The organism is Paenibacillus daejeonensis DSM 15491 (assembly GCF_000378385.1).
Classification (GTDB): Bacteria; Bacillota; Bacilli; order Paenibacillales; family Paenibacillaceae; genus Paenibacillus_D; species Paenibacillus_D daejeonensis.
The window spans coordinates 1-57671 of sequence record NZ_KB899678.1 but is presented as its reverse complement, the minus strand read 5'-3'; the positions used below and the strand labels follow the sequence as shown (position 1 = coordinate 57671).

General features: G+C 49.4%; 43 protein-coding genes and 2 pseudogenes (1 of these 45 running past the window's edge). 31 read left to right on the top strand and 14 right to left on the bottom strand.

The window, feature by feature from the left end; genetic code table 11:
- From F556_RS0130255 to F556_RS0130240, 4 genes are all read left to right on the top strand, one after another.
- Positions 1–266, top strand: the 3' end of a protein-coding gene (locus F556_RS0130255) for a helix-turn-helix transcriptional regulator (protein WP_020620760.1). Its footprint begins 604 nt before the window's first position; only the last 266 of its 870 coding nucleotides appear in the window; its start codon lies beyond the left edge, outside the window; it ends in the stop codon at positions 264–266.
- Positions 267–341: 75 nt separating this feature from the next.
- A complete protein-coding gene (locus F556_RS0130250; protein WP_020620759.1) occupies positions 342–1127 on the top strand; it encodes a MerR family transcriptional regulator in 786 nt (261 codons plus the stop codon).
- Entirely contained in the window at positions 1120–1596 is a 477-nt protein-coding gene (locus F556_RS0130245; RefSeq protein WP_020620758.1) for a hypothetical protein, read from the top strand. Before F556_RS0130250 ends, F556_RS0130245 begins: the two co-directional genes overlap by 8 nt.
- A gap of 2 nt (positions 1597–1598) precedes the next feature.
- The gene (locus F556_RS0130240) at positions 1599–2330 is read left to right on the top strand and encodes a GAP family protein (RefSeq protein WP_051108810.1); all 732 of its coding nucleotides are present in this window, start codon (positions 1599–1601) and stop codon (positions 2328–2330) included.
- A 58-nt stretch (positions 2331–2388) separates the two neighbouring features.
- Here F556_RS0130240 and F556_RS0130235 read toward each other — a convergent pair whose 3' ends face one another.
- Positions 2389–2940, bottom strand: coding sequence for a dihydrofolate reductase family protein (locus tag F556_RS0130235; RefSeq protein WP_020620756.1), 552 nt, complete (start codon positions 2938–2940; stop codon positions 2389–2391).
- A 254-nt stretch (positions 2941–3194) separates the two neighbouring features.
- Here F556_RS0130235 and F556_RS35695 point away from each other — a divergent pair, with 254 nt between their 5' ends.
- The 4 genes from F556_RS35695 (at position 3195) to F556_RS0130215 (ending at position 8705) form a co-directional block, all read left to right on the top strand.
- Entirely contained in the window at positions 3195–6011 is a 2817-nt protein-coding gene (locus tag F556_RS35695) for a sugar-binding domain-containing protein (protein WP_020620755.1), read from the top strand.
- 118 nt (positions 6012–6129) lie between these two features.
- A complete protein-coding gene (locus tag F556_RS0130225; RefSeq protein ID WP_020620754.1) occupies positions 6130–7134 on the top strand; it encodes an aldo/keto reductase in 1005 nt (334 codons plus the stop codon).
- A 45-nt stretch (positions 7135–7179) separates the two neighbouring features.
- Complete coding sequence (locus F556_RS36780) at positions 7180–8088, top strand: aminoglycoside phosphotransferase family protein (RefSeq protein ID WP_020620753.1); 909 nt, start codon at positions 7180–7182, stop codon at positions 8086–8088.
- A 326-nt stretch (positions 8089–8414) separates the two neighbouring features.
- Positions 8415–8705 carry a hypothetical protein gene (locus F556_RS0130215; protein WP_020620752.1) on the top strand — a complete coding sequence of 97 codons (291 nt, stop codon included), beginning with the start codon at positions 8415–8417 and terminating at the stop codon, positions 8703–8705.
- A gap of 115 nt (positions 8706–8820) precedes the next feature.
- Here F556_RS0130215 and F556_RS0130210 read toward each other — a convergent pair whose 3' ends face one another.
- Positions 8821–9675: a copper amine oxidase N-terminal domain-containing protein gene (locus F556_RS0130210; RefSeq protein ID WP_020620751.1), complete on the bottom strand. Its 855-nt coding sequence runs from the start codon at positions 9673–9675 to the stop codon at positions 8821–8823.
- Between the two features lie 721 nt (positions 9676–10396).
- Here F556_RS0130210 and thrS point away from each other — a divergent pair.
- From thrS to F556_RS0130180, 6 genes and pseudogenes are all read left to right on the top strand, one after another.
- On the top strand, positions 10397–12310 hold the full coding sequence (gene thrS, locus F556_RS0130205) for a threonine--tRNA ligase (RefSeq protein ID WP_020620750.1): 1914 nt from the start codon (positions 10397–10399) through the stop codon (positions 12308–12310).
- A gap of 219 nt (positions 12311–12529) precedes the next feature.
- Positions 12530–13153, top strand: a pseudogene (locus tag F556_RS0130200) (NAD(P)/FAD-dependent oxidoreductase); the annotation flags it as partial.
- A 193-nt stretch (positions 13154–13346) separates the two neighbouring features.
- Positions 13347–13715 (top strand): ArsR/SmtB family transcription factor, encoded by a 369-nt coding sequence (locus tag F556_RS0130195; protein WP_020620748.1) that lies wholly within the window; start codon positions 13347–13349, stop codon positions 13713–13715.
- A gap of 98 nt (positions 13716–13813) precedes the next feature.
- Positions 13814–14608, top strand: a complete 795-nt coding sequence (locus tag F556_RS0130190; RefSeq protein ID WP_020620747.1) for an SDR family NAD(P)-dependent oxidoreductase — start codon at positions 13814–13816, stop codon at positions 14606–14608.
- A gap of 56 nt (positions 14609–14664) precedes the next feature.
- A complete protein-coding gene (locus tag F556_RS0130185; protein WP_020620746.1) occupies positions 14665–15282 on the top strand; it encodes a hypothetical protein in 618 nt (205 codons plus the stop codon).
- Between the two features lie 27 nt (positions 15283–15309).
- Entirely contained in the window at positions 15310–15681 is a 372-nt protein-coding gene (locus tag F556_RS0130180; RefSeq protein ID WP_020620745.1) for an iron chaperone, read from the top strand.
- A 93-nt stretch (positions 15682–15774) separates the two neighbouring features.
- On the opposite strand, the gene F556_RS0130175 is transcribed toward F556_RS0130180, so the two are convergent.
- From F556_RS0130175 to F556_RS0130165, 3 genes are all read right to left on the bottom strand, one after another.
- Positions 15775–16182 carry a DoxX family protein gene (locus F556_RS0130175; RefSeq protein ID WP_020620744.1) on the bottom strand — a complete coding sequence of 136 codons (408 nt, stop codon included), beginning with the start codon at positions 16180–16182 and terminating at the stop codon, positions 15775–15777.
- A 198-nt stretch (positions 16183–16380) separates the two neighbouring features.
- On the bottom strand, positions 16381–16857 hold the full coding sequence (locus F556_RS0130170; protein WP_020620743.1) for a GyrI-like domain-containing protein: 477 nt from the start codon (positions 16855–16857) through the stop codon (positions 16381–16383).
- A gap of 22 nt (positions 16858–16879) precedes the next feature.
- Positions 16880–17359 (bottom strand): hypothetical protein, encoded by a 480-nt coding sequence (locus F556_RS0130165; protein ID WP_020620742.1) that lies wholly within the window; start codon positions 17357–17359, stop codon positions 16880–16882.
- 127 nt (positions 17360–17486) lie between these two features.
- Between F556_RS0130165 and F556_RS35685 the strand changes: the two genes are divergently transcribed.
- Positions 17487–18470, top strand: coding sequence for a helix-turn-helix transcriptional regulator (locus F556_RS35685; protein ID WP_040718907.1), 984 nt, complete (start codon positions 17487–17489; stop codon positions 18468–18470).
- A gap of 54 nt (positions 18471–18524) precedes the next feature.
- Here the strand turns inward: F556_RS35685 and F556_RS35680 are convergent.
- A pseudogene (locus F556_RS35680) lies at positions 18525–19265 on the bottom strand (SDR family NAD(P)-dependent oxidoreductase).
- A 122-nt stretch (positions 19266–19387) separates the two neighbouring features.
- On the opposite strand from F556_RS35680, the gene F556_RS0130150 reads away from it, so the two are divergent.
- From F556_RS0130150 to F556_RS0130100, 8 genes are all read left to right on the top strand, one after another.
- Positions 19388–20314 carry a LysR family transcriptional regulator gene (locus F556_RS0130150; RefSeq protein WP_020620738.1) on the top strand — a complete coding sequence of 309 codons (927 nt, stop codon included), beginning with the start codon at positions 19388–19390 and terminating at the stop codon, positions 20312–20314.
- 230 nt (positions 20315–20544) lie between these two features.
- Positions 20545–22077, top strand: a complete 1533-nt coding sequence (locus F556_RS0130145; protein ID WP_020620737.1) for an MFS transporter — start codon at positions 20545–20547, stop codon at positions 22075–22077.
- Between the two features lie 90 nt (positions 22078–22167).
- Positions 22168–22737 carry a dihydrofolate reductase family protein gene (locus F556_RS0130140; protein WP_020620736.1) on the top strand — a complete coding sequence of 190 codons (570 nt, stop codon included), beginning with the start codon at positions 22168–22170 and terminating at the stop codon, positions 22735–22737.
- The gene (locus tag F556_RS0130135; RefSeq protein WP_020620735.1) at positions 22724–24994 is read left to right on the top strand and encodes an ATP-binding cassette domain-containing protein; all 2271 of its coding nucleotides are present in this window, start codon (positions 22724–22726) and stop codon (positions 24992–24994) included. The genes F556_RS0130140 and F556_RS0130135 overlap by 14 nt, the downstream gene beginning before the upstream one ends.
- A gap of 71 nt (positions 24995–25065) precedes the next feature.
- Complete coding sequence (locus F556_RS0130130; RefSeq protein ID WP_026297587.1) at positions 25066–26019, top strand: helix-turn-helix transcriptional regulator; 954 nt, start codon at positions 25066–25068, stop codon at positions 26017–26019.
- Positions 26020–26077: 58 nt separating this feature from the next.
- Positions 26078–26488 carry a (R)-mandelonitrile lyase gene (locus F556_RS0130125; RefSeq protein WP_020620733.1) on the top strand — a complete coding sequence of 137 codons (411 nt, stop codon included), beginning with the start codon at positions 26078–26080 and terminating at the stop codon, positions 26486–26488.
- Between the two features lie 344 nt (positions 26489–26832).
- Positions 26833–29643 (top strand): cohesin domain-containing protein, encoded by a 2811-nt coding sequence (locus F556_RS0130120; protein ID WP_020620732.1) that lies wholly within the window; start codon positions 26833–26835, stop codon positions 29641–29643.
- A 1110-nt stretch (positions 29644–30753) separates the two neighbouring features.
- Positions 30754–33300 (top strand): DUF4158 domain-containing protein, encoded by a 2547-nt coding sequence (locus F556_RS0130100; protein ID WP_020620728.1) that lies wholly within the window; start codon positions 30754–30756, stop codon positions 33298–33300.
- 74 nt (positions 33301–33374) lie between these two features.
- Here F556_RS0130100 and F556_RS35675 read toward each other — a convergent pair whose 3' ends face one another.
- The 6 genes from F556_RS35675 to F556_RS39135 form a co-directional block, all read right to left on the bottom strand.
- Entirely contained in the window at positions 33375–35456 is a 2082-nt protein-coding gene (locus tag F556_RS35675; protein WP_020620727.1) for an alpha-helical endospore appendage domain-containing protein, read from the bottom strand.
- Between the two features lie 33 nt (positions 35457–35489).
- Positions 35490–37580, bottom strand: coding sequence for an alpha-helical endospore appendage domain-containing protein (locus F556_RS35670; RefSeq protein WP_020620726.1), 2091 nt, complete (start codon positions 37578–37580; stop codon positions 35490–35492).
- Positions 37581–37604: 24 nt separating this feature from the next.
- On the bottom strand, positions 37605–39707 hold the full coding sequence (locus tag F556_RS35665) for an alpha-helical endospore appendage domain-containing protein (RefSeq protein WP_020620725.1): 2103 nt from the start codon (positions 39705–39707) through the stop codon (positions 37605–37607).
- Positions 39708–40005: 298 nt separating this feature from the next.
- Positions 40006–42087 carry an alpha-helical endospore appendage domain-containing protein gene (locus tag F556_RS35660; protein WP_020620724.1) on the bottom strand — a complete coding sequence of 694 codons (2082 nt, stop codon included), beginning with the start codon at positions 42085–42087 and terminating at the stop codon, positions 40006–40008.
- A gap of 29 nt (positions 42088–42116) precedes the next feature.
- Complete coding sequence (locus F556_RS35655) at positions 42117–44198, bottom strand: alpha-helical endospore appendage domain-containing protein (protein WP_020620723.1); 2082 nt, start codon at positions 44196–44198, stop codon at positions 42117–42119.
- A gap of 22 nt (positions 44199–44220) precedes the next feature.
- Positions 44221–46323 carry an alpha-helical endospore appendage domain-containing protein gene (locus F556_RS39135; protein ID WP_020620722.1) on the bottom strand — a complete coding sequence of 701 codons (2103 nt, stop codon included), beginning with the start codon at positions 46321–46323 and terminating at the stop codon, positions 44221–44223.
- 301 nt (positions 46324–46624) lie between these two features.
- On the opposite strand from F556_RS39135, the gene F556_RS0130065 reads away from it, so the two are divergent.
- The 8 genes from F556_RS0130065 to F556_RS0130030 all read left to right on the top strand — a co-directional run bounded on the left by F556_RS0130065 (position 46625) and on the right by F556_RS0130030 (position 54582).
- Positions 46625–47719, top strand: coding sequence for a glycosyltransferase family 2 protein (locus tag F556_RS0130065; protein WP_026297586.1), 1095 nt, complete (start codon positions 46625–46627; stop codon positions 47717–47719).
- A 21-nt stretch (positions 47720–47740) separates the two neighbouring features.
- Entirely contained in the window at positions 47741–48532 is a 792-nt protein-coding gene (locus F556_RS0130060) for a hypothetical protein (protein ID WP_020620720.1), read from the top strand.
- Between the two features lie 191 nt (positions 48533–48723).
- Positions 48724–49590, top strand: coding sequence for a glycosyltransferase family protein (locus tag F556_RS0130055; protein WP_020620719.1), 867 nt, complete (start codon positions 48724–48726; stop codon positions 49588–49590).
- A 24-nt stretch (positions 49591–49614) separates the two neighbouring features.
- Positions 49615–50523, top strand: a complete 909-nt coding sequence (locus tag F556_RS0130050; RefSeq protein ID WP_245583163.1) for a CgeB family protein — start codon at positions 49615–49617, stop codon at positions 50521–50523.
- Positions 50510–51829, top strand: coding sequence for a lipopolysaccharide biosynthesis protein RfbH (rfbH, locus tag F556_RS0130045; RefSeq protein WP_020620717.1), 1320 nt, complete (start codon positions 50510–50512; stop codon positions 51827–51829). Before F556_RS0130050 ends, rfbH begins: the two co-directional genes overlap by 14 nt.
- Positions 51826–52602 carry a glucose-1-phosphate cytidylyltransferase gene (rfbF, locus tag F556_RS0130040; RefSeq protein WP_020620716.1) on the top strand — a complete coding sequence of 259 codons (777 nt, stop codon included), beginning with the start codon at positions 51826–51828 and terminating at the stop codon, positions 52600–52602. Before rfbH ends, rfbF begins: the two co-directional genes overlap by 4 nt.
- 13 nt (positions 52603–52615) lie before the next feature.
- Entirely contained in the window at positions 52616–53713 is a 1098-nt protein-coding gene (gene rfbG / locus F556_RS0130035; protein WP_020620715.1) for a CDP-glucose 4,6-dehydratase, read from the top strand.
- Entirely contained in the window at positions 53710–54582 is an 873-nt protein-coding gene (locus F556_RS0130030) for an NAD-dependent epimerase/dehydratase family protein (RefSeq protein WP_020620714.1), read from the top strand. Before rfbG ends, F556_RS0130030 begins: the two co-directional genes overlap by 4 nt.
- Before the next feature lie 62 nt (positions 54583–54644).
- Here F556_RS0130030 and F556_RS39130 read toward each other — a convergent pair whose 3' ends face one another.
- The gene (locus F556_RS39130; RefSeq protein WP_020620713.1) at positions 54645–56306 is read right to left on the bottom strand and encodes a collagen-like triple helix repeat-containing protein; all 1662 of its coding nucleotides are present in this window, start codon (positions 56304–56306) and stop codon (positions 54645–54647) included.
- Positions 56307–56504: 198 nt separating this feature from the next.
- Positions 56505–57671: collagen-like protein (locus F556_RS39125; RefSeq protein ID WP_020620712.1), on the bottom strand; the 1167-nt coding region annotated here is incomplete at its 5' end.

Genomic DNA, 57671 nt, shown 5'->3' with positions numbered 1-57671 from the left:
ACGTAGCCAAGGCGGCCGGGTATTCGGTCCAGCATTTCCACCGTCTGTTCGTTGCTAGCTATGGCATGACCCCTCAGCAATACTTGCTGCAGCTGCGCATGCGTCGATCCTTGCAGCTCTTTAAGGACGATCCCGCCATAACGGTAGACCGTGTCGCGGAGATACTCGGCATGGACACCAGCTACTTCATTCGCATGTTCAAACGCACGTACGGCACGACACCGAAAAAGTATGCTCAAACCGGCGAACGCCCAAAGTTTTTGTAAAAACTTTCATTTCATGCTTTACAATAACGTATACGTTATCGTTTATAATCTTAGGAGAAAGGGGGCATACCATCGATGATCCGTGTAGGAGATTTAGCGAAACAAGCGAACATCAGCAAACGAACGCTTTATTATTACGAGCAAATTGGATTGTTACAGCCCTCACTTGTTCCCGAGAACGGGTATCGCTACTATGATGAACATGCGATCCTGCGGCTGCAAAAAATACGTTTACTCAAATCGATTGGCTATACCTTAGAGCAAATCAAAGACCTATTGCAGAATCAGAAGCATACGGAGGAAAGTGACAATTGGATCGCCTCCTTACATGAACAAGTAGCACTGATTGAGCAACAGAAGGAAGAGCTAAGCCGCAAACAATACTTGCTCCGGTCTACCATTCACAGCATCCAACTCAAGGGCACGAGTGATGTTAAGGATTTATTACAAGTGATTGTTGCAATGGAAGATCGTCCTCTTGTAGAAGGAGTAATCCCAGCTGAATTTAAGGATGATCTACCGTTAACTCCACGGGAGAAGGCCATTCTTGCTGATTTGCCAGTGCTCGGGAGTACCGACAAGCGAATGGAAGAGCTAGTTGCGATTTTTCAGCACATACGAAGACTGATGCCTGTCGCGCCCGACTCTCCTGAAGCGCAAGCTCTTGCTGGCGAACTCTATGACAAGGCATTGGATCTATTCCAGGGCGACGAACTGTTGCTAGATAAATATTGGCATCTCATCAGCTCGCCAGAGAGGGCGGAGCCTGTCGTGATCGGTCTGGATCAAGCATTCCTGTCCTATCTTGATGAAATGATTGGCTTCTATCTGGCACAAAGAGAGGACCAAAGCCGTGAATAAGCACAAACAAACATGGAGAATAGGCAAGCCTGCTTGGCCTACCGTTTTATTAACGGGGTTAATGATTTTCTGTTCCGCTTGCGGAGTAGCAAGAGACACAACCGAGGGAATCGAAAGTGAAGGAGCACACCAAGAGCTTGGCAACAAATCGGAGGCCATTATCGTAGAGGTGCTTGTCGAGAGCGATGCAGCTGTAGCAACTGACTTAGAGGTAGAAGTCCATGCTCGGAAGCACCCCGAAAGTGTCGCTTATGATTCCATTACCCTGCCTTATCGAGAGGAATTTGCTGTCCCCAAAGATACGTTCATCCCGCTCACTTCGACGCGGGTAACAGCAGCACTAGATGAGGATGGCAGTTGGATCAGCTGCACGATTTCATATGACGGAGAAGTTGTAGCCACGCATAGATCAAGAGGGGACGGGGCAAAGGCTGTCTGTGAGAAGGCCTTCCGCTTGGGGCCAGGATGAGTATGACAACCTTATTATCTTCCCTAACGGTGTTGGCCTTAATCGATTCGACTAGCCTTGGTACACTGCTCATCCCTCTCTGGTTTCTTATGACCTCTCAACGGGTCCGGGTCGACCGGTTTTTTATTTACTTGTTTACGGTTGTCGGGCTTTATTTTGTGGCAGGACTCGTGATCATGTTCGGGGCTGATGTATTGTTAACCAGGTATGCTGCATGGTTAGACTCTACTGCCTTTCTGATTGGACAGCTCGTTCTAGGGATCGGATTCATGGTGATCAGTCAACTCATGGACAGCAAGAAAGCCCGTGCCCGTGCCAAGGAACGTGCAGCGAGAGGGGAGGGCCGGATGCTCCGAATGAGACAGCGCCTGATGGGTGATTCAGTTACGAGTCAAGGCTCTCTCTCCATGGTGATTGGACTTGCATTGACCGCGGTCATCCTTGAAATCGGGACGATGCTCCCGTACCTGGCAGCAATGGGAATAATAGCTTCTGAGGAGATTGCCTGGCCGCTGTCAGGCGTCCTGTTATTGGGGTACTGCCTGGTTATGATCTTACCTGCATTAGTTCTGCTGGCCGGTCGTTTATTAGCCTATCGTGCTTTGGAGAAACCATTGGCTAGAATCGATAACTGGTTTATGAAGCATGCTCAGAGCACCACGGCATGGATTATCGGTATAGTTGGCTTCTTGCTCACTGTAAATGCTATCTACGATTTAGGGTGGGTCGGTTAAGCAACGTGGAGAACGGCGGCTGGGATTGTAACGCTTGTGGATAAGTGTTAGAGACGGTTTAGGAAGCGGGCACATAGCGGAGCAGCATGGCACCCGAACCAAAAGCTTGGCTCCCGCTAAGCTTCAGATTCAATCGATCGCCAATGCCCCCCAATAATTGGGGGCCATGTCCGGCCACGATGGGCTGCACCAGAAAATGATACTCATCCACCAGTCCGAGTTGGGCAAGAGTAGAGCCCAGGCCTGGACCTCCGTTAACAAGTAGGCTTTTTCCCTCTGCTAGAAGCTGTGGCACCTCCTCGTCAACAGGCCCCCGCAATAAGAAAGAGTTCTGCCATGGCAAATGATCCAGCGTCCGGGAGACCACATACTTGGGTTTCTGATCCAGCTTACGTGCGAAGTCAACTAAGAATTGAGGTCCTGTGCCGCTGCTGGCAATGGCCGGCCAGGCCCCTTCCATTAACTGATAGATTTCACGTCCAAAAAGCAGACCGTCCGCCTGGTCCATCATGTCCTCCGAATATTGGTGGAGCTCCTCATCCGCAATCACTTGCCTATGATCACAGCAACCGTCTAGTGTCACATTCATTTGCAGGATTAAACGTCCCATCTTTCATCTCCCGTTCTATTATCGTTTTTGATACAACCAGCTTCACAGACAAGAATAATATCAGTATGGCATACTTTTGATGACCTTCATTCTTTTATATTGCTATGGTTCTATGCAGTAGGCAGTTTGAACAAGAGCTCAGAGGAAAGTATAAAAAATCGTTGATTGCACCGTCTAGACGTGGTCATTTCTACCATTTACAATGGACCGGTAGGTTAAAGGTAGGTTAAAGACCACCAGGGGGTGCAATAACTATGAATAACATTGGGGCTTATAAAAGACGATCGTTGGCCGGTGAGTGGCGTTTCGCGTTAGATGAGGAACGGGTAGGCGTACAAGAAAAATGGTATGCCGGGGAACTGCCAGATCAGATTCAACTGCCAGGAACCACCGCCGAACAGAAGAAAGGCCGCTATAATGATACGATTCACATCGCTCATCTTTCCGAGGAGTATCCCTATGCCGGGGTTGCGTGGTATCAGAGAACGATCGACATTCCTGCGGAATGGAAGGGCATGCGCATCCGGCTTTTCCTAGAACGTTCACGTCTATCCCAACTTTGGTTGAATGATTCCTCCTGCGGCATGCAGGCCAGTCTCAGCACTCCGCACGTGTATGAGTTAGGTTATCTAGAACCAGGTAGTTATCGTCTAACGATTCTGGTACAAAATACGGACATGCCCATTGCCGGAGGGCATATGACTTCACCTGATACGCAATCCAACTGGAACGGCATCGTCGGCCGCCTAGAGCTGCAGGCGGTGGCTCCGCTTCGGCTAGAGAACATCCAGTTGTTTCCTGAGCCCGCGCGGCAGTCGCTCCGCTTACAGGCAGAGCTTGTCAATGAATACCCGGAGCTGGCCATAGCTCACGTGTCGTTATCTGTCAGTGGTAACGATCCAGAGGAAGGGCTTCCGGATTCCATCATACATACCGTTAACGCTGCCGTAGGCAGGTCGTCTATAGAGCTAGAATGCACATGGGCATCAGGGACGCAACTGTGGGACGAATGGTCACCACATTTGTACACCTTGACTGCTGCTGTATCGGAGGGCGATTCATCATCTTCTTCCACACACTCTGACCAGCATGAGATAGTCTTCGGGATGCGCTCATTCCAGATGGAAGGGAGTCAATTCGTCTGTAATGATCGCAAAGTTTTTCTTCGAGGCAAGCATGACGGTCTGGCCTTCCCAATTACCGGTTATGCGTCAATGGATGAGGAAGAGTGGGTAAGGGTGCTGACGATTGCCAAATCGTATGGCATCAATCACTATCGCTACCACACCTGCTGCCCGCCAGAGGCTGGATTTGCCGCAGCAGACAGGGTAGGCGTTTATTTCGAGCCTGAGCTTCCTTACTGGGGGGCGTTTCACGCTCCTGGTGAAGAAGGGTACAAACCAGAGCTTGCTGCTTATTTGCGGGAGGAAGCGATACGAATCCTGCAAACCTATGGGAACCACCCATCCTTCGTGCTCTTCACGCTGGGCAACGAGTGGGGAGGCAGCCGCCAGGCCATGACTGAGCTCTTGGAGGAGCTCCGGCGCGAGGACGGCGGGCGGCGGCTGATGGCAGAAGGCGCCAATAACTTCTTTTGGAATCCCACGTTGTCTGAAGCGTCCGACTTTTGGGTGACGATGCGGACGTCAAAAGGGGGCGGCGCGGTACGCGGTTCCTATTCCCATGCCGACCTGCCGCTGGGCCATGTTCAGAGTCAAACCCCTTCCACACAGCAGGATTTTGGAGAGGCGATTGCAGGCATTCCTGTGCCGGTCATCGGACACGAGACGGGTCAGTATCAGTCCTATCCCGACTACAGAGAAATGGAACGCTATACGGGTGTGCTCAAGCCGCGTAATCTGGATACGTTCCGGCAGCGTTTGGAGCAGAAAGGCATGCTGGACCAAGCGGAAGCCTTCACCTCCGCATCCGGTCAACTGGCGGTGCTGTGCTACAGAGAAGATATTGAAGCGGCGCTTCGTACAAGAGGGTTCGGCGGTTTTCAGCTACTGGATCTGCAAGATTTCCCTGGTCAAGGGACGGCACTGGTCGGCGTGCTTAATGCCCTGATGGAGTCCAAAGGCTTCATCGAACCGGAGCAATGGCGTGAATTCTGCTCAGACCGTGTGCTGCTCGCACGATTCCCAAGCTATATTTACGAGAACCATGAAACTTTTGAGGCGGAGCTCGAATACGCCAACTATGGTAATGGGGATGAGGAAGGGGCAGCTGACTGGGCACTCTGGCATGGAGAGCTTTGTATCGCTTCAGGCACGACACAGCAGCAAGTCGCTGCGCAAGGAACGGTAACCGGTCTTGGTAGCATTAGCGCCTCTCTAACAGGAGTGGAACAAGCCGCCAAGCTCCGTCTGTCTATCCATTGGCAAGCCGGGGGTCCCGTCCAAACCTCTTATCCGATCTGGGTCTACCCATCCCGCTTGCAGACCTTGGCTCCTAATCATGTCCATGTTGCCAGTGAGCTCGACAACGAAGCGGAGGAGATTCTGCGACAAGGTGGACGCGTTGTATTCATGCCAACTTTCGAAGGGAATGAGGCTGGACTGCCGGGATATTTTGCTTCGGATTTCTGGTCGTATCCGATGTTCCGTGCCATCTGTGAATCAGCAGGCAAGACGCCTGCACCAGGCACGCTTGGTTTGTTGTGCGACGACAAGCATGGTGCGCTTAAGAGCTTCCCAACCGAATATCACAGCAACTGGCAGTGGTGGTCGATCGTGATGCGATCCAGAGCACTCATCCTCGATCATCTGCCAACAGAGCTTCGTCCCATCGTCCAGGTCATCGACAATTTCGAACGTAATCATAAGTTAGCTCTTCTGTTCGAAGCCAAGGTGGGAGAGGGTAGATTGATCGTGTGCTCCAGCGATTTGCGTAGTCTGGAGGACAGACCCGAAGCGCGCCAGTTGTGGAACAGCATAATGGCTTACGCTGCTTCTGAGGACTTCAAGCCGTCAACACGTGTTGAGCTTGCCCATCTCCGTGAAGCGCTGCAGTCTGGACGGGAAAAGGGTGAACGGTTCGATGCGGTCGAGAACACCTCTTATCTCTAATCCTTACTAAAATACTATATTTGACCGTCATTTTCACATACTCGTTTCACGAAAACTGTTCTACAATAAGGACATTCTATTAGCGAATAGAGTTATAATTCTGCAAGGAGTGAATCATGTGATTTATCAAGCCAATGAAAAACGCTATGATGAAATGACGTATAGACGATCAGGAAAAAGCGGGGTCAAGCTTCCGGCTATCTCTCTAGGACTGTGGCAAAATTTTGGCGGGAACAAGCCATTTGAGAATTCTCGTGCCATGATTTTGCGTTCATTCGACCTGGGTATTACGCATTTCGATATTGCCAATAATTATGGTCCGCCAGCAGGGTCCGCGGAGGAAACCTTTGGACGTGTGTTCGCGAAGGACTTGGTCCCTTATCGTGACGAGATTCTTGTTTCTTCCAAAGCCGGCTACTACATGTGGCCAGGGCCATATGGTGAATGGGGTTCGCGCAAGAATCTTCTGGCAAGTCTCGATCAGAGTTTGAAACGGACGGGACTGGACTACTTCGATATTTTCTATCATCATCGCCCAGACCCCGATACCCCGCTCGAAGAGACGATGGGGGCGCTCAATCAAGCGGTCCGTTCAGGCAAGGCTTTGTACGTGGGACTGTCTAACTACGGTGTCAAAGAAACGGCGGAGGCGGCACGAATCCTCAAGCGTCTAGGTACGCCTTGTCTGATTCATCAACCGATGTATTCCATGTTAAATCGCCAGATTGAAGAGGGGATCTTGGATGTACTTGACGAAGAAGGCATCGGTTCCATTGCGTATTGCCCGCTTGGACGGGGGCAGTTGACGGGCAAGTATATCGACAAGATTGAAGGCGAACTCCAAGCGCCTACGGGCAAAATGAAACCCGAAGCGATTACGGCAGCGCGCGTAGCGAAGTTCCGACAGCTAGAAGAGATTGCCCAGCGCCGCGGCCAGTCCCTTGCACAGATGGCCCTGACCTGGGCACTGCGTGAAGGCGGCGTGACATCAGCACTGATTGGTGCCAGCCGGGTGGAGCAGATTGAGGAGAATGTTAAGGCGCTGGAGCATCCCGTGCTATCTATGGACGAGTTGGCGGAGATTGACCGCGTCATGGAGAACATCGGGGACATCCCTTGGTAAGCTGAACTAGGATACGTGGCGCACTAGAGGAAGAAGGGTGTAATCATGACACGAATACCTGATCATTTCCTTGAGAAAATGGTAACCATCTATGGCTCGGATGTCGAAGCGTGGGTTCAGTCTTTGCCCAAGCTAATTTCCATGTGTGAGAAACAATTTGGCATTGAAGTGGAGGCTCCATTCGACAATTTATCCTATAATTACATTGCGCATGGGAAGGATCGAGAGAACAGACCGATCGTGCTTAAGTTATCGTTTGAGAAAGCCGCTCTGGCGCAAGAAATGCGAACCCTGACCGCTTTCGCCGGGAGAGGTGCCGTTGAAGTGATAGAGTGGAATGACCAGCTCGGAGCCGCGGTGCTTGAACGTGCGCTTCCTGGCACACCACTATCCGCTACTTTGGATGACAGAGAGGCGACTGAGGTTTTCTGTGAGGTGTTCCGGCGTCTGCATCGTCAGCCTGTTGCCGAGGTAGCAGACTTCCAGACGATGCGCGAATGGTTCCGAGCACTTGCCCGTTATCGTACCCACTTCGGCTCGGCAGGTCCGCTCCCTGAGCATTGGATTGTCCGAGCGGAAGAGACATTGGAAGATCTGCTCATAACGACTAACGAAGTCGTGCTACTGCACGGTGACTTACACCATGAGAATATGTTGCAGTGTGGGGATCACGATTGGGCGGTCATTGATCCGAAGGGCATTGTGGGCGATATCTACTTCGAGGTCCTGCAGTACTTGCTCAACTATGTGGATCGGGGCGGTGACTGCGATACAGTTCTAAGCCGCCGTGTGGCAATAATATCCGAGCGACTCAGCCTGGATCCCAAGCGCATTGCGCAGTGGGGCATAGCACGCGGCGTCCTCGATGCCTGCTGGGCCGTAGAGGATGGTGCGGACTGGAAGGGTGGCATCGAGATCACGGAGCGATTTGCGAAGCTGCTAGATGATTTGTAACACCACCTCTAGAGAATGGTCACTATTGAGACCTGAGTCTCGTCTTGCAAATAAACATGATTTTTCATATATATTTGACTGTTTAGGAAGTATAAGGCCCCAATAAGCTTGAAATATCAAGCTTATTGGGGTGTTTTAGTTCATTTGGCTGAAATAAGGTTGAAATTTCATATACACTCACACATAACATGATTCCTCGAAGATTCACACATTCATGAACTGATCATACTCTCATACTATTGATTATCTGAATGTGAGTTTGCTTTATTTTCTCAGACAGGGGTATAGGATAGTGTAATCACTTTGAACTTCGGGGAGCGTTTACTATGGATCATGAGATTACATTTGTTCTCACATTGCTCTTGTTTGTTGTTGTATTTAGCTTTTTATATTTCCAGATCCACGGTTCGGCGAGTAGGGTAAAAATGTGGTTTTTCATATTTTTAGTTATCTCTATAGGACCACTTATCTATATTCAAATTGATGACTTTATTAAAAGATACCCAGATGCCAACATTGGGCTTGGGCTAGCTTACTTCTACAGCTGGTTTATGATCGTCATAGCAGCAGTTGTGGCTGTCGTAAGCTATGTTCGCAAAAAATCAAATGCGCACTAGATTATCACACCAACAATACAGGAAATCATTAGAATCGAATAAGTCTCGAAATGAAAAGAGCGCACACCTTATGACCGTAGTCGAAGGTGTGCGCTTGGTTTAGTTGTATTGCTTATTAATGATAACCAAGATTAAGGATGGTTCGGAATGCGTACGTGGCATCGTCGATTTTCCAGCTTCCATCCACGAAGCGGAATAATAGGACCCGGTCATGTACATAATTTTCTTCGGCATTCAGGCTATTCCCAACAATTAAGGATTGGGTTACCGTAGCTGTCGTCGAACTGGTGTATTGAACAGAAGACACGGGGGGCTCAAATTGCATTTCTAATGCAATGCCGCCCTCACGAATTAACTTATCCAGCAATTGCTTTGTAAAAAATGAATTGTAGGCGGCACGAATGTTCTGCACGGAAGATAGAGTCGCGACTTCATTCAATTTATCGGATAGCTGCTTCAGACGCGCATCGGTCAACTGCCTGGCTGCCGGGATTTGAACCGTTGGTTGCTCCGGACGTACTACGATCTGCTGATTTCCAGTTACAATGGTCGCTTGTTTGGATTGGTTATTCCAATCTACCTGCGCACCCAAGGCCTGACTGACAAAACGCAGCGGCACGTAGCTTCGCCCATCCACAATTTGAGCCGGTGCATCAAGGTCAATGCGTTCAATGCGGTATTCTATACCTGGCTCTTCCGTAGTAGGGAAGTACGCTAGGGCTCGCTTAAAATTAACAGGGAGAAAAAGCCTGGAATCCTGCCTATGAATTGTCACGGTCTTGGATGCTGCATGCCAATCCACCGGCGCACCCAAATGCTCCGTTACCGCACGTAATGGAATCATCAAACGATTGTCCATCAATTTACCATTGTTTAATGTCGTTTGATCGGCGGCTGAGCTCAATGCAGGTGTGAGGGAAGTCGTGAGCAGGGAGGCCAATGCGGCCGATAACACTAACTTTTTTAACATCATTACATCCTCCTGATAGATTCATTTAAATTTTCCCATATAATAATTAAACGAAAGTTTTTCCATTTTGTTGCGGGGGAAAGAAATATTTTTCATCATTCAGCCTAGTTGACATTTCCTGATTTATCTGATTTAATTGAGAACAACAAAAGCAAGGATCAAAGACAAGAGTCATTCATGCGAGTTGCCCAGAGAGAGAGGACATTGCTGAAATCCTCTTCAACAAGCCTAACGACTTACCACTTTGTAGCTGCGTTATGGAAATCAAGGGATTCCTTGAGAGTATGTATCGCCGGGAATTCCCGTTATCGAATCTGAATGAGGATTCGCCTCGAGCGAGTTGAATTTAGGGTGGAACCACGAGCTTACACGCACTCGTCCCTTTACATGGGATGATGTGCGTTTTTTTGTTTTCTTAACAGAATAAAACAATGGCTTTGACCAAGGACATGAGTCTTTCATGTGAGTCGCCCAGAGAGAGAGGACATCGGCTGAGATCCTCTTCGACAAGCTTAAGGATTTACCACCTTGCAGCTGCGTTATGGAAATCAAAGGTTTCTTTGAGAGTATATATCGCCGGGAGTTCCCGTTATCGAATCTGAATGAGGATTCGCTTCAAGCGAATCGAATTTAGGGTGGAACCACGAGCTCAACACGCACTCGTCCCTTACCAGGGGATGAGTGTTTTTTATTGCCAAAAAAACAAAAAAGGATGATGAACATGTGCATTAAGATTATCTTCCCGGACGGTGCCGAACGCGAATATAAGGCCGGGATAACTGTTGAAGGGATAGCGGAATCGGTCGGCGCAGGACTGAGAAAAAGTGCAGTAGCCGGGAAAGTGAACGGGAAGTTGGTCGATCTTGCAGCACCTATTCAAGAGGATTGTTCTGTTGAGATTCTAACCCTTGAAAACGAGGGAGGAGTTGAAGTTCTACGCCACAGTACGGCTCATGTGATGGCTCAGGCTTTGCGTAGAATATTCGGTGAGCACAACGTTAAGCTCGGAGTCGGGCCAGTCATAGAAGATGGTTTTTATTACGATATCGATCTCAATGTTCCCATATCAATTGATGATTTGGGAGCAATCGAGAAGGAAATGGAGAACATCATCCAAGAGAATAGTCCCATCGTCCGTAGAGAGGTGAATCGTGAAGAAGCGATCCAGATATTTCAGGAACTGAGCGATCCATACAAGCTGGAGCTGATTCATGATTTGCCAGCAGATTCAGTCCTCTCCATCTATAGCCAAGGCGAGTTCATGGATCTGTGCCGCGGACCTCATCTGCCGTCAACTGGCCGCATTAAGGCATTCAAGCTTCTAAACGTAGCTGGCGCTTACTGGCGTGGTGACGCGAAGAACAAAATGCTTCAACGCATTTATGGTACTGCATTTCCGAAGAAAGCGCAGTTGGAAGAGCACTTGCGCTTGCTGGAAGAAGCGAAGAAGCGTGATCACCGTAAGCTAGGCAAAGAACTCGACTTGTTCATGTTCTCCGAGGAAGCGCCAGGGATGCCGTTCTATTTACCCAAAGGGATGACAATCCGCACTCAGCTTGAAAACTTTTCTCGTGACCTTCAAGAGCGCCGCGAGTATGAAGAGGTTCGGACACCTATGATGATGAACCAGCGTCTGTGGGAACAATCTGGACACTGGGATCATTACCGTGAAAACATGTATTTTACAGAAGTGGACGACGTAAAGTCTGCACTAAAACCAATGAACTGCCCAGGGCACATGTTAATTTACAAGAATAGTCTACACTCATACCGTGAGCTTCCGATCCGTCTAGCCGAGCTCGGTCAGGTGCATAGACATGAATTTTCAGGTGCGCTGAATGGGATGATGCGAGTGAGGACTTTTTGCCAAGATGATGCACATATCTTTGTTCGTCCGGATCAGATCGAAGATGAAATTGGTCGGGTGATCGCATTAATCGATGACATGTACCGAGTGTTTGGTTTTGAATACCGGATTGAACTCTCGACTAAGCCCGAGGATGCGATGGGTTCAAACGAACTATGGGAGCAGGCAGAAGGGGCGCTACAAAATGTTCTCGACCATCGGGGAGTAGAATATCAGATTAGCGCGGGAGATGGTGCGTTCTACGGTCCGAAAATCGATTTTCATATCTTTGATGCGTTAAAGAGAAGCTGGCAATGTGCAACTATTCAACTCGATTTTCAGATGCCTGAGAAGTTTGACCTATCGTACGTTGGTGAGGATGGACAGAAGCATCGTCCGGTTGTCATCCACCGCGCCGTGTATGGCTCTATCGATCGCTTCCTCGGGATTCTAACAGAACATTACAGTGGGGCATTCCCGCTGTGGTTGGCTCCTGTTCAAGTAAAAATATTGCCAGTATCACATGCGTTTGCGGACTATGCCTTGCAAGTCAAGTCGATGCTTGTGGCTGCAGGAATTCGAGTGGAAGTGGATCTGCGAAATGAGAAGCTCGGCTATAAAATGCGGGCTGCACAACAAGAAAAGATTCCCTATATGCTTGTGCTCGGTGAAAATGAGCGAAGTTCGGGAACAGCGTCCATCCGCCGACGTGGAGAAGGCGACCTTGGGGTGATGGAGGTTGCAGCTATAAAGGAGCGGTTGCTGGAAGAGAATCAAAGCAAACGTTGACAGCATCATTTCCAACGGCAAAAAAATAGAGGATATCTTGCGATCACTAGCTTGATTTGGTGTTGCTTGCGACCGGAAGGGCTGCATCCTCCAATTTGTATAAAGCAACCGTCGACTTTGTCCATTGTAAGTGTCAATCGGTAGAAGCTAAAATGATGTTGATAATGATTTTCAAAGCACGGGCATTACATGAGCCGGCTGGAGGAGGACATTACTTGGCTGAACAGCTTGAATTATACGGTGCAGGAATTGGAGCCTTTTAGGGGGAAACGAGTCCTTATCTCAGGTGGGGGAAACTCTGCTGTCGATTGGGTGAACGAACTGGTTCCCATCGCTGCTCATGTCACCGTCGTGCATAGGCGGGACAACTTCGGCGGACATGAGAAAAACATTGTTCGCATGAAGGAGTCTGCCGCTGATGTTCTTACGCCTTATGAACTCACACAACTATACAGCGGCAATGGAAAGACAATTGAACGGGTGACGATCACCCATACCGAATCAGGTGAGTCACGCGAGCTAGAGATAGACGAGGTGATCGTCAACCATGGACTGAAGTCCGATTTTACAGGCATCAAGGATTGGGGACTGGATATGGACGACTGGAACATCTTTGTCAGCCCAAGACTTGAGACGAACTTGCCGGGCATCTTCGGAGCTGGCGACTTTGCCAACTTCGAAAGCAAGCTCAACCTGATTGCAGGGGCATTCACGGACGCGGCCTTAGCGCTTAACAGCACCAAACGGTATCTGGATCCCGAGGCGCCGAGAATGGCTTATGTATCCTCACATAACGAGAGGTTTAAAGAGCGAAACAAAATGCTTGGCGTATCTGTTGAGTAACAAGATTAGAGGGACAAGAACATACATCTTTTAGTACATCTCGCCAGATCGAGCGGATTAAGCAAAGCTACCTTCTATCGGTTAGATAAGGTAGCCATCGAAAGACAAATATTCACTTGATTTACCAATCAGAATCCGCTAATATGAATAAATGATTAAACATTTAATCATTTGATCTTAAGGTGGTGAAGAATTGACACTGTCGCATGAAATCCAGGATGCTAACCAGCAGCTATTAGAGAAGAAACAAGCGCTGATCTCGGAAATTAAACAGTCTACCGATGTTTTTAAGGCGTTGGCTGATCCGGTTCGACAAGATCTTCTTATGAAGTTCATGCTCGCCAAACGGCTCAACATAGCCGAAGTCGTCGAGCAATCCTCCTTGTCCCGCCCAGCTATCTCCCACCATCTGAGAATTATGAAGCAGGCAGGCATTTTAACCTCTGTAAAAGAGAGGACCGAGGTCTATTATAATCTTGCCATGGGTGATTCGGTCGTAGCGCAATTGAAAACCATTGTACGACTTGCTGAGAGTATTCTGGAGGACCCCGCCAAATCCTGAGCTTACCATCTGACTTTCTTTAGAAGAGAGTCATTTTCTTCACCATAAATGATCAAATGTTTAATCATTTAATTATTAAGATAAACGGAGGGAATACCATGACATGGAATTACACCGGCCAGACCGCTTTAGTGACAGGTGCTTCTTCAGGAATCGGCAAGGCTTTTGCTGAGCAATTGGCCCGCACAGGCTGTCACCTCATCCTGGTTGCTCGTTCACGGGATCGGCTGGAACAGCTGGCATATGAGTTGAAGACATCGTATGGTGTGGAGGTGCACGTCATAACAGCGGATCTCGCCGATCCTACATCTGTTGACCACTTGGCGAAGGAGCTTACTGATCGTCAACTAACCATAGACATCCTGGTGAACAACGCGGGCTTTGGAACGATGGGGGCCTTTCATCAGTTGTCACCTGAACGGTTGATGCAGGAAATCCAATTAAATGTTGCCTCTCTGACAGCACTGACACACCTCTGTCTTGGCCCCATGTTAGTTTCATCTAGAGGGGTTGTAATTAACGTAGCATCGATGACAGCCTTTCAGCCAGCGCCTTACATGGCTGTTTATGGCGCGACTAAAGCTTATGTACTATCCTTTACAGAGGCTCTTTGGGCAGAGTACCAATCGCGCGGGGTTCGTATTGTAGCCTTGTGCCCGGGCGAGACCAAAAGTTCATTTCATACGGTTTCGGGAACAGACGAGCTGACAAGTAAACGCATGGAGCCGGAAGATGTGGTTCACGCAGCTTTTCAAGCTGTCGATCGAAACAAAAGCAATAAAATCGTAGGCGTTCGTAATTACATCATGGCCCAGTTGCCCCGACTCCTACCCAGAACCATAGTATTGCAAGTGGTTGGCAGCATGTTCCGGCCGTTGCTTAAGAAAATCTAGTCCATAATATGGTATTATGAAAATTGGATAATTGATAATGAACACTAGGAGGGGAAATGAAAAAACGATTATACATACCTGCATTGCTATTGCTCATGATCAGCGTGCTGGGTTGTTCAACGAACCGAGAACCGATATTTCAAGTTGCGCCGACGGAATTGTTCGGTGGAGAAGCCGCGAAATTCAAAGGCTTTATGGAACATGCAGGAGCTGTGAACGTCCAATATCGAGGGCAGAAGGAATCCATTCAACTCATGGCTGAGGTTTGGGTGAACGGTGAGCTTCAGGAGGTTCACTCCCAATTAGGCGGTTTTTTAACCCAGGATGCAGGGAACAGCTTACGATCGTGGGAGGGTGAAGTCATTATTTCGATCAATAAAACGACGAACGATGAGGATCATACCCAATATCATACGAAAAGCGTCTTTTATAATGAAAGCGGTCATGTCGGCTATGAATATACCTTTGATGCGATGGAAGCTCACGCCGCTTTTGCATCTATACTAATGCATCAAGAACAAAGTATCTCGCCCGAAGACGGTGAAGTGGCCATCTGGGGGTTGCAAGCCAATAGTCAGTCAGTTCTTCATACGGTAGACCTCTCACCTGAGCAGCTAGAGAAGACCAACTGGGCAGTGATCTATAAATTGATTGCTACCGACTCTGATCTCTAACGGTAATGAATTAAAGGAGGAATAATAATGGAAGACTTTTTTGATTTTTTAGGTGGAATCGATGACCCTGATCACAGAGAAAAAATGGATGAACTGTTTTCTTGGATTAGACAAAAGTATCCTCAACTAAACGAAGTGATCAAATGGAAACAACCGATGTTTACGGATCACGGTACATTTATTATTGGATTTAGCGCCTCGAAAAAGCATTTAGCCGTATCACCTGAAAGTTTTACAATATCTCAATTGGAAGAGGATATTAAAAAGTCTGGATTTGATTACACGAAAGAGTTAGTTCGTTTCCCCTGGAAAAATCCGATTGATTACTCACTAATTGAAAAAATGATCGATTTTAATATTGCATCAAAGGCTGATTGTACTACTTTTTGGAGAGAGTAGAAGATTAGCATTCATGGTTAACGAAAGACAATTGAGGACGGCAGCCGAAGAAAGAATCGGCTGCCGTTTTCACTGAGAGAACAAGCAAGTCTCTCACAACGCCCGCGAGGGTTTATGATTTAAATAGGATGTATGGGTTTTTCTACTGGCAGGTCTAAAAAACCACGAAGCAACAGTTAACATGAGAAAGATCGAGGGGAGTAATATACTCTCAAAAGGTTGATCTAATATTATGTGTGAAATGAGTGCCCCTGCCAAGGTGAAGAAAAATCCGGCATAAGCCCATTCTTTAAGAAGTGGATAGTTTGGAATAAGAATGGCTATTACGCCTAAGATTTTAGAAACGCCAAGTACGGTCATTATATAGGGGGGGAATCCCAATATCGTCATCGTCTCCACTTCTACGTCCAATCTAATTAATTGAACAATCCCCACGTTAAGCATACCGAGCGAAAGCAAAGCGGTGGCAATCCAAAAAATAAGTTTGTTTCTTTTACTCATGTCCATTTCCTCCTTAATAGTTCCCAAATGTGCAGTCCAAAAATAATGCCCCTTAAACGGACACCATTTGGTGTCGTTTTTAATTATATGACACCAAATGGTGTCTTGTAAATCCGTTTTTCATTGGAATGCTGGTAAAAAGCGAACTCCAAAAGGGGCCATCCGCAATTTTCAGGGTGGCCCTTTGTTCAAATCATACTACTTTTTAACCACAGGAACCCAAAATTCACTGTAGAAAGTGCCGTCACCGTTTTCTATGCAATAAGTCGCATTAGGTCCGCCGATGTAAGCATAGTCAGTAATTTGAGACAAGACTTCGCCAAAAGCACGATAAGTCAACTGATTAAACAAAGTTTCCTTGTCACCGGTTCCTGCGAGCACTATATATTCACTATCCGGAAACTCAATAATGCGTGTTGCGTCAGATACCAATCTGCTAGCTTCTACCGCAAAATAATTCCATGGTCTGCCTTGATAAACCTCATTGACTGACCACTCGCGATCATCTTTTGCAGCCGCTTTGAGCTTACCAAAACGTCCATCAGCCTTAAGTACTCCCCAAAACTCCGCTTTTTCCTTCTGCAAAGCTGAAGCGTCTTGGAAATTGGATTGAATTGAAAAACCATAAGCGGTCAATGTAAATGATTTCTTATGTTCAACTGTGTAATCTGCCATGGTTTTGCTCCTTTGACTGAAATTAGCCTGTTACTTTTTCCACACGAAGCCACATTTCGCCGTAGAATGTACTGTTTTCATTTGCTTTGACGAGTATAAAGTTACCAGGACCAACGTATTTGCAGTCTGTGATTTCCTGCAGCAGATTACCGAAAACCTTGCCTGTTATTTCGTCATAGAGGCGGTTTTTGTCAGCGCCTGTGCCAGGAACCACGAGATAGTCCCCAGCGAGGAAGTCAAGGACGACCGCGCCTTCTACTTCGAAAGCACCCATCACGCCGAAGCCGCGCCAACCCTTGCCATCGATGACGTAGTTGATTTGATATTCTTGGTCGTCAGCGAGCTTGAGAAGGTCGGCTAGCTTACCGTTTTCAGTGATTTCAGCTTTTTTCGCAGCTGTTTTTGCTACATTGCCCGACCAGTCGTTGTAATCTTCAAGCAAAACACCGAAAGCAGTCATTTTAAAGTTCTCTGAGATGGTTTGGATGGAGTACTTAGACATTTTGATCTCTCCTTAGCAGATTTGTTTTTACAAGATTGATACTATTCTTTAAATGTATCAAAAAACGATACCTTTTTTAAAAGAATCAAACTCAGTACAGATGCGATAATTCTGATACAATAACATCATGAAAAAGACAGAACGAGTGAGCCTAATCATGCGCTTCATCAATAACCGCGCACATTTTACGATTGCAGAAATTCAGCGGGAGTTTAAGATTTCTCGATCGACAGCAATCCGCGACATTAACGAGATTCAGGCGATGGGTTTTCCGCTGACGACCGAACTCGGGCGCGGGGGCGGCTACAATGTCTTGCACAATCAGTATCTGTCCGCCGTCCGTTTCACGCCAGAAGAGCTGAAAGCGATATTCATCAGTTTTATTGCATCGAAAAATTCGCAGCTGCCTTATTTGCACAATCGACGCTCCATCACTGAGAAACTCATCGGCATCGCGTCGCAAATTCAGCATGACGAGCTGATTGAGCTCAATAATATCTTGCTATTTGAAAATACGAATCCTGCTAATCCGAACCTTTTGGAACTGGATGATGCGGCCCCTGCGGAGTTGAATCAGCTGATTTCGCTTGCTGTGCGAGATAAGCACTTGCGCTTGATGTATGAGCAGAGTCCTGGCGGGCCGCAATTAATGGACGTTTTTCTGATTCATATTTTTAACTCAAATGCTCGTTGGCTGGTCGAGGTTTATGATCTGGATACCGATGAGTTTCGTTACTTGCCGGTTGAGATGCTGCGGCATTCGGCCATTTCTGAGAAGAAGATGAGGCAGTCTAAACAAGAAATTTTAAATAAAAAACGGCTTGGTGCACGTGAGTCCAATCTAATTGTAAAGCTTGATACGATTGGGATTCATCGTTTTAAGCGCTTGCATCCGCCTGGGATCATTTTGTACTTTACAGGGATGTTCCAGTCGAGTGGGATTTTCGAGGCTCAATTGGATGTGACCGATGTTGAGACGTTAGAGTATTATGCGGACTGGCTTTTGTTTTTAGGGAAAGGGGTCGAGTTTGAACGGATTCCTGATGAACTTCGGTTGATTTTGAAAGAGCGATTAAGAGGAAGTGCTGACACTTTAACAAAATTACGTTAGCCCAATAGCGGGAAGACTCTGCTGTGAGAAGCAGAGCCTTCCTCTGGACTTTAGTTATAAAGTTTGACCGCTGTCCACGGTTATGATCTGACCGGTCATTGCTTCCTGTTCCAAAACAGCACAGATCAGTTGAGCGACATCATGAGGGGTTGAAATCCGCTGCAACAGAAGATGAGGCGCCAATCTCTTCATTTGTTCTTCCTTTCCGTCCCACCATCTTGTGGCAACAGCTCCCGGCACGACGCAGTTAACTCTAACATCAGGAGCTAGAGCTCAGGCTAACGATTTCGTAAGTCCATGAACCCCTGCTTTGGATACGGCATAGGGAAGAGAGGAGCCTAATCCTGTCTGACCAGCGATACTCCCAACGTTTACGATTGCCCCCTGGTTATTTCTCTTCATGTACGGAGCTACAGCCCTCGCACAGTAAAACATGCCCTTTACGTTCACATTGAACAAATTGTCCCATACCTCCTCGGTTGCCGAATCTAAATCCTCCATCGGAATATGTCTGGTGATACTGGCATTATTTACGAGCAGATCGATTTGACCGAATTTTTGTACGGCAGTCTGAACCATGGATTCTACTTCCTTGTTCTGGGAAACATCAGCTTGTAGGGCTATTGCCTGTCCGCCTTTATCCTTAATCAAATGAACCGTTTCTTCCGCATCGGATTGAGAACGTGAATAATTCACAATAATGGCTACCCCTCGTTCGGCTAGCATAAGACTTGTCGCCCTCCCGATTCCTGTACCACCGCCAGTCACAAGGCCCACCTTACTTTTTAATATCATCATAACTCCACTCCCTTGACATCTTTTTATATCTTCATTGTAAAGGGTGGACACGTATTTGTATAATTGAACTAATTGAAGTGATGGTTCAATAAAATTGAATTTGTTTAGGGGGAAGAATTGTGGATCTAAAGACGTTAAAAACCTTCCAATTAATCGTGAAATACGGAAACTTTAACCTCGCGGCACAAGAAATGAATTATGCACAATCTACCGTCACGATGCAAATTCAAAAGCTCGAGTCTGAACTGGGCGTTAAGCTAATAGAGCGTGGTAAAGAAATCGGCCTTACAGAAGCCGGTAGGCTGTTTTATGATCAGAGCTTACACATCATAAAAAATATGGAATACCTTCAGACCAGTTTATCCAATTTAAAATCAGGCGAGTCAGGACATATTCGTATAGGGGTAACAGAACCAACGGCGAGTTATCGTTTACCTGGTATTTTGAAGAATTTTATGTCCGAGCATCCGAATATCCGCATTTCTGTGGAAATTTCAAACACCCCGATTCTTAAAGAGCGGATTCTAAAAGGAGAAATTGATTTAGCGCTTTCTACGGCACCTGACTTGGGAACCGAGTTATATTTCGAGCCTTTATTTCAGGAAGAGTTCGTGGCATTGATGCCTGAAAATCATCCACTCGCGCAGAAAGAGGTAATTGTGCCGGAAGAGTTTCGGGGGTATCGACTGCTTATCACATCAGCGACTTGTCCGTACCGCAGGAAACTGGAGATGGTATTACAGGGGAATGGGAACGTCATGCTGGATACCATGGAGATCGGTAGCATGACGGCATTAAAATATTATGTGCAGAACGGGTTAGGAATTGCGCTCCTCCCAAAAATTATGATTGAACCCGAAATAAGTGGGACTACGGTCAGGATGGTCAGTGAAAATCTTATCTTGATGACATTCGGGATCTTGTGCAGAGCATCGGCCTATCCGTTGCAAAATGCTAGTGGAAAGCTGTTTCAACAGCTCAAACTTTATCTAAAAGAAGGACAATTTCCCGCGTTCGAACAAAACTTGCCGATTCCACCGCGGTGAACAAGGGTCATGAGTGAGATGTTGGAATAACAATCAGTCTTAAAAGATCGTCTATGAAGTTTACCTCTTCGGACGATCTTTTTATTTTATTGTTATTAATCGATAAGCTTTAGAGAATTATGACATAGGTTGTCATAAACGATGTCTATACTTAGATTGTAAAGAAAACGAAAGGAGAAATTCTACTTGTAACCTTAGATTCACAATTTGATAAGGAGACATTCCGACCTATGGATACAAACATTACAAGCCTCTCTACCGAATCCTTACAAAAAGCAGGCATAAGAGAGTGGGCCGGACTGGCAGTACTAGCATTGCCTACATTACTGCTGGCTTTGGACATGAGCGTGCTTTACTTGGCAACTCCGCATCTTAGTGAGGAACTGGAGCCAAGCAGTGTCCAGCTTTTGTGGATAATGGACATTTACAGCTTCATGATTGCCGGTTTTCTCGTCACCATGGGTACGCTGGGGGATCGCATTGGGAGACGCAAACTTCTGATGATCGGCGGAGCGGCATTCGGGATCACTTCTGTGGTTGCAGCCGTATCGACAAGTGCCGAGATGCTGATCGCAGCACGGGCGCTTCTCGGCATATCTGGCGCTACTCTCATGCCCTCTACCTTGGCTTTAATAAGTAACATGTTTAAAGACCCTAAGCAAAAAGGGGTTGCGTTAGGTGTTTGGATGAGTTGTTTCTCCGGGGGAGCGGCAATAGGCCCGCTCGTTGGTGGTGTTCTGCTCGAGTTTTTTCACTGGGGTACAGTCTTCCTAATCGGAGTGCCAATCATGATTCTGCTCCTATTAACTGCACCTAGGCTGCTTCCCGAATATAAAGCTCCTGGAGCCGGACCAATAGAGCTGTTGAGTGTAAGCCTTTCCCTGCTTACCATACTTCCGGTCGTTTACGGACTTAAGGAGCTAGCAAAATACGGAATGACAGTAACGTCCATAGCCGCTCTGGCCGGAGGGATCATTTTCGGAATCGTGTTTGTAAAACGGCAGCGACAGTTGGCGACACCGCTTATTGATTTTCAACTTTTTAAGAACCGTACTCTCAGTGTTTCGTTAGGGATCATGTTGCTAGGTGCAGCCGCTATGGGCGGGATCGGATTAATCATAAGCCAGTATCTACAACTTGTGGCCGGATTGTCACCACTTCAAGCAGGTCTATGGTCAGTGTTGGCAATGGTGGCGGTAACCATAAGTTCGATAGCAGCACCAATTCTTAGCAGGCGTATCAGTCCCAGCTATATAATGAGTTCAGGGTTAGCATGCGCTGCCATTGGATGCATATTGTTAGCCAGGGTCGGTGATACGACGGATTTCGCTCTTTTGATATCTGGTCATATTCTCATGGTGTTTGGGATTGGACCAATCGGTGTGCTTGTGACTGAACTTGTTGTAGATTCGGCACCTCGCGAAAGAGCAGGGTCGGCATCGGCACTCTCGGAGATGAGCGGGGAACTTGGTGTAGCCCTCGGAGTTGCCATACTAGGCAGCATCGGAACCACGGTTTATCAAAAAATGATGAGAGATTCAATCCCTTCGGGTCTGCCGACCGAAGTAACTGAAGCTATCATTGACACTATAACCGGGCTAACGGCTATTGCGAAACAATTGCCAGTTGAACTTGCCAGCATGCTTCAATTATCCGCAGGAGAAGCCTTCACTTCTAGTCTCAATATTGTTGCTATCATCACAGCTATCACGTTTTTTATGCTCTCCGTTCTTACGCTTTTTAAAATTAGAATCAGTAAATGAATCACAAAACGAGAGTGTGCTTTAATATGACACAAGGTGACATAATGAAGGTCTATAATGTTAATAGATCAACGAGAGGAGCAATAGATGATGAGCAGAAGAATCATTTTAGACTTGGCTGTTACGTTGGATGGTTTCATTGAGGGGAAAAATGGTGAAGTGGATTGGTGCATTATGGATCCCGAGCTGGAGTTCAATAAATTCTTAAATCAAGTGGATACCATATTTTATGGAAGAAAAAGCTATGAAGAATGGGGCCAATTCACCCCAAATCATGAAGATTCGGAGGCTGACAAACAATTTTGGGCATTGGTTCATAGTAAAGAGAAATATGTGTTTTCCAGGTCGCAGCAGGGGACGAATCATAAAGCTGTATTTATAAACGATCATATCCTTGAAGAAGTGCACAAAATAAAGCAGAGTCCAGGTAAAGATATCTGGCTCTATGGTGGAGCAAGTTTAATTACAACTTTTATTCAATTAGGACTTGTGGATGAATTTAGATTATCCGTGCACCCAATTGTGTTGGGAGAAGGAAAACCATTGTTTGCAGATATCAAAGAAAGATTGAATTTAAAGTTGGCCCATACAAGAACGTACTCCTCAGGCCTAGTACAGCTCATTTACCATTGGGACGGTGGGGTTCATGAACGTCAATGATATCATCATTAAAGGAGCACGCGAAAATAACCTGAAAAACGTGAATGTCCGCATCCCGAAGCGAAAGATCACGATCTTCACCGGTGTCTCGGGTTCGGGCAAATCTTCGCTGGTCTTCGACACCATTAGTGTTGAAGCTCAGCGGCAACTGAACGAGACGTTCTCCGCCTTTATCCGCAACCGACTGCCGCGGTTTAGTCAGCCAGATGCCGATCTGATCGAGAACCTGTCTACGGCAGTTGTCATTGATCAGAAGAGACTCGGGGGAAACTCTCGTTCGACGGTCGGCACAATTACGGATATCTATGCAATGCTCCGACTGCTGTTCTCCAGAATCGGCAAACCGTTTGCCGGTAATTCGCATGTTTTCTCCTTTAACGACCCGACCGGTATGTGCCCGGAGTGCTCTGGGGTGGGACAGGTGGTGCAGTTCGATGTGGTGAAGCTGCTCGACAGCTCCAAGTCGCTGAATGAAGGTGCGATTCTGTTCCCCGCTTTTAAAGTGGGGGGCTGGTTATGGAGTACATATGCCCAATCCGGATTGTTTGACAACAACAAACGGCTCGCTGATTACACGCCGGAAGAGTGGGATATCCTCCTGCACGGCAAAGAAAGCAAGATCGTATACCATACCAAAGGCGGCGCCATCGAATCAGATTACGAAGGTCTGCTGCCCAAATTAACCCGCCTATATCTAAAGCGGGACAGCAGCGAGCTGTCCGAAGCGAAACGCGAATCGATTGACCGGTTCTTATCCTACAGTGAATGCAGCCTGTGCAAGGGAAGCCGGCTTAATCAGGAGGCTTTAAGCTGCCGGATAAACGGAACCAACATTGCCCAATGCGCCGCAATGGAGATTAGGGAGCTTATTCGTATGATCAGAGCCATTCAAGATCGCGTCGCTGGCCCTATAGTTGACGGGATTCTGATTCGGCTGAACCATCTGGTCTCGATCGGGCTGGAGTATCTGAGTCTGGACCGACCTACCTCAACTTTGTCGGGCGGGGAATCACAGCGCATCAAGATGGTCCGTCATCTGGGCAGCAGCCTTACCGATATGATTTACATTTTCGATGAGCCAAGCGTCGGGTTACATCCGCGGGACGTCCATCGTCTAAATGGTATGCTGTGCCAGCTCCGGGACAAAGGGAATACCGTACTCGTCGTCGAACATGACCGCGAAGTGATGGAGATCGCAGATTATATCATCGATGTCGGACCCCATGCGGGAACCCGCGGCGGTGAAATTGTCTACGAGGGCGATTTTGCAGGCTTGCTCCGCGCGGATACACTGACAGGGCGGTACTTGAAGCAAAGTCTGCCCTTGAAAACTTCACTCCGGGTGCCCAAGGGTCGGATGACCGTAGCCGGAGGCAGCCTGCACAATCTGAAGAATGTGACCGTCGATATACCTGTCGGTGTGATGACCGTGGTAACGGGAGTTGCCGGCTCAGGCAAAAGCACACTGATTAACGGAGCATTCCTGCCCTCTCATCTGGAAGCTATTGTCATTGATCAGTCGGCCGTAGGCACATCTATCCGCTCCAATCCGGCTACCTACACGGGGATGATGGACGAGATCCGCCGGCTGTTCGCAGCAGCCAACAAGGTCAGCGCTTCCCTGTTCAGCTTCAACTCCAAGGGGGCCTGTGCCAACTGTCAGGGTCTTGGCACAATCTACACGGATTTGGCGTTTCTCGAGCCGATCAGGACGACTTGTGAAGTATGCGCGGGCAGGCGGTTCAGTGATCAAGTGCTAGCGTACAAACTGAATGGAAAATCCATCAGCGACGTCCTCGCCATGACAGTACGGGAGGCTTCGGAATTCTTCAGTAAGAAGGAGTTGCTGCGTCAATTGCAGACGCTCGAGGATGTGGGACTCGGATACGTAACGCTGGGCCAGCCTCTGAGCACTTTGTCGGGTGGAGAATGCCAACGCATCAAACTGGCTGAGGAACTTCACAAGGAAGGCAACCTCTATGTCATGGATGAGCCGACAACCGGACTGCATATGTCCGATATTTCTCGTCTGATGGACATTTTGAACCGCTTGGTAGACGGGGGCAACACAGTGGTGGTCATCGAACACAATCTGGATGTGATCAAGAGCGCAGACTGGATCATTGATGTAGGTCCAGAGGGCGGGCATCGGGGAGGCCAGATCGTATTCGAAGGAACCCCTGTCCAGCTTGCAGCTGCCGAGCATTCGATAACGGGGATGTATCTGCGCAAGGCGGAAGCCAGCCAAGGAGCATGATCCTGAGGTATAATGATTTCTACGTGATTTCTCCGTATAATGAGACAAAGACCAATTAAGGAGGGATCGTTCTGAGAGCGGATCGGCTGCTGACCATTTTATTATTGCTGCAGAACCAGGGAAGGATGACCTCGCGGGAGCTAGCGAACAAGCTGGAGGTGTCGGAGCGGACCATCTTTCGCGATATGGAGGCATTAAGCACGTCCGGCATTCCCGTCTACGCTGAACGCGGCTCCGGCGGTGGTTGGCTGTTATCCGAAGGTTACCGAACCAATTTGACGGGGATGAAAGCAGAAGAGATCTTATCGCTGCTGCTCACCAATCCGTCCAATTTACTGGATGACCTTGGCATTAAAGATCACTTTGATGCTGCTTTTCAGAAATTGTTGGCCGCCTCTCCAGCTGCAATAAAAATCAATGCCGAAATGGTGCGACAACGAATCCTTGTTGATGGCGCTGGCTGGCATCAATCGAAAGAATCGTTCGAGCATTTGTCGACTGTCCAGGAAGCGGTCTGGGAAGAGCGTCAGTTGAGTATAAAATACCGAAGGGACGAAGAGACTGTGGAACGGATCGTCAACCCCCTCGGTATTGTCGCGAAACGAAACGTCTGGTATTTGATCGCAGAATCAAGCGGAGACATGCGTACCTATCGTATCTCTCGCCTGACGGATGCCACCACGTTGGAGGAAAGATTCGAGCGGCCCGACGACTTCGATCTGGAACAGTATTGGGAACAATCAACACAGCAATTCAAAAAGAATTTGCCCCGGTATCCTGCACGACTGAGACTTCATCAGAAACTGCACTCACGCATCGGACAAGAGAGGTATGCCAAGATACTTTGCACTGAGGAAGCTAGTGATGCTAGTGAGTGGTCAGAGCTGGATATCGAGTTCCAGACACTCAACTCTGCTTGTGAAATCATTTTAAGCTACGGATCTCTTGTTGAAGTGCTGGCACCAGAGGAATTACGGGTGAAAGTGGTTTCCGAAGTGAGAGCAACCGCAGCGATCTATCGGTGAAATTGTCACATTCAGAACGGATCACAGAGAATGTTTTGCGATGTAAGGAGGTGATTTAATGGACATCCAACGAAGCGGTTCACGCCCCGCCAAACCAGGTCCGGCCGATTATTTTACGGGACAGGTACGCTTAGAGCCTTTATTCGAGGCTCTGGAGCCTGCCCGGGTCGTCAGCGCTAACGTCACATTTGAGCCCGGTGCCCGTACGGCGTGGCATACCCACCCACTGGGACAGACCTTAATCGTCACAGCTGGCAGCGGCAGAGCACAGGTATGGGGTGGTGAGATCCAGTACATTCACGAAGGGGATGTAATCTGGTTCCCGCCCGGTGAGAAGCATTGGCACGGTGCGAATCCGAACACATCCATGACCCATATCGCCATCCAAGAACGGCTGGATGCGGAGACTGCAGTCTGGCTGGAGAAGGTGTCTGAAGATCAATACGATCCTCAGCCGGAAGCAGAATAAGGGTAAGAGAAATTAATTTCGTTAAACCAACTACTTGAAAGCAGTTATGACCTTGGAGCGACTATACCCAAGGTCATTTATTTTGCCTAAGAATAGATCAGTCGCGCAATTGCGACAAAAAAACAAAAATAACGCCAACACCAAATGACAATGTTTCCGAGCGAAGCATGCTATACTCAGAACTGTTTTAGGGGTTTGCTAAAACGTTTTAGCAATTGAGGCCTCCCCTTACAACTCATATTATCACAATGGAGGTGAAGGAGCTGATTTTCTTTTTGTAAGCGATAACATGTTATTGATGTGCAAGAAAAAATGAACAAGAATGATGAGAGGAGTTACAGTTCATGCGTAAATTTAGATTCATGGTGGCTCTCTTGCTATGCTTCACTATGGTATCCGGTGCCATGGTATCCCTGGCTTCAGCAGATTCATCGCAGGAACCAAATAAGACGTGGAGGCAGGTCGATCCTGCCAAGGTTCAGATTGGTAAAAGCTATCTCATTGTGTCCGAGCACGGTGCGCTAACGAATGCACAAGCGACCATCAGCACACCCGGTGACGTCACTGGCGATACTCAGATAGGCATGGCCTCCAAGCCCGTAACGATAAAAGACGGCTTGATCACCTCCGAAGTGACAGACGACATGATCTGGCAGTTTGGTCTTGGCGCCAACACGGCTGCGGCCTCCGGCGGTCTTGGCGAAGGTCCTGGCTACTCGGTCTTGAACGACGCTCCCGGCACAGGCGGTGGCAAGGAGCCTCTGAGAAGAGAATCCAGCTTCAATGCACAGCATGCCCCGCTTAACACGACCAGCGCAGCCATCAATGGCAACCAGCAGAGCATGCTGCTGCGTGTACTGGATGAAAAAGAAGGCACCGTGTCCCTGTACATTTGGGGCGGGAACAACCAGTGGAACTTTGCTCTGACGAGTACAAGAGACGGCTTCACCGCAAAAAGCAGAACAGCGAACACGACGAGTGCAGCTCAACTGCTGGAGCAGATCAATCAGTCTCCGTCCTTGCGGCTGTATGAGCCTAATGTGACTGTCGGCACGCAGCACTACGTCATGGCTTCCTCCGGTCAGAACGGCAGCATCAGCCCGTCCTCCCTGGCAGGCCATGTGTGGGTGAACGATGGGGAAGACGTAACCTTCACGTTCAACCCAGCGTTTGGCTTTGAAGTGGATAAGGTGACGGTTAACAATCAAGAAGTAGCTGTTACAGACAACACTTACACCATCAAGAACGTCACGGCAAGCGGTACGACAATCCATGCGACCTTCAAGCCAAGCTTGAGCGCAGCGGAGTTACCGTTCACCGTGTATAATGACATCTTCTCTGTCGGCAACGTCACAACTGCGGTCGTCATCGACCTTGGCGAAGGCAAAGCGGCGAACCTTGCTGACCTGAATGCCGACATGTTCACAGTAGGTGCAAGGAACACGAGACTCGATGGCTCGACCTTGATTTTCGATGGCCCGCGCAATATTTCCAGAGTTTATGTGAACAGCAATCCCGAGCCGCTTGGTTACATCTCGCCAGCTCCAGGATCTGACGATCTCGTAAAGGATACACCTGCGAGCGGACGCTACATCATCGTAGAAATGGAGTTCTGGAATGCTAATGGCTATACGTCTGGCGCCATGGTATCGGGCAACCTGCAAAACGCATTCTCGGCAATCCTCAACTACCGGGTCAATGTGAATCGTGAGGTGAAGCTGACAGACGGCACAACACTCACGCCAAAATTCACTCAGACCGCAATTGTGAACCCGGCGCTCGACAAGTTTGTCCCAGACAAAACAAACCCTGGTGGTACAGGAAGCATGGACATCCTGATTTCAGTCGATGAGTCTTGGAAAGACAAGGGACCTCTCCCACTGTTCATCTACAATCATGGCGGCGGCCGGGGCGGTCCTTCAGGCGACTACTTCGCTCCTATGCAGACCGCGAATGGCGCAGCCGTACTGTCCAAGCGCCAATTGGAGAGCCCAGGCAAGTACAACGCACATATCATAGCTACACAGAACCACGCGAACAATCAGGCCAACAATGAGGCTCTTATGGCCTACGTTCAGAAGCTGGCTGCCGAGGGCAAGGTGGATCTGGACCGCATCTACATGTCCGGCTTCTCCATGGGCAGCATGTACACCCTCGGGTTCTATTCGCGCAATCCTGAGTTCGTCGCAGCCATCGTGCCGCTTGCTGGAGGCTCCTTGCCAACTGCGGAACAGCTTCAAGCGAACCCTGAGCTCGCAAAAACAGCCATCTGGGCACACACACATAAGAATGACAGTGCGGGGAATACATGGACACAATATTTCAGTACAGGTGCGGGCGCCAGCGGCTTATATGCCAACGCCAACGTGAACGTTCTGGATACCAACCAGGCCTTTAATTTCCCATACTACGGCTTTGACTGGACTCCACACGAGACGGAAGCCCAAGTGTACAGCAACCGGCTCGGCCAATCCAATGCCAGCTTCCGATATGGCGCAAGCCAAGAAGCTTTCGCTGACAAGAACATTTTTGATTGGATGTTCGCACAGTCCAGGCATACAGCGACTAGCTCAGCTACCTTGTCTGGTCCAGCAGTGGTACAGTTTGGGGATACTTTCGATGTGACCTACGGTCTCGACAGTCTTAAACAGGAAGTGTATGCACAGGACATTACGATCAAATACGATGCGGCTAAGCTGGAGCTTGTGGGTCAGCCGGTATCGTTGGATGCGAGCAAATTCGCGATTGTAGGTACAGACAGCCAAGAAGGAAGCATTCGTATTATCGGTACGCATTTCAACGAGGGCGTAACCAACCCTAACCAACATCTCTTCAAGCTCACCTTCAAAGCCAAGAACACAGCTGGTATTGCGGATATCGCAGTAACACTTGTCGTACTTGCGGATGGCGAGGGAATAGAGGCGGAAGTGGATGGTAATACGCACGCCGTTGAGATTCGCAAGCCTGTCGTACCAGGTGATTACAACGATGACAACAGAGTTAGCGTTGGTGACCTGGCACTCGTTGCAAAAGCTTATGGCAAAACTTCGAATAGTCCGGATTGGAACGACGTGAAGAAGTACGACATCAACAATGATGGAACGATCGACATCGCCGACCTTTCGGCATTGGCACGTCTTATTCTGACGAACTAATTGAGTTAACTAGAATGGCAACGCCCCCTTTACTGAAAGGATAGAGGGGGCGTTCTTGTCGTGCTTGGAATCGGGAATTTAGGCTACGCCTGGTGGCTCAACCAGCCTCAGAACAAAGTGAACCATGAGAAGAAAATAAGACCTTCTAGCACGGCAATTGCGCGGTGGCTGTGGGGGCGAATTGTTGAAAAAGAATTTAAAGTTTGTGATTAAAATCACATCCCTAGAGTTGAAGCGTAGTTACAATAAACTTAGAAAGTTTGGTAACGACACTATTGCACGAAGGGGTGGGGTTAATGGAAGTTATGTTCACCATCATGGGATTTAGCCTAGCAATACTCACTGTACTAATCATATTCGTAGCTGCTGCTTGGGAAATGGAACCGATTGACAAGACATTTCCGACGGGTCAAACGTTGAATGGAGGTGCGAACTAATGGAGGCCATGGCCATCTATCTTTTCTTCTTCGGCATGCTGGGGCTGCTGGCTGTCGGTTTGCTACTCTTACCCAGCCAAGTCACCATTCCACAAGATGATGAAATCATAGTGAAGTAATTTATTGCAAACCACGTCCAGCGTGGTTTTTTTGTTGTTTCTTATATGCTGATGAGGATTAGATGTGTGCGTCAATCCGCTGATATCAGGTCGAGCAATCTAAACGTACACTAGAATTAATTGAGCGAACTTTTTTTCAAATCTCCCAGGAAAATGTGTATCATTTTCGAATGGCCGACATATGATGTGGTATATCAGTTCTTAAGGGAATTGATACGCCACTCTAACTAATCGGGTTAGAGCGGTCTAGGCAATACGCCAAGCTGGCGGGATTGCCGTTCCTGTTTCTCCGGTTGCTCCTGCAACAGTGGTTGATTCGGCTGCTCCCCGAACGCGAACCACACCTACATGAAAGAGACGGCTCCTGTCGACGGGTAGCCGTCTTTTTCATAACCCCCTCCCTTAAAGAAGGGAAAAATACCCAATATAGAGAATTTAGATACTATTAACCGTGCAAGTATTTTCAAAGGACAAGCATAACCATTTAATCGTTACATAATTTAGAAGTAAATGAACGTTAACTTCATGCACGGTATGACGAGGGAGGGGTAGGTATGAATCCGAAAGAGGTGTTGACTGAGCATCAGAAGCAGGCCTTCAAACGCATACCGAACCCCCATGATCCAGCTGTCGTTCATCACTATACCTTCACCCAAGAACAGTTAGACATTATCCTTCATCATCGCCGCGATTACAACCGTTTGGGCTTTGCGGTTCAACTTGCCCTGGTTGCTTATCCCGGTTGGCCCCTTCAACAATATGAAGCGATTCCCGATGCGTTTCTTGCTTTTATCGCAGCTCAGTTGAACATCTCGCCGTCCGAGTTCGCCAACTATGCACATCGGGAACCCACACGAAGAGAACATTTGGATGAAATTCGCCGTTTGTTCGGCTACACCAGCTTCAGCAAAGAGCATTATGATCAGTTAGTCCAGGACCTGTACCCTATAATTATGAGCTGCGAAGACGCGGTACAAGGTGTTCACACTTGTGTGAATTGGCTACGAGAACGCAAAATTATTTTCCCTGCACTCTCTACGATTGAACGGGCCGTCTGGGAAACAAAGCACAAAATTGAACATGATATTCTGCAGCAGTTAAATGTCTCGCTTACGCCAACACAACTAGATCACCTGGACCGCCTCCTCCTGACAGGGGAGGGGACGCCGTCCTTGAGCTGGCTGAGACTCGGGACAGATGCTTACACCGCAGATGGTTTCTTGAAGGTCGCAGAACGCTTGGCCATCCTGAAGGATATTGATATCACTGTGACGACAACGGGCATTCCCGCCTCGCGATTACAGCAACTCAAGTCTATTGCCGAGTGTTATGACGCTACGGTTTATTCTCGATTGAAGCCAACTAAAAAATATGGACTGCTCGCGCTGCACATCGACCGTTTGGGTACGGAACTGACCGACCGCGCGTTACACATCCACAATGTCATAGTCAGTGAATTTATTAGTGAGCTTCCTAAAGTACGAAAGCCTACCGTCCAAGAGGACCAGGCTGCCCGGACACTGGCAGAGGATTTTTCAGCAGAAGCGAAAAAGCGCTTGAAGAAACTATACTTTCATTTCCGCAAATATGCCCCGCTACTTCTCAGTTTGTTCGAGTTTAATGGGGATGAGCGGACCAGACCGTTGCGCTTAGCGATGGATGCACTACATGAGATGTATACGCAAGAAGCACGGCATAGCCCGATTGATCCGACCTTACTGACCTTCATCCCACCTGCTTGGCGTCCGTTTATTAAGGGCCGCAATCAGGTGATTTACCGCTACTTATTTGAAACCGCTGTTCTGGTAGAACTGCGTAATCGCACGAGAGATGGACAGCTGTGGGTGAAGAATAGCCATCGTTATGGCTCCTGTCATTTGCTACCCTCTGATGTTGTGGATGCTTCCTCAGAATCAAAGCTTATATCCACCTATCTGGAGGATCGAAAACAAAGGCTGGCAGAGATTGTACCTCACATCTCACCCATGCCCAAGCCAGGCATTAACTATAGGCGCCCGCCTGGCCAGAAGGCTCCCAGAAGGCAAGTATACAAGTACTACACCAGTCTCACCCAACTGCCCAAAATAGACTTCATTGAATTACTCGAAGAAGTAAATCGCTGGACAGGTTTTGCTGATTGTTTCATTCATGCCTCAACCACCAAAGAACCAGATGAACAAGAGGTGCAACGCATTTTTTCTCTCTTGATCAGGCTTGGGACCCTGAGAGGGCTGCCAGCGAGTCAGGATGACCAGGAACAAGCGACCTACCGTCAATTGATGACCACGTTGCAATGGCGTATTCAGGCACACACGCTGTTGGTTGCCCAAGAGAAGTTGCTACACTATATGGACAGTCAGTATCTAGTGCCAGACTGGACTCGCAACGCCACCAGTTCCTGTGATGTGCAAGTCATCTTGGATGGGGAGGGGAAGCGACAGGGGTATCTGTGTCGCACCATGAACAATATGGGCATGATACAGTCGACACATCTAACCTTTGACCACCATATCGGCTGGCAACTGGCAGGAGCGACAGCGCAAGGCACACTCATGGAGGCGCAGGTACGCTATTGCCCAGCCAGCGGGATGTCGGATGAACTATTTGGTTTGGCCCGCCTCCTCGGCCTACAATTGATCCCGCGGCTAACCCATGCTCCTCAGACCAAATTATATACGATTGGGAAGGTCGCACTCCCGCCATTCGCCAAAACAGGCTTGATTCAGGAGGAGAAGATTCAGTCCGCCGCTGATGCCTTGGCAGCTCTGCCGACCTACGTTCGCGAGCAACAGATTTCGTCTCAGCAATTGTATCTCAAGCTACGAGCCTTCCCCGAGCTTAGAGAGGCAGTGAGAGAGGTCGGACGAATCGAGAAGACGTTATCGAGTGCCGAGCTCGTGCGATCTCATCAGGTCCACCAAGCGATCAGGGAGGATGCATTCCGGTGGGAGTCGATGAACCAGTTAACCCGATCGCTAAGCCAAGGCAGTGAGTGGCATGTGCGCCGGGATGAGAGGGAGGAGCACTCGCTTGCCATCCTGGCCCAGAGCTTGCTGATCAATGCGATTATTGTGTGGAACAGCAGCCGATACACCGAATAGAACACATGAGAAAAGCCTAGCAGTTTGGTCCGGCTCATCATCGGAGCAAGCCTGCTAGGCTAAACGATTTACAGCTAATTATCCAATTTAATCGCCATTAAATAGGCAGAAGTAAAGTTTGTTATGCTTAGCGAATCTTGTGAGAATCCGGACGTATTCTTGACCGCAAGCTGATCGCCATTATTGATCCGTAAGAGATACTCACCAAAGATCTGCGCTCTTGTGGGGTCATTGGTGCTTTGATGAAACTCGCCACTTGGAACCTCCGCTCCATTTACGGTCAAGGACCATTCCAACACGTTAGCCGAAAAATAGGTAAGGATCATAAAACTGATCCTGTAGATGCCGGAATTAGTAAATGTAAGCGTAGTATTAGGCGCTAACACAATATCTGGTGTGCTAATAACAGGCGTAGCATTAAACGGATATAAACTATCTGGATTAATTGTCCCAGCACCCGTAGTATATATATAACAGTAAGAAGGAGTAAACTCAGGGCCACTGACACCTGTCATACCGGTGTTGCCGGTTGGTCCCGTAATGCCTGTAGCACCTGTCAGACCTGTTACACCTATCACACCCGTTACACCTGTGACACCGGTAGATCCGGTAATGCCCGCAGCTCCTGTCACGCCAGTCACACCAGCGTTACCTGTTGAGCCATCTATGATAGGACCACTTGCACCAGTAAAACCCGTTGGGCCTGTGAGTCCGGCCGCTCCACTTACACCCGTCGGGCCAGTGAAGCCGTCTATCACGCTGCCACTTGGTCCGGTTGGGCCGGTGACACCCGTGGCTCCAGTTGGACCCGTGCGGCCTGTCGGACCGGTGCTGCCAGTAGAACCTCTTACCCCGGTAGGACCAGGGACGCCTGTAGCCCCAGTTCCTCCAGTGGCACCAGTGACACCTTCAGAACCTGTAGGGCCAGTAGAGCCGGTAGCACCAGTGGAACCCGAGGGACCAGTTACCCCCGTTGGACCCGTCATGCCTGTGGCCCCTGTAGCTCCATCCACTCCCGTTGGGCCAGAACTGCCGGTTGATCCGATATAACCCGTAGATCCCGTTGGACCCGTCGATCCGCTGGCACCAGTGGAACCCATCAGACCCGTGGAACCGGTGGTTCCGCCAACACCTGTAGCTCCTGTAGGGCCAGACGCACCATCAGTTCCTGTAGCGCCCTGGGTACCTGTAGCGCCAGCAGGTCCGTCATCTCCCGCCTGACCAGAAGCGCCGGTTGGACCAGTCGTCCCTGTAATCCCTGCCAGACCAGTTGGTCCGGTTATCCCAGTCTGGCCATCTGGTCCGGTGTTGCCGGTTACCCCAGGCAGGCCAGTGGTTCCAGTCGCTCCAGCAAGGCCCGTCGCACCTTGATTGCCGTCGGCTCCTGTTGGACCTGTTGCTCCGGTCGCGCCAGTTGCGCCTGTCACACCCGTTGCGCCAGTGGAACCTGCCGGTCCGGCCACGCCAATTCCGGTAGCTCCGGTTGCTCCCGGCAGGCCGATGGGAATCCAGCCTCCAGGGTAGGTGCGTCCTCCATTGGCACTGCTTCTATAGTAAAGAGAGGGATTGGAGATATAGAGCTGCTGAACATAGTCACCTACTCTGGATACATAGATCGTCCAGACCGCAGGGTTATCGGCACTTACCGGACCATCTGGAGGAGGCGCGCCATTGGGATCATCTGAACTGTAAACGCCAGGTTGATTATAAGCGTTCAATAACGAATTCGATGGTTCCTCATTGTTGATTGGAAATACGCCATTGTCTGCTTGTAGTTGAACAACACCAGTCTGGCCATTCACGCTTACCACGCCGCTTGGTGCGCCGGAAGGTCCAACGGCACCAGTAGGACCGATCATGGACGGGATGCCGGAGGCGGTCCTCAATTTGGATTCCAGCATCATCTCCTGCCGGAATACAGTGTCCAGCATCGACTGTGCACTCTGGTTTACTTGGATGACCTGCTGCAGACTGGCATCTGGACCACTCACACCCGGCAACGTTCCGAGGGCGAATTGAATTTTTTCCCCTTCAGCGTTAATGATGTGAGCCAAGCCCAGCTCTTCCATCGCAATGGAGGAGAATAACAAATTAATGACATCATCGCGCGTAAGACTAATCGTTGGCGTTATATTAGGCAAATTTGGATTCGACAAAACATTACCTCCCTATAAGGACTGGGGTTCAAGTTAATTATCAATTTTGACGACAAGCAGATAAGCGTTGGTTTCTGTTCCTGCAGCCCCGGAGATGGTCTGCGATTGAGTTTTTGTATTGTTCAAATGAATTTGGTCTCCTGCATTTAATCGGATAAGATTCTCACCTATAACCTGTGCATTGGTATTCCCTGGAGGGTATACATAGAAGCCATTAGGTAGGCGATTAGCGTTAATATTGATATTCCAATTCAATGGATCTGGTGAAGCAGCGGTATTGGCGCTCGTAATCGAAAAGGCGATCCGATAAACGCCGGCGTCAGCAACTGTAATGGTGTCCGCAGCTGTTAATGTGATGTCAGCTGTACCACTAACATCTTCGAACGGAACATAGGTTCCACCAGGGATAGGAAGACTAGCTTGCGTGCAAATGACGTATCGGTAAGAGGTTGGTGGTGTCGCACCGGTTGCCCCTGTTATACCCGTCAAGCCCTTGGCTCCGGTTGCGCCCGTTACGCCTGTCGCTCCGGGCAAACCAGTCGGACCGGTAACACCGGTAAGTCCGGATACGCCAGTGACCCCGGTCGTGCCCGCGACGCCTGTTGCACCTGTTGCACCTGTTGCACCAATCGGACCTGTTGGCCCCATGAGGCCGGTCATTCCCGTGGCTCCTGTCGGGCCGGTTATACCGGCAGCTCCAGTCAGGCCGGTCGCACCGATGGATCCGGGTGCACCGGTAGCGCCTGTTGACCCGGTAACACCTGTCACACCCACGGGTCCTGTGTTGCCTATGCTGCCAGTTGGTCCATCATTACCGGTTATCCCCGTTGGACCTGTAATACCTGTCATCCCGTCCATGCCAGTCGCGCCATTAAGTCCTGTTGCACCGGCATCACCGGTAGGGCCATCCGGACCGCTTGCTCCGGTTGCGCCTGGATATCCCGTGAGGCCCGTAACACCTGTCATTCCTGTAACACCTGTGGGTCCTGTTATACCCGTAGCTCCGGTTATACCGGTTATTCCTTGGAACCCGGTCAGTCCAGTAGCCCCAGTCTGACCTGTCAGGCCGCTCGAACCTGTAGGTCCTGTTACACCGGATGAACCTGTGTATCCCGTAACACCTGTGGTCCCCGTAGTGCCGGTTGGGCCATCTGCGCCTGTTGCGCCGGTTGCTCCAGTCGGACCAGTTGGTCCTCGGACGCCAGTGGGTCCTGTCGATCCCATGGAACCTGTCATTCCCGTGACACCAGTCGGACCGTTAGCGCCAGCATCACCACTAGCACCTGTTGACCCTTGATTCCCCGTTGGACCCGTTGGACCGGTCGCTCCAGGAGCTCCGGTAGCAGCTGCGGCACCCATTGGACCGTCATTCCCGGAATCCCCCGTAGCACCGGCCGTACCCGTAGCTCCTGTGAGTCCGGTTGGCCCTGTTACGGCTGCGCCTGTTGCACCTATCGGGCCTTGCTCGCCCACCCGGATCCAGCCATCCGGATAGGTCAGTCCGCCATCCTGACTGCTGCGATAAAATAGGGCGGGATTCGAGATATACAATTGCTGCACATAGTTGCCTACTCGAGATACATATACCGTCCAGACTGCAGGATTGCTAGTATCCGGACTGTCCGGAGGTGGGGGACCATTGGGATTGGATGAACTGTATACGCCTGGCTCGTTATAATCGGACAAGGGGTTACCAGATGGTTCATCGTTCTGGATGGGGAAGACACCATCCTCCGCATCGAGTACAACAGCGCCCGTCTGACCATTCACACTGTCTACAAGACCAGGTAGACCTGTAGCTCCCGTCACGCCCGTTGCACCATAAACTGTTGGGATTCTTGATGTTGTCCGCAGTTTCGACTCCAGCATCATTTCCTGGCGCAATACGGTATCCAGCATCGCTTGCACGCCTTGATTGACTTGAAGCACCTCATCAAGCGTCGCTGCTGGACCACTTACGCCTTGAAGCGTACCTAGAGCGAACTGAATTTTCTCTCCTTCAGCATTAATAACATGCGCGAGCCCAAGCTCCTCCATCGCAATCGAGGAGAACAAGAGGTTGACCACATCATTACGCGTTAGCGTAATGGTAGGGCTAATATTCGGCAAATTCGGATTGGACAAGGGATAACCTCCTTATATAGCGTACTAGCCAATTTTTATTAGGGAAATATAAGCTACTCTTTCGTCTGTATCCACCGGTGGCAGAGCTTGCAGGGCACCAGACGTATTACGCACGGTGAGTTGATCTCCCGCTTCCAGAGCAAGCACATACTGTCCGGCAACTTGATTAATAACGGTAGCAGACAATAATTCATGGAACTCGCCTGATGGAACAGGCGTGTTGTTAACGGTCAACGCCCATTTAATGACCTTGTTCCCTCCACCGTTATGAGCAGTAGTCACTTGGAACGAAATACTATAGAGTCCTGGTGTTTGAACAGTGATCGTGGGGGAGGGGCCAGTAAATCCGATGCCAGGTGTTCCGATAGGATTTGCGGTAAAGGTAATATTTTCATCGATACCTATGGGGCCGGTAATGCCTGACGCGAAGATATAGCTATATACCGTTGATGATGAAGGTGTAGTACCCGTTGCTCCAGTCGGACCTGGTGCACCTGTCATCCCCGTCATTCCTGTTATCCCCGTCGCGCCTGACATTCCGGTGGGACCCGTCACGCCAGTTGCTCCGGTTGGACCCGTGCTGCCCGTAGGCCCCGTGACACCCGTGGCTCCGCTCGGACCTGTCGCGCCAGTAGAACCTGTCGCACCTGTCAAACCCGTTGCACCCGTTGCGCCGGTTGCACCAGTAGGCCCCGTTATGCCCGTAGTACCTTGAGGTCCCGTTGAGCCCGTTGCACCTGTGATGCCCGTTGGACCCGATGGCCCTGTAATGCCGGTTGCCCCGGTAGGACCTGTTATGCCGGTGATCCCGGCGGCACCTGTGAGCCCTGTAGCACCGGTCGAACCTGTAGCACCTGTTACCCCAGTGATGCCGATTGCACCAGTCGCACCCGTGACGCCGGTTGCGCCGGCTGGCCCAGTAGCTCCAGTAGCTCCAGTTACTCCGGTGATACCGATTGGACCGGACACCCCCGTATGACCCGTGGCCCCTTGAATGCCTGTAGCACCTGTCACACCCGTGGAACCTGTCGCTCCCGTTGCACCTCCAGGGCCGGTTGCCCCTGTAAGCCCCGTAGGCCCCGTAGGTCCCGCCACGCCGGTGGCTCCCGTGGTGCCTGTTGTGCCCATATTGCCTGTTGAACCTGGTGCGCCAGTAGCACCATCTGCGCCGGTCGGTCCCGTCGCTCCCGTAACGCCCGTCGGTCCCGTAGATCCAGGGGCCCCTGTGGTGCCTGTAGCCCCAGCCACACCGGTGGCCCCTGTAGTACCTGGGAAGCCTGTCGCTCCCGTAGTCCCGCCGATTCCCGTTGCACCTTGTGCGCCTGTACTACCCGTTGAACCGGTTGCGCCGACTTGACCTGTGGCACCGGTTGGTCCCGTACCACCAGCCGGACCTCTTGCACCATCAGGACCATCCGCACCCGTCGCGCCAGTCGCCCCTATACCAGTAGCACCCGTCGGACCTTGCGCTCCAATTGGTATCCAGCCCCCGGGGTAAGTCAGCCCGCCATCTTGGCTGCTCCGGTAATAGAGCGAAGGATTGGAGATATACAGCTGCTGCACATAGTTGCCGACGCGTGAGACATAGATCGTCCAAACGGATGGATTGTCAGTTGGGGGCGAGTCAGGTGGGGGAGGACCGTCTGGATCATCCGAGCTGTACACGCCGGGCGTATTAAAGTCCGACAACGTACTATCAGAGGATTCGTCATCCGAGACCGGGAAGATGCCATCGTCTACACCAAGCACAACATCACCGGTCTGGCCGTTGACGCTGAGCACACCGCCAGGTTCACCAGTAGGTCCGGTGGGACCCGTCGGGCCGACAATCTCCTGCAGGTTGGCTGCTGTCTTCAGCTTGGACTCCAGCATCATCTCCTGACGGAATACGGTATCGAGCATGGACTGCGCGCTCTGGTTGACTTGGAGCAGCTGATTAATCGTAGCTCCCGGTCCACTAACCCCGGGCAGGGTTCCCAGCGCGAATTGAATCTTCTCGCCCTCGGCATTGATAATGTGGGCTAGTCCCAACTCCTCCATCGCGATGGAAGAGAAGAGCAGGTTGACCACATCATCCCGCGTTAATGAAATATTGGGGGTGATATTCGGTAGATTTGGATTTGACAAGTGATAGCCTCCTTAATCGTGAACTCCTCACAATTTATTCAGTCCGATAGGAGTTGGAACCGGAAAGCAACCTATTTTTTCACCCTTTCCCGTCCTTTTGTGGATATCGCTCGATAACTTCTGCAGGTAAAAGGGTATGCAACCAGGTCACTTTAGGATTCTGGTAATGAGCTGTCACCCTAACGTCTGTCTTAGGTCTCTACAACGCAAAAACAGGTGGAATCTATAAAGCACAAATCCGTGATCAGCAAGTAGAAGAGACCCCGTGACAGGGTCTCTTCGTTAAATTAATCATTCATTATGCCAATCGCGTAACCATAAGATAACCATTAATAACACCGGCATTGGTTGGCTGGTTCTGGGTGCTAGTTGACGAATTTACGATCGATAACGTCTGACCTGCTGAAATAGTTTGAATATAATTGCCCCTGATCTGGACAACTAATCCCGAGGTTGGAGTCTGATGAAACTCCCCTGGATTAACAACTGTTCCGTTAATAGCGATACTCCATTGAACACCACCAGCCAAATAACCAGTTAACACCATAAAGGAGATTTTGTAGATTCCAGTAGTGTTAATTGTTAAGGCGCTAGGCGCATTGTATTCCATGTCTGAGGTACTTAATAGGTTAGCAGTGAAAGGATAGGGATTGGTTTGCCCAACATTACCTGCACCTGTCGTGTTAACAAGGAAAGCATACGAGGTCAAACGATCCGGTCCTGTCACTCCTGTTGCACCTTGAATGCCTGTTGCACCAGTTGGACCGGTATTCCCAGTTGGTCCGGTTATACCATCTGCACCGTTTGGTCCTGTCGGACCGGTTGCGCCGGTTGCACCGGTTGGGCCCGTTGAGCCTGTAATGCCGGTATTGCCTGTTACTCCTCTCAGACCGGTAACACCAGTAGGCCCTGTCACGCCTGTCAAGCCGATCGGTCCTGTTGGGCCTGTGAACCCCATGAAGCCTGTTTCCCCTTGCGGGCTAGGGCCTGCAGGACCAGACATTCCTGTTGAACCGGTTATGCCGGTTGCGCCAGTTGCACCTCTCAATCCGGTTATACCCGTTGCGCCAGTTCCACCGGTGACGCCGGTTGCACCTGTTACACCCATTGGACCGGTGACACCCGTGAAACCCGTGGAACCACCAATTCCTGTAGGACCTGAATTGCCTGTCACGCCAGTTACGCCAGTCACGCCGGTCGCACCGGTCGCACCTGTTACACCCGTCGGCCCCGTAATACCTGTAATTCCTTGATAACCTGTTGCCCCAGTCCATCCTGTGCTGCCGGTTGAACCGGGTCCTCCTGTCACACCAGTATTGCCCAGCGGCCCCGTAAACCCGGTAGATCCCGTAAATCCGCTAGCGCCGGTTGCACCGGCTAACCCAGTTGCACCTGTCGTTCCGGTTGTGCCTTGCAGCCCACTCGGTCCTTGTACGCCCGTAGCACCCGTAGCACCTGTTAGCCCAATGGCACCTGATGGCCCCGTTGGTCCCATGTTACCGGCCTCTCCTGTAGGGCCCGTGTTACCGACAGCACCGCTATAACCTGTAGGACCGGATGAACCCGGTATTCCAGTAACCCCAGTTGGACCTGGTGCACCGGTAGTTCCTCTTGCACCTGTAGGACCCGGTTGCCCTGATGGACCCGTCGCGCCGTCAGGGCCAGTTGAACCCATAGGTCCTGCCGCTCCGATGCCCGTAGCGCCTTGGTTACCTATCACACCTATAGGTATCCATCCACTAGGGTACGTGTTGCCACCGTCTTGGCTACTCCTATAATACAGAGAGGGGTTCGAGATATAGAGCTGCTGCACATAGTTGCCTACTCGTGAGACATATACTGTCCAGACCGCTGGATGATCAACCGGAGGCGTATCCAGGGGCGGTGGACCGTCTGGATCACCGGAACTATATACACCGGGAGCACTTAACGAGGATAGGAGCTGTCCGGATGGCTCGTTATCAGCAATAGGGAATATACCATCCGCTGCGGTTGAGAGGACGACCGCACCGGTCATCCCATTAACGCTTAATACACCGCTTGGTTCGCCTGTGGGGCCAATTGGACCGACAGGTCCAATCATAGAAGGCATGGTCGCTGCCGTCCTAAGCTTGGATTCCAGCATCATTTCCTGCCGGAACACGGTATCCAGCATCGATTGGGCGCTTTGATTCACTTGGATTACTTGAGCAAGCGAAGCATCCGGCCCAGTGACTCCTGGCAGAGTGCCTAGTGCAAATTGAATTTTCTCACCTTCAGCATTAATAATATGAGCGAGACCCAGCTCTTCCATGGCAATGGAGGAGAAGAGCAGGTTAATGACATCATCTCTCGTCAGACTGATCGTTGGGGTAATATTCGGCAGATTCGGATTGGACAAGGGATGGCCTCCTTAATATTTATTTGCTTTTAATCATCTATTTTGACGACTAGCAGAAAGGCATTCGTTTCACCAACATTGGCCCCAGAAACGGTCTGATTCGATCCTGAAACATTCTGGATGCGTATCGTATCGTTCGCATTCAGTTGAATCAGATAAGCCCCGTTCAGCTGCATGTTTATTCCCGAGCCACTCGTCATTGGAAAGATTGCATTAGGAATTGGAGTACTATTTCTCGCAATCCTCCATCTTTTACTCCCCCCTCCTGCAAGAGTTATTTGAAAGGAGATATGATATACGCCAGCATTAGTTACGGTAATTGTTGTATTATCTGTTTGGGTAATATCACTCGAACCGCCCACATCAAGATTAAAAGTTAAATAACTGTTATTACCAACGCTGAAATTTCCGTTAGTGGTAATTACATAGCGATAGGAAGGGGAGGCATCAGGACCCGTAGCTCCAGTCGCTCCAGTCGAACCCATGTAAGACAGACCGGTCATCCCTTGACTTCCCGTTGCACCGGTTGCACCAGCAGGTCCGGTTGATCCTGTCGTGCCAGGCAGTCCCGTTGCACCGATGGCTCCAGCCTGACCTGTAAATCCCGTAGGTCCAGTCGCCCCGGTCGGTCCCGCAAGACCAGTAAAGCCGGTGGCCCCGGTCATGCCAGTCGACCCCGTTATACCTGTAGCGCCAGTTAAACCAACTGGACCGGTAGCGCCAGTAGTGCCCGTGGAGCCTTGGAAGCCCGTTGCACCAGTAGCGCCCGTTGCCCCCCTCTCACCAGTTAAGCCGGTAGCGCCCTGCACGCCTGTCGGCCCTGTTGGTCCTGTTACACCAGATATGCCGGTGGAGCCTGTATACCCCATAGAGCCGGTAGCACCAGTTAAGCCGGTAATACCACGGGGGCCCGTCGCACCTGTCTGACCCGTCACGCCCGTGGTTCCGGTAACACCCATAATTCCAGTCGGTCCAGTTGAACCGGTGGCTCCCTGGGCCCCTGTCATGCCCAGTTCGCCCGTCGCACCTGTTGGTCCAGCTGGACCGCTCATGCCCGTTGAGCCAGTCGTTCCTGTAGCACCGCGAGCCCCTGTCAAGCCAGTGATGCCTGCAGAACCGGATGGACCGGTCACTCCTGTGGACCCAGTTATCCCTTGAGCGCCTGTAGCCCCAGTAGAGCCGGTTACACCTTTAGGTCCTGTTACACCGGTCGCACCTCTATCACCAGTCTGCCCAGTCACGCCTGTCACACCTGTACTTCCTGTTAATCCACGCATGCCAGTAGCACCTGTAGGACCTGTAGGAGCAGTAATGCCCGTCGCTCCTTGTACGCCTGTTGCTCCCATTGGTCCTGCAATGCCTGTTGCACCCTGCGCACCAGTGCCTCCTCGAACGCCTGTAGGACCTGTGGCTCCTGTCAGTCCGCTACCTGTCGTTCCGGTTGGACCTTGTGTACCTATGGCAATCCAACCTCCCGGATAGGTAACTCCGCCATCCTGGCTGCTGCGGTAATATAACGAGGGGTTAGAGATGTAGAGTTGTTGAACATAGTTACCTACTCTCGAAACGTAGATCGTCCACACAGCTGGATGCAGCACATCGGGACTATCAAGTGGGGGCTGACCCTGGGAATTTCCAGAGCTGTATACCCCTGGTTCGTCATAATTAGACAGGAGTGTGTTGGAAGGTTGATTGAGTGAAGCAGGCAGCACGCCGTTAGCTGCTTCAAGCACAACAACTCCTGTCAAGCCGTTGACACTGTCAACTGCACCAGGTTCACCTGTCGCACCAGTAGCTCCAACCGCCCCAAGCACAGTTGGAATCCGGGAAGAGGTTCTTAACTTGGAATCTAACATGATTTCCTGGCGTAAAACGGTATCTAACATCGCCTGCACATTTTGATTCACTTGCAGGACTTCTTCTAGGGAAGCAGCCGGACCGCTCACACCTTGCAACGTTCCGAGCGCAAATTGAATTTTTTCGCCTTCTGCATTGATTACATGTGCCAGTCCAAGCTCTTCCATAGCAATCGAAGAGAACAGAAGATTCACAGCGTCTTCCCGCGTTAATGATATCGTCGGACTAATATTTGGCAGATTAGGGTTAGACAAGGAAATACCTCCTTTTAGCTAGTTAAATACCCAGCTTAACAATTGTCATATAGGCCATGATTTCAGCTGGATTGACAGCTGGCAGGCCTTCTGCTGCTGCAGATGAATTCCGAAGCGCAAGGGTATCCCCGCCACTCAGTGCGATGACATACTGGCCGCTCACCTGCAAGGCGGAGTTGGCAGGTTGGGTGTCATGGAATTCTCCGGAACTGACAGGTGCGTCATTCTGCAGGAGCACCCATTCTCCAGTCTTGGCTCCCGTTCCCGTGTGTCGAGTTGATACCTGGAAATCGATCTGATAAATTCCCGGTATTGTGATTGTCACTGTAGCCGAAGGTGGTGTAAATAAAATGTCCGTCGTACCGAAGTTACTTATATTAAAAATGATCGGATCACCAGTATCGATTGAAGTGCCGCCCTGGTTCAAAATCACTTGACGATAAGAAGGTGTGACGCCAGTTCCGGTAGACCCGGTGTTGCCCGTGATGCCAGTGGGTCCGAAAGCGCCGGTGGGTCCGGTGGGTCCAGTAGCACCTCTTGAACCGGTAGATCCAGCACTAATACCCGTTACTCCCGTTGCCCCAGTCGGTCCGGTAACAGCTGTCGCACCTGTCGGGCCAGCAAACCCGGTAGCACCAGTCACACCCGTAGCACCAGTCACACCTGTATTGCCAGTGTAACCTGTAGCACCCGTTACACCCGTTACACCTGTCGTTCCAGTGGAGCCAGTAACGCCGGTGGGTCCGGTTAAACCAGTTGGACCTGTCTGTCCAGTCATTCCCATTACACCATCATTGCCTGTTGCACCAGTCGGACCAGAGGGGCCGGTCATGCCAGTTATTCCGGTAGATCCTGTGATACCCGTAGCACCAGTAACTCCAGTTACGCCAATCTCACCCGTGGTCCCTGTTGGACCTGTCGAACCTGTGGCTCCAGTTATCCCGGTCAACCCCGTTGCTCCACTGCTGCCTGTTACTCCAGATAATCCCGTAGAACCGGTAGGACCAGCAACCCCTGTTGCTCCCGTAGCCCCAGTTACACCCGACGAACCAGTAGCACCGGTATTGCCCAAAAATCCCGTATGTCCGGTAGGGCCAGTCGTGCCGGTTGAACCTGCTGCGCCAGTAACGCCCGTGTAACCTTGCATACCCGTAGCACCTGTCGAGCCCTGAGCTCCAGTAACACCTGAAGCTCCTGTGTAGCCAGTAGGTCCAGCCATACCACTAACACCAGTCGGACCATCTGAGCCCTGTAAACCGGTCAATCCAGTTGCTCCTGTTAATCCAGTTGTGCCAGTAGCACCAGTTGCTCCTTGAAGACCTGTGACACCTGCCGGTCCTGTGGAACCCGTTGCACCAATCAGCCCAGTAGCACCCGTAATACCTGTCAGACCTTGCGGACCATTCAGTCCTGTAGCACCCGTCGCGCCAGTCGCCCCTATACCTGTGGCGCCGGTTGGACCTTGGGCCCCGATCTGAATCCAGCCCCCGGGGTAGGTCAGTCCGCCATCTTGGCTGCTCCGATAGTAGAGCGAAGGATTGGAGATATAGAGCTGCTGCACATAGTTGCCGACCTGTGAGACATAAATCGTCCAGACGGACGGATTGTCGGTTGGGGGGGAATCAGGCGGGGGAGGGCCATCCGGATCGCCCGAGCTGTACACGCCAGGCGTAGTAAAATCCGACAGCGTGCTGTTCGAAGGTTCGTCATCCGAGGCCGGGAAGATGCCGTCATCTACACCGAGCACGACAACCCCGGTCTGGCCGTTGACGCTGAGTACGCCGCCAGGTTCACCGGTAGGTCCGGTGGGACCCGTTGGGCCGACAATCTCCTGCAGGTTGGCTGCTGTCTTCAGCTTGGACTCCAGCATCATCTCCTGCCGGAATACGGTATCCAGCATGGACTGCGCGCTCTGGTTGACTTGGAGCAGCTGATTAATCGTAGCTCCCGGTCCACTAACCCCGGGCAGGGTTCCCAGAGCGTACTGAATCTTCTCGCCCTCGGCATTGATAATGTGGGCTAGTCCCAACTCCTCCATCGCGATGGAAGAGAAGAGCAGGTTGACCACATCATCCCGCGTTAATGAAATATTGGGGGTGATATTCGGTAGATTTGGATTTGACAAGTGATAGCCTCCTTAAACGTGATCTACCGTCAATTTATTCATCTGGCAGCTAGAGGGAACCTGTTGAACACCTACTCTTACTCATTTTTTCTTGCGATGTAGTCTTTTGCTCGATAAGCTTTCCAATTTGCCGTTAACCGGGTTCGGTTGACGAATAGGGTTCAATGAAAGGGTCGCACTATCGTGTATTTCTAAGTAATTATCGTAATTCATTTCGAATTCTGAATCGTTCAAGGTATCATTTAACCCCATTAATCATAGGATGTGATAACTCTAATCTGGAAAGTGACGGTGACTACGAGTGATCACAATTAGTCTGTGCATGATCGTCAAAAATGAGGAGGAAGTGCTGGAGCAATGCTTAAGCAGCGTAAAAGAAGCATGTGATGAAATAATAATTGTAGATACAGGCTCAGAAGACCGAACGAAAGAAATCGCCCAATCTTTTACGGATAAGGTCTTTGACTTCGAGTGGATTGATGATTTTTCGGCTGCACGTCAGTACGCCTTCGACCAGGCCACCTCCGAATATATTCTGTGGTTGGATGCGGATGACATGCTGAACGACGAAGATAAGGTGAAGTTGATTTCGCTGAAGCAGAGCCTGTCCTCCGAAGTCGACGCGGTTTCCATGCTATATCACATCGCTTACGATGCAGCGGGGCAACCAAGCTTCTCGTACCGCCGGAATCGTCTGGTCAAACGGAGCAAGGGCTTCAAGTGGATTGGGCCTGTACATGAGTATCTTGAAGTAAGTGGTACGATTATCGCCTCCGATATCGCAGTACGTCATAAGAAATTCATGAAGAAGAAGCGACAGGTGTCTGGAAGCAGGAATCTAGACATTTACGAAAAACGATTAGCCAAAGGAGAAAGCTTCAGTCCACGGGATTTGTTCTATTACGCAAATGAACTGAAAGACAATGCGAAGTATCACAAAGCAATTATGTACTACCGTGAATTCCTGGCGACCAAGAAGGGGTGGGTCGAGGATGAAATTCGAGCCTGTCTCAATATGTATGAATGTTACCGGGGGCTGGACAACGCCGAGAAGAGCATGGAAGCTCTCGTGATGTCCATGAATTATGATGTCCCCCGGCCAGAAGTATCCTGCAAAATAGGCGATATCTATAAAAACAAGGGTCAGCATAAAAAAGCCGCACTCTGGTATCGACTTGCACTCGAAGTAGAAGTCAACGACTCGCAAGGCTTCGTACAACGACAATACTCGACCTGGTATCCCCATCTGCAACTAGTCGTGTGCTGCTGGGAGTTAGGGGAGCAAGAACAAGCGATGGCCCATAATCAAGCAGCTGGTGAGTATCTACCTGAGTCCCCGCAAGTGAAGCATAATGAAGCCTTCTTCACTGAATATTTCAAATCAAAAGCGACCTAAAACCTTGTTGGAGGAATATCAATGGACAGCGAGCTCGTCACCATAGCCATTTTGGCTAAAGATAAAGCCTATGCGCTACCGCTATATTTGGATCTGATTGAGCGGCAGACGTACCCGGCTTCCAAGATCAAGCTGTATATTCGGACTAATAATAATAATGACGATACGGAAGTCATCTTACAAAATTGGTTAGGTCGAGTGGGAGACCGTTACCACGAAGTTTATTTCGATTCAAGCGATGTGGTGGAGTCCGTACAAGATTACAAACCGCATGAATGGAACCAAACGACACTTCGCGTGCTGGCGCGGCTGCGAGAAGAATCCATCCAATGGGCTTTGGCGCGCCAAACCCACTATTTTGTCGCCGATTGTGATAACTTTATTATTCCGGAGACGGTGGAGGCGTTGGTTAACACAAGATTGCCGATAGTAGGGCCTTTATTAAAGGTGGATCCGAATCATGAGTATTCTAATTATCATTTTCTTGTCGACTCCGATGGTTATTTTAAATCCTCCCCAGAGTATTTTTCTGTGTTCTATCAGAAGGTTAAGGGCTGTATTGAAGTAGCCGTCATCCATTGCACGTATTTTATTCGAGCAGATATCCTGCAGCATATCCGGTATGAAGATCATAGCAAGCGGCATGAATACGTCATTTTCAGTCACCACTTGCGCAAGTTAGGTATACCGCAATATATCGATAACCGAAGACTTTACGGGATGCTGACCTTTGCGAGTACGCCTGAGAAAATCCAAGAAAAACGGATTAGTGAACGCATCGAACAGCTAATTTCGATGAATAAGTTTACTTAAATCTTGTTTATGAGTTAGTTTGAGCCTGCGATTTTTGCAGGCTTTTTTTGGTTGTTATTCTTAGCGTATAGTCTTACCCAAATCAAGAAATGAGCACTTCTACTAGACATCTGCAAGAGGAGCGACGATCCCCCGGAGCATATAGTAAGCATGTATCCTATTTCATAATGTGTTAGTGGAGGGTGGATTCTATGAAGACCAGCAATCAACGTATTTTGATGTGCTACAACAAAACACCGATTACACCAGGCAGATATTTGGAAGAGGCATTACGAGCTATAGGGGTACACGTGGACGTCCACAGGCAGAGCATTGACTTTGGCAAAGTCGATTTGTCTGCATACGCTGCAGTTTTGTTCGCAGAAGGCGGAACGTCGGTGAAGGTCTCCAACCTAAACCTTGTCAAACTACCTAAATTTTACTGGGTTACCCACGGCTCTCACCGAATTGACCAGAACGTACAGATTGCCAAGAAATATCAGGCAGATTATGTGTTGATGGCACAATTCATGAAGCTCTCTCACAGATTTTCGGCAGAAACATTCTTTTTTCCATTTGCGCTTGACCAAAAATACTTTAATTGCTCGACACCGTTAAAAGAAAGGGACCTGGCTGTAGGATTCGTTGGATCACATGTAGGAGGGTATGAAAGCCGTGATAAGGATTTGAGTGCGATTCAAAAACGGTTTGGTGGGAACTATAAACTCTCATTGAGATCAACTCCAAAAGGGCCCGAATTAGCCAACGTGTACAGTAAGTCCAAGATTGTATATAACCAATCTCCCAATTACTACAAAGCATTCAATATGAGATTATTCGAGGGGATGGGCTGCGGCGCTTTAGTACTAACCAATCATAATACCGACCAAGATCGTGTATTTGAGGCTGGGAAGCATTATGTCCAATACGAGAAGCAGGAGGATATGCTGGACAAAATCGAGTATTACCTTAACCATTTGGATCAAGCTCAGAAAATCGCCAATCAGGGAAGAGCTCATCTTTTAAATCACCACACGTATGAGCATCGCGCTAAATATTTCATGAGCTTACTAAAGTGATAAACCAGAATAGAGGGGATGAGCGTGAATAATAGTCCACCACGCAAAATTGTTATGTGTTACGGAAAGACACAAATGACACCTGGTCGATATCTGGAGGATGCGCTCCGCGCGATCGGAGTTCATGTGGATGTATTTTCTGAACAAATTGATTTTAGTGAGCTGGATCTATGTGCCTACGAAGCTGTTCTATTCGTTGAAACAAATCGGGTTGTAGACGTCCATAACATTCAACTCGTGAATCTGCCTAAATATTATTGGATTACACATGGTTGGAACCGTCTTGAACGGAACCAAGCCATTTGTTCAAGGTATCAACCGGATTATATTTTGGTTGCTCAGACCAAGGACTTGCAGAAGGCTTTTTCAGAACCGGTGCTATTTTTTCCATTTGCGCTGGACGAAGAGCGATTTAATTGTGATGTGCCATTAGACACACGCAACATGGACATTGGGTTCGTCGGAAGCAGGGTACCCAAATATGTGACTCGCAACCATGACTTAATTACCCTCCATGAAAAATTCAGCCAGCACTACCGACTGTCTTTATTTTCGGATCAATCAGGTCGCGCGATGGCTGAAATCTACAACCATTCAAAGATCGTTTACAATCACTCTCCGCGTGAATTATCCCATTTTAATATGCGTCTATTTGAAGGGATGGGCTGTGGAGCCTTGGTCCTTACTAATGACAATCCTGGTCAGCAGGAAGTGTTCCGAGACGGGCACCACTATGTAATATTTGATTCACAAAAGGACTTGCTGGAAAAAGCAGAATATTATTTGACGCATCTAGACCAGGCACAGAAGATAGCTACACAAGGAAGGGACTACGTGCTAGCCCATCACACCTATAAGCACCGGGCAAGACAATTATTGCAGATGATAGATCATCACATTAGCTTAAGGGGGGAAAGTCATGACCCAGGATGAAATTCGTGAACAGATCTTGCGCTTAACCAAAGTCTATTACCAAGCTGCATGGCCCACGATACCATTTTCCCCGGGAGAAGATTATGTACCGGTTAGCGGTAAAACCTTTGACGAGCGCGAGCTACATGCCTTAATCGATGCTTCATTGGATTTTTGGTTAACCGCAGGTCGTTATGCCGATCAGTTCGAGAAAACCTTCGCTTCGGTGATGGGTTGTCGTTATGCCTTGCTCACCAATTCTGGATCAAGCGCCAATCTGCTTGCACTTACGGCATTAACGTCCGAATTGCTAGGGGACCGGAAATTACGCCCCGGAGATGAAGTGATTACCGTTGCGGCCGGCTTCCCCACCACAGTAAATCCGATCATTCAGAATGGGTTAACTCCAGTATTCGTAGATGTGACAATACCGAGCTACAATATGGATACTACCTTGCTTGAAGCTGCTGTTACAGACAAAACAAAAGCCATCATGCTTGCCCATACCTTGGGCAGTCCCTTCGATATCGAAGAGGTTATGCGGGTCTGCAAGAAGTATAACCTATGGCTGATTGAAGATACCTGTGACGCTGTAGGAGCTGAGTATAAAGGGCAAAAAGCGGGTAGCTTCGGAGATCTCGCAACGGTCAGCTTTTACCCTGCCCACCACATCACGATGGGGGAAGGCGGCGCAGTATTGACGTCCAACCCGCTCTTGAAACGAATCGTTGAATCCCTGAGGGATTGGGGGAGAGATTGCTGGTGTAAGCCCGGCAAGGATAATACCTGCAGGAAGAGATTCGGGTGGCAGCTAGGTGAGCTCCCTTGCGGCTACGATCATAAATATACGTACAGCCATATCGGCTATAACCTCAAGGTTACAGACATGCAAGCTGCTATAGGGCTCGCTCAGCTCCAGAAGTTGCCGGCCTTTATTAAGCAGCGCCAGGTTAATTACGCCTATCTGCTTGAAGCTTTGAAACCACTAGATCATATGCTTGTTCTTCCCGAAACACATCCTGAAGCGACGCCAAGCCCCTTCGGATTCCCCATTACCGTCCGTGACAATTCTCCAATGACAAGAGATGAAATTGTCCAAGCGCTAGAAAGCAATAAGATTGGCACCCGATTATTGTTTGCAGGTAACCTCTTGAAGCAGCCTGCCTATAAGCATATTAAGCACCGAATTGTTGGGGATTTGAGTCAAACGGACCGAATAATGAAGCATACCTTCTGGATTGGTGTTCATCCTGGAATAACAAGGGATATGCTGGATTACATGGTTAGCACACTGAATGTTGTTATACAAGGAGGGCACTCCAAATGAAGGTTGTTATTTTGGCTGGGGGGCTCGGCACCCGAATTCGAGAAGAGACGTACGATAAACCCAAGCCCATGATCGAGGTTGGAAATCAACCAATATTATGGCACATTATGAAACATTATGCCCATCATGGTTTTCGTGAGTTCATCATTTGTCTCGGTTATAAAGGTCAGGTCATTAAAGATTATTTCTTGCGTTACGCGATGCTGAATGCCGATTTTACGATCGATCTCCAGTCACCGTCGGCTCCTCGTATCCATAATCGTTCTTCTGAAGAGTGGAAGATAACGCTTGTAGATACAGGCCCCACTACGTTAACTGGCGGCCGTATCAAACGCATTGGACCCTATGTAGGCGAAGAGCCATTCATGTTAACCTATGGCGATGGTCTAGCAGACATAGACCTTCGAGAGCTAGTGAGTTTCCATCAGTCGCACGGGAAACTGGCTACAGTGACAGCAACACAACCCCAGGGTAGGTTTGGCGGTCTTCATTTGTCTGCCGACTCGCAGGTTATGAGGTTCGAAGAGAAACGAAAAGGGGACGGGGGATGGATAAATGGCGGGTTTTTCATTTTGCAGCCTGAAGTATTATCCTTCATCCAAGACGATAGCACAACATTCGAAAAGGAACCGCTTGAACAACTGGCCGCATCTGGGGAGCTGATGGCCTACAGGCATAACGGCTTCTGGCACCCGATGGATTCCTTGAAGGATAAGCAGGCACTTGAACAGTATTGGCTCACCGGACACGCCCCCTGGAAGACTTGGAGCTAAGGAGTGAGCAAATTTGAACAATTCATTCTGGAAAGACAAAAAGGTACTGGTGACAGGACATACCGGTTTTAAAGGCGCCTGGCTTACCCTTTGGCTGCTATCGATGGGCGCACGTGTAACTGGCTACGCTAATCCTCCAGTCACAGATCAGGAGCTATTTCGACTCTTGCAGTTAGATCGGGAGATGAATTCTGTCATAGGAGATATTCGAAATTTTAATCGAGTTCAAACCGTATTAACAAAGACAGACCCTGATATTATCTTCCACTTGGCGGCCCAGCCGCTCGTTAAATACGGCTATAGTCATCCTCGATCCACTTACGATACCAATGTAATGGGTACTGTCAATGTGCTGGAAGCCCTTCGAAACACAAAGGTGAAAATGACTAAACCTGTAGCTGTCGTCATGATTACCTCAGACAAAGCTTACGATAACAAAGAATGGCTGTGGGGCTATCGGGAGCACGAGCAATTAGGCGGTTTTGATCCCTATTCCAACAGTAAAGCTTGCTCCGAGCTGGTAATCGGAAGCTACCGAGATTCATTTTTCAATACGGAGCGGCTACAACAGCATGGTGTGGGGATAGCGTCTGCCAGAGCAGGTAATGTCATAGGCGGCGGTGACTGGGCGGCTCAGCGTCTGGTACCGGATTGTGTGCGTGCTTACATGAATCAGGAAACGCTAGTTCTTCGATACCCTCACGCGATAAGACCTTGGCAGCATGTACTGGAACCACTAAATGGCTACTTACTATTGGCCGAGAAGTTGTATAATGACCCACGAACGTATTCTTCCGCTTGGAACTTCGGTCCCGATGACGGAGATTGCAGATCTGTACTAGCTGTCGTCCGAGAGCTGCGTAAACAAGGCATGAGACCCTTAGCTTATCGACTGGCTAGGGAAGGGATCCAGCAGCATGAAGCACATATGCTCAAACTGGATTGTAGTAAAGCAAAACTACAATTGAACTGGCAGCCTCGTTGGCCATTACCGGTTGCACTTGCAAATGTTGTTTCTTGGGTGGATGCATATATGCATCAACGTGAATTGTTAAGCGAATGCCTGGACCAGATTAAGTCACACGCTTCACAGAAAGTGGGAGAGCCATGAAAGTGCTAGTAACCGGAGCAACTGGATATTTGGGAAGTCAACTCCTGCTGAGACTTCTCGTAGCCAGATTCCAACCGATTGTTATTAAGCGGACCACCTCGGATATCAGTAGAATCAAACATGTCATGAGGGATCTGCCGATTTACGACACAGATACGTGTTCCATTGAGCAGATATTCAAGAAGGAGGGACCTATTCCACTCATCCTTCATACTGCTACCTCTTACGGTAGATATGGAGAGTCTTGGTCTGAGGTAATGGAGGCGAATGTTTCTTATCCATTAAGATTATTCGAAGTCGCATTGCGTAATGGAACAGAATGGATAATTAATAGCGATACTTCTCTTAGCAAGCAAGTGAGTCCTTATGCTCTCAGTAAACATCAGCTGAGGGAATGGGGGAAAGCCGCCTCCAGACAGATGAAGCTTGTGCAGTGGATAAACGTCAAGCTTCAATCAATTTATGGTCCAGGAGACGGGAAGAGCATTGTAACGCAACTCCTGGAATCATGTACCAGCCAGCAAGAGGAATATCCACTTACGGAAGGGCTACAAAAAAGAGACTTTGTATACATTGATGATGTTGTTGATGCTTATGCTACACTCCTTAGATTTGGACTTACGTCGAAGCAAAGATATCAAGAATTTCAAGTCGGAAGCGGGAAAACAGTCTCCATAAAAGAGCTGGCCCTGTTAATAAAAGAAAAAACTGCATCAAACAATTCGTTTAAATTCGGAGCAGTTCCTTATAGGCAACATGAACCCATGGAACTTAAAGCAGATCTTACGAATATACGTCTGCTGGGATGGGAGCCCCGGACTAATTTGACTCAAGGAATTCAGCAACTACTGGCGGAGCAGAGCAAATAATTGCTTCGTACAGAAAAGGAAAAAGCAGGCCGACTATGGCCTGCTTTTTTTTTGTTAATCTATTAATCAGAAATACGAATGATGGATAATTGAGCAGCTTGCTGTGACCCTTGAGATATCAGGGTAACTGTATTGGTTAGCGCATTGTACAAAGACAAGATGGTATCATCTGTAAATATAGGAACCAGGGTGGTGACACCTAAAGGCGTAAATTCTGTCGAGATGTTACTGATGTTAGCTTTTCCGCCTGGCACTGTATCCGCAGTATAATCCTTGCGCAATTCAAAAGACATGGCCTCACCTGTTAAACTGAATGCTCCTTGAACGGACCAGGATACCAAATACAGACCTCTTTGTAATGAAATATCATTTTCATTATTTTGCACAATGTAAGGTGAACCAGTGTCGATGATGGAGCCGGTGAAGTTAACCGGATTACCGCCTAACACTGGCCCGGCTCCCGAATTCGAAATGGCTAGGGCAGGCAGGTTGCTAGGTCCTGTAGGTCCTGTCGGACCGCGAAGACCAATGCCAGTTGGTCCAGTGGCTCCGGTACTGCCGGCAGAACCAGGTATGCCAGTAACTCCCGTCGCCCCGGTTGAACCTCTTAAACCTGTAGCTCCTGTAGGACCAGTTGCCCCTGTAAATCCACCAACACCAGTGACTCCAGTTGCACCAGTACCACCTGTTGCTCCTGACTGTCCTGTTGCACCCGTAACACCAGTGACGCCTTGAACACCCGTGGCACCTGTTATTCCGGTGAAGCCCTGGAGACCTGTAGCACCGGTTACACCTGTAGCTCCAGCTAGGCCCGTAATGCCTGTGGCACCAGTGAAGCCTGTAGCACCTCGGATTCCAGTCATACCTGTCATTCCGGTAGCACCTTGAAGACCCGTTGAACCCTTCATACCGGTTGCGCCGGTGGCACCTTGAAGCCCTGTTGAACCGTTAGCCCCATCCAGGCCCGTGGCACCCGTAACGCCCGCAGCCCCATCCAGACCCGTGGCACCCGTCGCTCCGGGTACCCCAGCCCCGGTCGGACCCGTGGCGCCTTGTTCGCCAATCGGAATCCAGTCCGTGTAGGAGAACCCGTTGTCCTGGCTACTCCGGTACTGGAGCGTCGGATTGGAGATGTAGAGCTGCTGAATGTAGCTGCCCACCTGGGACACATATAGCGTCCATACGGCGGGATGCGCGACATCATCCGGACCCCCCTGCGGTGGGGGGCCGTTCGGATCATCCGAGCTGTACACCCCCGCTGTGATATAGTCATCCAGGTTACTGCCCGAGGGCTCCTCATTGTTGATGGGGAAGACCCCGTCGTCCGCACTGAGTATCACTTCGCCGGTCTGGCCATTGACGCTTAAGACCCCACCCGGCTCGCCGGGTGCACCAGTGGCTCCCGTTGCTCCGGCAGGACCTGCCAGGGTAGGCAGATTCGATGCAGTCTTTAATTTCGAATCCAGCATCATTTCTTGCCGGAACACCGTGTCGAGCATCGACTGTGCACTCTGATTCACCTGCAGGATTTGATTCAACGTGGCAGCCGGACCGCTAACACCCGCCAGGGTGCCAAGAGCATACTGAATTTTTTCTCCCTCAGCATTAATAATGTGGGCCAAGCCTAGTTCTTCCATGGCAATCGAGGAGAAGAGTAGGTTTACAACGTCGTCCCGAGATAAAGAAATCGTAGGGGTAATATTGGGAAGGTTTGGATTGGACATGTATAGTCCTCCTTATACACAAGATAATCCAATTTATGCTTAACGATAGAAGCGGGGAACCTGAGAGTGTACTATGTTTATGAAATATTTCTACCATCACAAAATTTCGCACGCTTTTTTTCAGGATGAAAAAGAGAGGCTCAAGTCAAGAGTACTTGAACCTCTCAATAACTATTGACTACAGTATTTTAGTTCCTTTTAATTAGTAAATGGATCAATCATACACCAACGGGGTGTCCCTGGAGTGGGGATAGTTATGACTAAAGTATTCGTCGTTTGATCGATAGCCGCAACATAATTTCCTGCTCCCACTGCAACGTACATTAGATTGGCAGGAATATGCTGATTGAGAAGTACTGTAAATGGATTAACAGTCGGTGAATCATTTTGGTTGGCACCCGTTCCAATTCCCTGAGAGGTATAATCATCTCCATTAATTATATAGATGAAATTGGTACTATTACTTGTAGCATAGAATGTGTTCGTTAACAAATTGCCAGATATGTTGTTAGGTGAATTTATAGACGTAATTGTCTGGACAATTGTATTCGAGGTTGTATCAATTACGTTGATCCTATTACCAGTATACATCGAAACCCAAAGGCGTTTTCTAAATGGATCTAATTCAAGGCCATGAGGCCTGTTTGTGCCCACAGTAATAGTAGTAACATTATTGGTAATCAGGTCAATAACAGAGATATTCCCACCATTATCATTTGCAACATATAAGGTGTCGGTAATAGGATTAACAACCACTTGAATCGGTCGATCGCCTGCCGTGATTGTAGTGATATCACCTGTAGCAATGTCAATATTCCAAACGGTGGTACTTCCCGAATTCCAGTTTGCTACAAATAATTGATTTGTCTTATTATTAAAAGTCATCCCCCTTGGTGTACCGCCAACATTGTAACTTGCCGTGATCTGGTTAGTTAATCCATCTAATTGATATATAATTCCTCCACCTGAGTAATAAAGACGATGACGCAATGAATCCAGAGCGACACTATCATAACCCGGAGTGCCAACCATCGGAACAGTTGCAACCAAATCATTGGTCAATGCATTGATAATATACACTGCGGTGTTGCTACCAGCATAAAGCATTGGACTATGCATCACCCCGGTGGCTCCGGTAGAGCCCGTCACACCCGTTACACCTGTCGCTCCTGTCAATCCAGTTGCGCCTGTTGCCCCTTGAAGACCTGTCATTCCTGTCAAACCAGTAACCCCAGTTGCACCTTGAACTCCAGTCGCACCGGTAACCCCCTGAAGTCCAGTTGCACCTGTCATGCCCGTGACGCCCGTCGCACCTTGTACCCCCGTCGCACCCGTCATGCCGGTGATGCCAGTCGCACCTTGAAC

What these genes read in the sequence shown, in the direction of transcription:
- F556_RS0130175 (WP_020620744.1), bottom strand. Translation starts at nt 16,182, where the DNA reads ATGAGTAAAAGAAACAAACTTATTTTTTGGATTGCCACCGCTTTGCTT.
- F556_RS36780 (WP_020620753.1), top strand. Translation starts at nt 7,180, where the DNA reads ATGACACGAATACCTGATCATTTCCTTGAGAAAATGGTAACCATCTAT.
- F556_RS0130060 (WP_020620720.1), top strand. Translation starts at nt 47,741, where the DNA reads ATGGACAGCGAGCTCGTCACCATAGCCATTTTGGCTAAAGATAAAGCC.
- F556_RS35695 (WP_020620755.1), top strand. Translation starts at nt 3,195, where the DNA reads ATGAATAACATTGGGGCTTATAAAAGACGATCGTTGGCCGGTGAGTGG.
- F556_RS0130180 (WP_020620745.1), top strand. Translation starts at nt 15,310, where the DNA reads ATGGAAGACTTTTTTGATTTTTTAGGTGGAATCGATGACCCTGATCAC.
- F556_RS0130210 (WP_020620751.1), bottom strand. Translation starts at nt 9,675, where the DNA reads ATGTTAAAAAAGTTAGTGTTATCGGCCGCATTGGCCTCCCTGCTCACG.
- F556_RS0130240 (WP_051108810.1), top strand. Translation starts at nt 1,599, where the DNA reads ATGACAACCTTATTATCTTCCCTAACGGTGTTGGCCTTAATCGATTCG.
- F556_RS0130140 (WP_020620736.1), top strand. Translation starts at nt 22,168, where the DNA reads ATGAGCAGAAGAATCATTTTAGACTTGGCTGTTACGTTGGATGGTTTC.
- F556_RS35685 (WP_040718907.1), top strand. Translation starts at nt 17,487, where the DNA reads ATGAAAAAGACAGAACGAGTGAGCCTAATCATGCGCTTCATCAATAAC.
- F556_RS39130 (WP_020620713.1), bottom strand. Translation starts at nt 56,306, where the DNA reads ATGTCCAATCCAAACCTTCCCAATATTACCCCTACGATTTCTTTATCT.
- F556_RS0130185 (WP_020620746.1), top strand. Translation starts at nt 14,665, where the DNA reads ATGAAAAAACGATTATACATACCTGCATTGCTATTGCTCATGATCAGC.
- F556_RS0130165 (WP_020620742.1), bottom strand. Translation starts at nt 17,359, where the DNA reads ATGTCTAAGTACTCCATCCAAACCATCTCAGAGAACTTTAAAATGACT.
- F556_RS0130030 (WP_020620714.1), top strand. Translation starts at nt 53,710, where the DNA reads ATGAAAGTGCTAGTAACCGGAGCAACTGGATATTTGGGAAGTCAACTC.
- F556_RS0130215 (WP_020620752.1), top strand. Translation starts at nt 8,415, where the DNA reads ATGGATCATGAGATTACATTTGTTCTCACATTGCTCTTGTTTGTTGTT.
- F556_RS0130135 (WP_020620735.1), top strand. Translation starts at nt 22,724, where the DNA reads ATGAACGTCAATGATATCATCATTAAAGGAGCACGCGAAAATAACCTG.
- F556_RS0130145 (WP_020620737.1), top strand. Translation starts at nt 20,545, where the DNA reads ATGGATACAAACATTACAAGCCTCTCTACCGAATCCTTACAAAAAGCA.
- F556_RS0130055 (WP_020620719.1), top strand. Translation starts at nt 48,724, where the DNA reads ATGAAGACCAGCAATCAACGTATTTTGATGTGCTACAACAAAACACCG.
- F556_RS0130100 (WP_020620728.1), top strand. Translation starts at nt 30,754, where the DNA reads ATGAATCCGAAAGAGGTGTTGACTGAGCATCAGAAGCAGGCCTTCAAA.
- rfbH (WP_020620717.1), top strand. Translation starts at nt 50,510, where the DNA reads ATGACCCAGGATGAAATTCGTGAACAGATCTTGCGCTTAACCAAAGTC.
- F556_RS0130125 (WP_020620733.1), top strand. Translation starts at nt 26,078, where the DNA reads ATGGACATCCAACGAAGCGGTTCACGCCCCGCCAAACCAGGTCCGGCC.
- F556_RS0130170 (WP_020620743.1), bottom strand. Translation starts at nt 16,857, where the DNA reads ATGGCAGATTACACAGTTGAACATAAGAAATCATTTACATTGACCGCT.
- F556_RS0130190 (WP_020620747.1), top strand. Translation starts at nt 13,814, where the DNA reads ATGACATGGAATTACACCGGCCAGACCGCTTTAGTGACAGGTGCTTCT.
- F556_RS0130235 (WP_020620756.1), bottom strand. Translation starts at nt 2,940, where the DNA reads ATGGGACGTTTAATCCTGCAAATGAATGTGACACTAGACGGTTGCTGT.
- F556_RS0130120 (WP_020620732.1), top strand. Translation starts at nt 26,833, where the DNA reads ATGCGTAAATTTAGATTCATGGTGGCTCTCTTGCTATGCTTCACTATG.
- F556_RS0130250 (WP_020620759.1), top strand. Translation starts at nt 342, where the DNA reads ATGATCCGTGTAGGAGATTTAGCGAAACAAGCGAACATCAGCAAACGA.
- thrS (WP_020620750.1), top strand. Translation starts at nt 10,397, where the DNA reads ATGTGCATTAAGATTATCTTCCCGGACGGTGCCGAACGCGAATATAAG.
- rfbF (WP_020620716.1), top strand. Translation starts at nt 51,826, where the DNA reads ATGAAGGTTGTTATTTTGGCTGGGGGGCTCGGCACCCGAATTCGAGAA.